At 39.2% G+C, this 57,086-nt stretch carries 55 protein-coding genes; 50 read left to right on the top strand and 5 right to left on the bottom strand.

Going from position 1 to position 57,086, the window contains the following annotated elements; translation table 11 throughout:
• Positions 1-116 precede the first annotated feature (116 nt).
• From HMPREF2805_RS08280 to HMPREF2805_RS10800, 4 genes are all read left to right on the top strand, one after another.
• A complete protein-coding gene (locus HMPREF2805_RS08280) occupies positions 117-1,316 on the top strand; it encodes an MFS transporter (protein WP_075232127.1) in 1,200 nt (399 codons plus the stop codon).
• Positions 1,317-1,383: 67 nt separating this feature from the next.
• Entirely contained in the window at positions 1,384-2,151 is a 768-nt protein-coding gene (locus HMPREF2805_RS08275; RefSeq protein ID WP_000567559.1) for an epoxyqueuosine reductase QueH, read from the top strand.
• A gap of 294 nt (positions 2,152-2,445) precedes the next feature.
• Entirely contained in the window at positions 2,446-3,213 is a 768-nt protein-coding gene (locus HMPREF2805_RS08270; protein ID WP_075232126.1) for a class I SAM-dependent methyltransferase, read from the top strand.
• Between the two features lie 18 nt (positions 3,214-3,231).
• A complete protein-coding gene (locus HMPREF2805_RS10800; RefSeq protein WP_083301312.1) occupies positions 3,232-4,119 on the top strand; it encodes an Rgg/GadR/MutR family transcriptional regulator in 888 nt (295 codons plus the stop codon).
• A 324-nt stretch (positions 4,120-4,443) separates the two neighbouring features.
• Here HMPREF2805_RS10800 and HMPREF2805_RS08255 read toward each other — a convergent pair whose 3' ends face one another.
• The 3 genes from HMPREF2805_RS08255 to HMPREF2805_RS08245 all read right to left on the bottom strand — a co-directional run bounded on the left by HMPREF2805_RS08255 (position 4,444) and on the right by HMPREF2805_RS08245 (position 6,625).
• Positions 4,444-4,977, bottom strand: a complete 534-nt coding sequence (locus HMPREF2805_RS08255) for a nucleoside tri-diphosphate phosphatase (RefSeq protein WP_049504712.1) — start codon at positions 4,975-4,977, stop codon at positions 4,444-4,446.
• Positions 4,978-5,065: 88 nt separating this feature from the next.
• Positions 5,066-5,842: a recombination regulator RecX gene (gene recX, locus HMPREF2805_RS08250; protein WP_075232125.1), complete on the bottom strand. Its 777-nt coding sequence runs from the start codon at positions 5,840-5,842 to the stop codon at positions 5,066-5,068.
• Positions 5,843-5,851: 9 nt separating this feature from the next.
• Positions 5,852-6,625, bottom strand: coding sequence for an aminoglycoside 3'-phosphotransferase (locus HMPREF2805_RS08245; protein WP_075232124.1), 774 nt, complete (start codon positions 6,623-6,625; stop codon positions 5,852-5,854).
• A 55-nt stretch (positions 6,626-6,680) separates the two neighbouring features.
• Here HMPREF2805_RS08245 and rlmD point away from each other — a divergent pair, with 55 nt between their 5' ends.
• From rlmD to whiA, 13 genes are all read left to right on the top strand, one after another.
• The gene (gene rlmD / locus HMPREF2805_RS08240) at positions 6,681-8,048 is read left to right on the top strand and encodes a 23S rRNA (uracil(1939)-C(5))-methyltransferase RlmD (protein ID WP_075232123.1); all 1,368 of its coding nucleotides are present in this window, start codon (positions 6,681-6,683) and stop codon (positions 8,046-8,048) included.
• 117 nt (positions 8,049-8,165) lie between these two features.
• The gene (gene tpiA, locus HMPREF2805_RS08235; RefSeq protein ID WP_075232122.1) at positions 8,166-8,924 is read left to right on the top strand and encodes a triose-phosphate isomerase; all 759 of its coding nucleotides are present in this window, start codon (positions 8,166-8,168) and stop codon (positions 8,922-8,924) included.
• Between the two features lie 124 nt (positions 8,925-9,048).
• On the top strand, positions 9,049-10,785 hold the full coding sequence (locus HMPREF2805_RS08230) for an ABC transporter ATP-binding protein (protein WP_075232121.1): 1,737 nt from the start codon (positions 9,049-9,051) through the stop codon (positions 10,783-10,785).
• A gap of 10 nt (positions 10,786-10,795) precedes the next feature.
• Positions 10,796-12,577 (top strand): ABC transporter ATP-binding protein, encoded by a 1,782-nt coding sequence (locus HMPREF2805_RS08225; RefSeq protein ID WP_075232120.1) that lies wholly within the window; start codon positions 10,796-10,798, stop codon positions 12,575-12,577.
• Positions 12,578-12,726: 149 nt separating this feature from the next.
• Positions 12,727-13,245: a Dps family protein gene (locus HMPREF2805_RS08220; protein ID WP_075232119.1), complete on the top strand. Its 519-nt coding sequence runs from the start codon at positions 12,727-12,729 to the stop codon at positions 13,243-13,245.
• Positions 13,246-13,372: 127 nt separating this feature from the next.
• Positions 13,373-13,879, top strand: coding sequence for a dihydrofolate reductase (locus tag HMPREF2805_RS08215; RefSeq protein WP_075232118.1), 507 nt, complete (start codon positions 13,373-13,375; stop codon positions 13,877-13,879).
• Positions 13,879-14,049, top strand: coding sequence for a hypothetical protein (locus HMPREF2805_RS11100; RefSeq protein ID WP_000442253.1), 171 nt, complete (start codon positions 13,879-13,881; stop codon positions 14,047-14,049). The genes HMPREF2805_RS08215 and HMPREF2805_RS11100 overlap by 1 nt, the downstream gene beginning before the upstream one ends.
• A gap of 31 nt (positions 14,050-14,080) precedes the next feature.
• Positions 14,081-15,313 (top strand): ATP-dependent Clp protease ATP-binding subunit ClpX, encoded by a 1,233-nt coding sequence (clpX, locus tag HMPREF2805_RS08210; protein WP_006145154.1) that lies wholly within the window; start codon positions 14,081-14,083, stop codon positions 15,311-15,313.
• Between the two features lie 8 nt (positions 15,314-15,321).
• The gene (yihA, locus tag HMPREF2805_RS08205; RefSeq protein ID WP_006148034.1) at positions 15,322-15,909 is read left to right on the top strand and encodes a ribosome biogenesis GTP-binding protein YihA/YsxC; all 588 of its coding nucleotides are present in this window, start codon (positions 15,322-15,324) and stop codon (positions 15,907-15,909) included.
• A gap of 9 nt (positions 15,910-15,918) precedes the next feature.
• A complete protein-coding gene (locus HMPREF2805_RS08200; RefSeq protein WP_001140424.1) occupies positions 15,919-16,299 on the top strand; it encodes a RidA family protein in 381 nt (126 codons plus the stop codon).
• Positions 16,300-16,350: 51 nt separating this feature from the next.
• Positions 16,351-17,241: an RNase adapter RapZ gene (gene rapZ / locus HMPREF2805_RS08195; RefSeq protein WP_049527541.1), complete on the top strand. Its 891-nt coding sequence runs from the start codon at positions 16,351-16,353 to the stop codon at positions 17,239-17,241.
• Positions 17,238-18,215 carry a YvcK family protein gene (locus HMPREF2805_RS08190; RefSeq protein ID WP_075232117.1) on the top strand — a complete coding sequence of 326 codons (978 nt, stop codon included), beginning with the start codon at positions 17,238-17,240 and terminating at the stop codon, positions 18,213-18,215. Before rapZ ends, HMPREF2805_RS08190 begins: the two co-directional genes overlap by 4 nt.
• On the top strand, positions 18,212-19,123 hold the full coding sequence (gene whiA, locus HMPREF2805_RS08185; RefSeq protein ID WP_075232116.1) for a DNA-binding protein WhiA: 912 nt from the start codon (positions 18,212-18,214) through the stop codon (positions 19,121-19,123). The genes HMPREF2805_RS08190 and whiA overlap by 4 nt, the downstream gene beginning before the upstream one ends.
• 32 nt (positions 19,124-19,155) lie before the next feature.
• Here the strand turns inward: whiA and HMPREF2805_RS08180 are convergent, their stop codons facing one another.
• Positions 19,156-20,124 (bottom strand): NAD(P)/FAD-dependent oxidoreductase, encoded by a 969-nt coding sequence (locus HMPREF2805_RS08180; RefSeq protein WP_075232115.1) that lies wholly within the window; start codon positions 20,122-20,124, stop codon positions 19,156-19,158.
• 134 nt (positions 20,125-20,258) lie between these two features.
• On the opposite strand from HMPREF2805_RS08180, the gene cdaA reads away from it, so the two are divergent.
• From cdaA to HMPREF2805_RS08120, 12 genes are all read left to right on the top strand, one after another.
• Positions 20,259-21,116, top strand: a complete 858-nt coding sequence (gene cdaA / locus HMPREF2805_RS08175) for a diadenylate cyclase CdaA (RefSeq protein WP_075232114.1) — start codon at positions 20,259-20,261, stop codon at positions 21,114-21,116.
• Positions 21,103-21,894 (top strand): CdaR family protein, encoded by a 792-nt coding sequence (locus HMPREF2805_RS08170; protein WP_075232113.1) that lies wholly within the window; start codon positions 21,103-21,105, stop codon positions 21,892-21,894. The genes cdaA and HMPREF2805_RS08170 overlap by 14 nt, the downstream gene beginning before the upstream one ends.
• A 25-nt stretch (positions 21,895-21,919) precedes the next feature.
• Positions 21,920-23,269 (top strand): phosphoglucosamine mutase, encoded by a 1,350-nt coding sequence (gene glmM, locus HMPREF2805_RS08165; protein WP_075232112.1) that lies wholly within the window; start codon positions 21,920-21,922, stop codon positions 23,267-23,269.
• A gap of 65 nt (positions 23,270-23,334) precedes the next feature.
• Positions 23,335-23,709, top strand: a complete 375-nt coding sequence (locus HMPREF2805_RS08160; protein ID WP_075232111.1) for a DUF1149 family protein — start codon at positions 23,335-23,337, stop codon at positions 23,707-23,709.
• Between the two features lie 3 nt (positions 23,710-23,712).
• Positions 23,713-24,561 (top strand): DegV family protein, encoded by an 849-nt coding sequence (locus HMPREF2805_RS08155; protein WP_075232110.1) that lies wholly within the window; start codon positions 23,713-23,715, stop codon positions 24,559-24,561.
• Positions 24,562-24,842: 281 nt separating this feature from the next.
• Complete coding sequence (gene dapB, locus HMPREF2805_RS08150; protein ID WP_075232109.1) at positions 24,843-25,610, top strand: 4-hydroxy-tetrahydrodipicolinate reductase; 768 nt, start codon at positions 24,843-24,845, stop codon at positions 25,608-25,610.
• Complete coding sequence (locus HMPREF2805_RS08145) at positions 25,607-26,806, top strand: CCA tRNA nucleotidyltransferase (RefSeq protein ID WP_075232108.1); 1,200 nt, start codon at positions 25,607-25,609, stop codon at positions 26,804-26,806. The genes dapB and HMPREF2805_RS08145 overlap by 4 nt, the downstream gene beginning before the upstream one ends.
• Positions 26,803-28,671, top strand: coding sequence for an ABC-F family ATP-binding cassette domain-containing protein (locus tag HMPREF2805_RS08140; protein ID WP_075232107.1), 1,869 nt, complete (start codon positions 26,803-26,805; stop codon positions 28,669-28,671). The genes HMPREF2805_RS08145 and HMPREF2805_RS08140 overlap by 4 nt, the downstream gene beginning before the upstream one ends.
• Positions 28,671-29,267, top strand: a complete 597-nt coding sequence (locus HMPREF2805_RS08135) for a hypothetical protein (RefSeq protein ID WP_075232106.1) — start codon at positions 28,671-28,673, stop codon at positions 29,265-29,267. The genes HMPREF2805_RS08140 and HMPREF2805_RS08135 overlap by 1 nt, the downstream gene beginning before the upstream one ends.
• Positions 29,268-29,398: 131 nt before the next feature.
• Entirely contained in the window at positions 29,399-29,911 is a 513-nt protein-coding gene (locus HMPREF2805_RS08130; protein WP_006145170.1) for an adenine phosphoribosyltransferase, read from the top strand.
• 192 nt (positions 29,912-30,103) lie between these two features.
• A complete protein-coding gene (metA, locus tag HMPREF2805_RS08125; RefSeq protein WP_075232105.1) occupies positions 30,104-31,048 on the top strand; it encodes a homoserine O-acetyltransferase MetA in 945 nt (314 codons plus the stop codon).
• An 8-nt stretch (positions 31,049-31,056) separates the two neighbouring features.
• Entirely contained in the window at positions 31,057-31,731 is a 675-nt protein-coding gene (locus HMPREF2805_RS08120) for a DnaD domain-containing protein (RefSeq protein ID WP_075232104.1), read from the top strand.
• A gap of 235 nt (positions 31,732-31,966) precedes the next feature.
• Here the strand turns inward: HMPREF2805_RS08120 and HMPREF2805_RS08115 are convergent, their stop codons facing one another.
• A complete protein-coding gene (locus HMPREF2805_RS08115) occupies positions 31,967-33,418 on the bottom strand; it encodes an alpha-amylase (protein ID WP_075232103.1) in 1,452 nt (483 codons plus the stop codon).
• 246 nt (positions 33,419-33,664) lie between these two features.
• On the opposite strand from HMPREF2805_RS08115, the gene HMPREF2805_RS08110 reads away from it, so the two are divergent.
• The 21 genes from HMPREF2805_RS08110 (at position 33,665) to HMPREF2805_RS08010 (ending at position 56,997) form a co-directional block, all read left to right on the top strand.
• The gene (locus tag HMPREF2805_RS08110; protein WP_075232102.1) at positions 33,665-34,828 is read left to right on the top strand and encodes a class I SAM-dependent rRNA methyltransferase; all 1,164 of its coding nucleotides are present in this window, start codon (positions 33,665-33,667) and stop codon (positions 34,826-34,828) included.
• Positions 34,825-35,502, top strand: a complete 678-nt coding sequence (gene aroD / locus HMPREF2805_RS08105) for a type I 3-dehydroquinate dehydratase (RefSeq protein ID WP_049548583.1) — start codon at positions 34,825-34,827, stop codon at positions 35,500-35,502. The genes HMPREF2805_RS08110 and aroD overlap by 4 nt, the downstream gene beginning before the upstream one ends.
• Positions 35,492-36,346 carry a shikimate dehydrogenase gene (locus HMPREF2805_RS08100; protein WP_075232101.1) on the top strand — a complete coding sequence of 285 codons (855 nt, stop codon included), beginning with the start codon at positions 35,492-35,494 and terminating at the stop codon, positions 36,344-36,346. Before aroD ends, HMPREF2805_RS08100 begins: the two co-directional genes overlap by 11 nt.
• Before the next feature lie 18 nt (positions 36,347-36,364).
• Positions 36,365-37,432 (top strand): 3-dehydroquinate synthase, encoded by a 1,068-nt coding sequence (gene aroB, locus HMPREF2805_RS08095; RefSeq protein WP_075232100.1) that lies wholly within the window; start codon positions 36,365-36,367, stop codon positions 37,430-37,432.
• A gap of 9 nt (positions 37,433-37,441) precedes the next feature.
• On the top strand, positions 37,442-38,608 hold the full coding sequence (aroC, locus tag HMPREF2805_RS08090) for a chorismate synthase (protein WP_075232099.1): 1,167 nt from the start codon (positions 37,442-37,444) through the stop codon (positions 38,606-38,608).
• A gap of 9 nt (positions 38,609-38,617) precedes the next feature.
• The gene (locus HMPREF2805_RS08085; protein WP_075232098.1) at positions 38,618-39,721 is read left to right on the top strand and encodes a prephenate dehydrogenase; all 1,104 of its coding nucleotides are present in this window, start codon (positions 38,618-38,620) and stop codon (positions 39,719-39,721) included.
• A 10-nt stretch (positions 39,722-39,731) separates the two neighbouring features.
• Positions 39,732-40,313, top strand: a complete 582-nt coding sequence (locus HMPREF2805_RS08080; protein WP_075232097.1) for a hypothetical protein — start codon at positions 39,732-39,734, stop codon at positions 40,311-40,313.
• A gap of 53 nt (positions 40,314-40,366) precedes the next feature.
• Complete coding sequence (locus HMPREF2805_RS08075; protein ID WP_045611301.1) at positions 40,367-40,705, top strand: YlbF/YmcA family competence regulator; 339 nt, start codon at positions 40,367-40,369, stop codon at positions 40,703-40,705.
• A 91-nt stretch (positions 40,706-40,796) separates the two neighbouring features.
• The gene (aroA, locus tag HMPREF2805_RS08070; protein ID WP_075232096.1) at positions 40,797-42,080 is read left to right on the top strand and encodes a 3-phosphoshikimate 1-carboxyvinyltransferase; all 1,284 of its coding nucleotides are present in this window, start codon (positions 40,797-40,799) and stop codon (positions 42,078-42,080) included.
• Positions 42,073-42,549, top strand: a complete 477-nt coding sequence (locus HMPREF2805_RS08065; protein WP_075232095.1) for a shikimate kinase — start codon at positions 42,073-42,075, stop codon at positions 42,547-42,549. The genes aroA and HMPREF2805_RS08065 overlap by 8 nt, the downstream gene beginning before the upstream one ends.
• A complete protein-coding gene (pheA, locus tag HMPREF2805_RS08060) occupies positions 42,546-43,394 on the top strand; it encodes a prephenate dehydratase (RefSeq protein WP_075232094.1) in 849 nt (282 codons plus the stop codon). Before HMPREF2805_RS08065 ends, pheA begins: the two co-directional genes overlap by 4 nt.
• Positions 43,391-44,710 (top strand): LCP family protein, encoded by a 1,320-nt coding sequence (locus HMPREF2805_RS08055; RefSeq protein ID WP_075232093.1) that lies wholly within the window; start codon positions 43,391-43,393, stop codon positions 44,708-44,710. Before pheA ends, HMPREF2805_RS08055 begins: the two co-directional genes overlap by 4 nt.
• A gap of 143 nt (positions 44,711-44,853) precedes the next feature.
• On the top strand, positions 44,854-45,690 hold the full coding sequence (locus HMPREF2805_RS08050; RefSeq protein ID WP_075232092.1) for a LicD family protein: 837 nt from the start codon (positions 44,854-44,856) through the stop codon (positions 45,688-45,690).
• On the top strand, positions 45,687-46,658 hold the full coding sequence (locus HMPREF2805_RS08045) for a glycosyltransferase family 2 protein (protein ID WP_075232091.1): 972 nt from the start codon (positions 45,687-45,689) through the stop codon (positions 46,656-46,658). Before HMPREF2805_RS08050 ends, HMPREF2805_RS08045 begins: the two co-directional genes overlap by 4 nt.
• A gap of 21 nt (positions 46,659-46,679) precedes the next feature.
• Positions 46,680-48,836: a LicD family protein gene (locus HMPREF2805_RS08040; RefSeq protein ID WP_075232090.1), complete on the top strand. Its 2,157-nt coding sequence runs from the start codon at positions 46,680-46,682 to the stop codon at positions 48,834-48,836.
• Positions 48,837-48,878: 42 nt separating this feature from the next.
• Positions 48,879-49,691, top strand: coding sequence for a LicD family protein (locus HMPREF2805_RS08035; RefSeq protein WP_075232089.1), 813 nt, complete (start codon positions 48,879-48,881; stop codon positions 49,689-49,691).
• Positions 49,692-49,730: 39 nt separating this feature from the next.
• Positions 49,731-52,445, top strand: coding sequence for an MBL fold metallo-hydrolase (locus tag HMPREF2805_RS08030; RefSeq protein ID WP_075232088.1), 2,715 nt, complete (start codon positions 49,731-49,733; stop codon positions 52,443-52,445).
• Between the two features lie 284 nt (positions 52,446-52,729).
• Positions 52,730-53,825, top strand: a protein-coding gene (gene prfB / locus HMPREF2805_RS08025; RefSeq protein ID WP_148131633.1) for a peptide chain release factor 2 whose coding sequence is annotated in 2 segments (ribosomal slippage) — positions 52,730-52,801 and positions 52,803-53,825 — 1,095 coding nt in all. Because the reading frame shifts where the segments join, the coding sequence is not laid out codon by codon here.
• Between the two features lie 15 nt (positions 53,826-53,840).
• A complete protein-coding gene (gene ftsE / locus HMPREF2805_RS08020; protein WP_049548597.1) occupies positions 53,841-54,533 on the top strand; it encodes a cell division ATP-binding protein FtsE in 693 nt (230 codons plus the stop codon).
• Positions 54,526-55,452, top strand: coding sequence for a permease-like cell division protein FtsX (gene ftsX, locus HMPREF2805_RS08015; RefSeq protein WP_075232086.1), 927 nt, complete (start codon positions 54,526-54,528; stop codon positions 55,450-55,452). The genes ftsE and ftsX overlap by 8 nt, the downstream gene beginning before the upstream one ends.
• Before the next feature lie 390 nt (positions 55,453-55,842).
• Positions 55,843-56,997, top strand: a complete 1,155-nt coding sequence (locus HMPREF2805_RS08010; protein ID WP_075232085.1) for an MFS transporter — start codon at positions 55,843-55,845, stop codon at positions 56,995-56,997.
• Positions 56,998-57,086: the final 89 nt, after the last annotated feature.

Genomic DNA, 57,086 nt, shown 5'->3' with positions numbered 1-57,086 from the left:
TTTGCTCTTTGATTTTCATTGAGTATTACTTTAAATGAAAGAGGTGGAGAAAATGTAGGCAACTCTAAGTAAGTCTTTTAGAAAAACTCATATTATATATTGAAAGAGAGAAAACGATGTTTAAAAGAACTTACAAACGCAATATTCCACTCCTAGCAGGTCTGGAATTCACTTCTTATTTTGGAATCACCAGTTTTTGGATTTTATTTTTTATCCAAAATGGTCTTTCCTTACTTCAAATCGGTCTATTAGAGAGTATCTTTCATGGGACAAGTCTCTTATGTGAAATCCCATCTGGTATGTTGGCCGATCGATTTAGCTACAAGACCAATCTCTATTTGGCTCGCTTGGCCAGTATTGTATCCTCTATCTTGATTTTGTTTGGTCAGGGGAATTTTTGGATTTATGCTTTTGCTATGATGGTCAACGCTTGGTCTTATAATTTTGATTCGGGGACCAGTACCGCTTTCTTATATGATTCAACAGTTGAAGCAGGTCAAAAGGACCGTTATCTTCAGATTTCTAGCTTTTTGTCTGGTGTGGCAGAAGTTACTCGAACTCTAGGTACAGTTGTGGCAGGCTTCTTCATTCACGGAGCACTTGCCTGGACCTATCTGATTGCCATAGGATTTTCATTTCTGTCTATCATTTTGATTTATTTTATGAAAGAACCAATGGCTAAGAGAGAGAAAAATGAAGTCTTAACCTTTAAAATGATTGTCCAGCAAGTTCGTAAAGAATGGCAGGAAAAACCAGTACTCTTTTACTGGATGCTGACTTACCAGCTAGTCGGGACACTCATGTGTATGTTTTACTTTTATTATCAGCAGAAAATAAGTGACTTAGCAGGATGGCAGGTTTCACTGGTTATGCTTATTGGTAGTGGGTTAAATCTTATAGCGGTTTATGTAGCTAGTCAAATCGGTAAAAAATGGAATAGTAATCGAGTTTTTCCGACTCTTGTTGCACTAACGGGCTTGGCCTTGTTGTTGGTGTTTTTAGGGACCCCCTTTGCTTTTCTTCTTGTATATCTTTTAACTGATACACTTTATGCAGTTTATCAACCAATCTATTTCAATGACTTACAAGGTTATTTACCTTCCAGTGTAAGAGCAACTATGCTTAGTATCAATTCTATGCTCTTTAGTCTTTCCATGATTGTTATATTTCCACTGACAGGTTGGTTGATCGATCGTTGGGGTCTTGTAGCTGTATTTTTAGTTCTAGGTCTTATCTTGCTTTTAACCTACCCTATCCTAATAATCGGTCTAAAAAGGATGGGCAAGGTATTGGACAAGGACTTAAAAACTGAGTAAAGAACGAAAACCTAATTGCCCAAAGGATCATCCTGTGGTACAATAGCAAGAGGAAAAGGAGAAGAGTATGATCGATGTAGAAGAAATTCTAAGTAAGATGAATCCCAATCAAAAGATCAACTATGACCGTGTCATGCAAAAGATGGTTCAAGTTTGGGAAAAAAATGAAGAAAGACCAACCATTCTCATGCACGTCTGTTGTGCTCCTTGTAGCACCTACACTCTAGAGTACTTGACCAAGTATGCGGATGTGACTATTTATTTTGCTAATTCAAATATCCATCCTAAAGCTGAGTATCACAAGCGTGCCTATGTGACAAAAAAGTTTGTTAGTGATTTCAATGAACGAACTGGCAACAAGGTTCAATATCTAGAAGCACCCTATGAACCCAACGAATACCGTCAGCTGGTCAGAGGTTTGGAAGAAGAACCTGAAGGTGGCGATCGTTGCAAGGTTTGTTTTGACTATCGTCTGGATAAGACAGCACAGGTGGCCATGGACTTAGGATTTGATTACTTCGGTTCTGCCCTGACTATCAGTCCTCACAAAAATTCACAAACCATCAATAGTATCGGGATTGATGTGCAGAAAATCTACACAACTCATTATCTTCCGAGCGACTTTAAGAAAAATCAAGGCTATAAACGCTCTGTAGAAATGTGTGAAGAGTACGATATTTATCGCCAATGTTACTGTGGTTGTGTCTATGCAGCTCAAGCCCAGAATATCGACTTGGTGCAGGTCAAGAAGGATGCAACTGCCTTTATGGTAGATAAGGATATCGAAAAAGACTATTCGCATATCAAGTTCACTGTTACGAAGTTAGATATTTAAAGGGAAACCTGCCTAATGTGGCAGGTTTTCGTTTAAATGTACTGGGATAGAAATAGATGGATCAATCTTTAAATTTTTAGTCCGTGTCTTGCGTGAATTCAATAAATCAGTTGAGACTTAAGATTTGTGGATAAACATGAAGTTTAGGTTAAAAGTGTTTTTTGGAGTATAGAAGACCCCAAAATAGTTCAATACTGTGGTAAAATTATTCCTTTTTTGCATTTATACAACTTATTTAACGCTGTATTTATTCTTGTGATATAATGTCAAATTATAGAGTGGAGGTCATTCAGAATGATTGATAAAGTAATTGAACAATATAAAAGTCATGATAATCTTGATATTCGAGTAGAATTGCATAAGAAGTATTCAAAAAATAAACTGGGATTTAATAATTGGATATTTTCTAACTATCAAATCACTGATGAAGTAAAGGTGCTAGAATTAGGATGTGGTACAGGAGAACTGTGGAAAAGTAATAGTGATTCTATAGATAAAATGAAGCAGTTGGTTGTTACAGATTTTTCTCAAGATATGGTAAAAACAACGAAGTCAGTAATTGGAAATAGAGACAATGTCAACTATGAAATAATGGATATTCAAAAGATTTCTTTTGAGAATGAAACCTTTGATATTGTTATTGCTAATATGCTTCTACATCATGTGAAAGATATTCCTAAAGCTCTTTCTGAGGTGAATAGGGTCTTAAAAACAGGAGGCATTTTTTACTGTGCTACATTTGGTGAAAATGGGGTTGTAGATTATTTGGCAAGTTTATTTAGAGATGAAGTTGATCAAGATTTAGAAAATAAAACGTTTACTTTACAAAATGGTAAAATGTACCTGAGTAGGTATTTTAACTCTGTCGATACATTACTCTATGATGATGAGTTACAGGTAACTAGTATAGATGACCTAGTTAAATACATCCAATCGTTTAAAGGAATTTCAGAAATAGGTTCACTAGAAGAGGAAATAATACGTAAAAGATTGGAAAGTGAGTTTAATAATGGTATGTTGATCATTCCTAAAGAATATGGTATGTTTATCGCTCGAAAATAAAGTTAAGGGAACGAAAGTATGAAAAATTACGGAGAAGCTTTTCGATATTTTAGAAAATTAAACGGATATTCTTTAGAGTATGCTGCATCTGATTCTATATCAAAATCTCAACTCTCTAGATTTGAAAGGGGAGAAAATGAAATTTCTCTCTCAACGTTTTTTGAATTATTATCAAATATCAATGTTTCGATAGAGAATTTTTGTAATTACTTAGAACATTATAAAAGATCGGAGCTTGATGATTTTTTGGTTAATTTATCTCCAAATTTTTATAGTTTGAATACTAAAGGGTTGGAGGAAATAAAAAATGAGCAACAAAAACTTTTTGAAAAGAGTGGGGGAAAAATTCATAGAATAAATACAATTATGGTTCAGGGATTATTAAATCAAATAGATTGTAATCATATAGATTGTAATCATATAGATTGTAATCATATAGTTAGTAGAGAAGATCTAAATTTAGTATATGACTATTTATTCCAGAAGGAACGATGGGAGTCCTATGAGATAACGCTGATTGGTAATTTATATCATCTTTTTGAAATAGATTATATTTACATGGTCGGAAAAGAAATACTAGAGCGTACACATTATTACGAAAAAATTGGCAAGAATAGAAATTTAGTTGTGTCAGCTTGTTTAAATTTTTGGTTCTCCTGCCTTGAGAATTCACATCTAATATATGCAGACTACTTTGAAATGAAATTAAAAGAATTATTAAAAGATGACACAAAAGTTTTTGAAAAATCTACATTCAAATTTGTAGAAGGATATAAAATATACCTGACAGAATCTAAAGAATCTGGAATTAAGCAAATGCAAAATATCATTAAATATTTTGAGTTTATTGAGTCTAAAAATATTGCTTTATATTTTCAAAAACGATTAAATGAGCTGGTAGATTAAATAGCATTTTCTCTGTTAAGTCATTTTTTCCAAAGATTGTACTATAGGATTGATGCTATGCGGAAATACAATAACTAAATTTTTTGATAGGAAGGTGACCTGTATTTTTTATGCTAATCATCTTCTTATTTTTTGTATTAGATGCTAGAAGATTGTTGTAAACTTACAAGGAACAAAGACATTAAAAAAGTATTAGTATATCTAGTTATTTTGTATATCTTGCGAATTCTATCATAATGGATTTATTCCTTTTTGTGTTTACACAACTTATTTTACACTACCCAAAAAATGAGGTCAGGATTTTAATCCTGACCTCTGACAACTTTACCGATTCTTTAGTTCTACGTAGCGTTTGTACCAAATGTTGACATAGGCTTCTGAAAAGGGGCCTCGTTCATTGTTAATCCAATCAACAAGAATCTTGACATGCTCTTTCAAAATATAGTCTAAGTCAGAAGAATACTTCATTTTTCGCTTGTGTCGTTCATACTCCTCAACGTCCAAGAGGCGTTTCTCACCATCTGTAAAAACTTTAACATCCAAATCATAGTCAATGTACTTTAAAGCTTCTTCATCTAGATAGTAAGGACTTGCCATATTGCAGTAGTAGGAGATACCATTATCCCGAATCATAGCGATAATATTAAACCAATATTTCTTGTGAAAGTAAACAATAGCCGGTTCTCGAGTTACCCAACGACGACCGTCACTTTCGGTAACAAGTGTGTGGTCGTTGACGCCGATAATAGCGTTCTCTGTTGTTTTTAGTACCATGGTGTCCCGCCAAGTACGGTGGAGACTTCCATCATGCTTATAACTTTGAATTGTAATAAAGTCGCCTTCTTTTGGAAGTTTCATAACTAACCAACTTTCTACAATTTATAAGTTTATCATTTACTATTATATCACATTTTTATTTAAAGTTCTTAGTTTTTTTATGAAAAAATTAAAGATATTCTCTGAGAGCGCTGGCTATATCCGAAAAATCATAACCTTTTCTAGCTAAAACTTGGGTCAAACGTTGTTTCAGTTCGTATCCTTCATACTTCCGTGAGTATTTTGGGTATTGCTTATTCAATTCTTTAAAAATTAGCTCCTGAATAGTTTCTTCATCGACCTGGTTATCTAGTTGATCAAAGGCAGACTTGGCTTCTGTATAGGAAAATCCTTTATTGGTTAGGCCTTGGATAATCTTATCCTGTATAGCACGGGCAGGTAATTTCTCCTGGTATTTTTTCAATAGTTTTTTAGCTGTGCGCTCTGCGACTTCCGTCATATCAAATTCTTGTAAGACGTCTTGGATAACGGCCTTAGCAACTCCTTTTTGAGAAATCTTCTGCATCAGCATATAGCTTCCCTTATCTCCTGAAAGCTGATTGGAATTGATGATAGCTTGTGCATATTGGCGGTCATTGATCCAGTTGTCATTCTTTAGAGACTGAATGACTTGGGAGATGATTTTCTCATCAATTTCATGTTTGGCAAGATAATCTCTAACTTCTTTTTCAGTACGGGCCTTGAAGGATAAGTGGTAGAGAGCTAGATTTTTACTGTAGGAAAATTGCGCAAAGGATTTAATCTCAGTTAGTTCCTCAGCTGAGATCTCTTTCCCTTTTGTTAACATAAAGCGAACAATGGTATCCTCTGTAATGTAGCAGGTTTGGTCGCTATCAAGTTCGAGCAGATAGAGTCTTTTTTTCTTTTCAAGTTTTGTGATTTTCATGTTTTCCTCTTACCCAAATGCTTCAAAGGCAGCAACGAGTCGAAGTTTGTTGCTATCAACCAGCTCTCTCCCGTAATAGTCGAGAAATAGTTCAGCATATTTGGGATCTTTTAAGTTGTAATTGAGGGACCAAATTGCCCAAAAGAGATCGATATGCCGATCACTAAAATCAGCCAAACCAAGATCAATGAAGCAAGAGAAATGGCTAGCATCTTTTAGAATAAAGTTCGGTAGACAGGCGTCCCCGTGAATGAAGGCATCTGTCTTTAAAAGGTGCCCTTGTTCTTGGATGAGTTGGAAGGCCTCTTCGCGACTGCTAATCTGGAATTGGGCTAGGAGCGCCTTGGCATAGAACTCCCCTTTTTCATAGTTTTTAAAGACTCTGTCTTTATAGATCTGTAAATGATTTTCTGATGGAAAATTGTGTGGGTTTAAGCTGTGAAGCTTTTTAAGAGCCTCTGCCATTGTTAGGCAGATTTTTTCTGGCTGATCTAAAAAAGCGAGAGCATCACGGCCAATGGCTTCTTTTGTCAGAAGATAGTCTTTATCCGTAGATAAATAGTCGATAACAGGAGTTCCTATTCCCTCTTGTTCAAACCAACTCGCAATGCTAGCTTCTCGCTCTAATCTTCCCTTTTGATCAATTTTTAAATAGTAACCTGAGTCAAGATAAAGGACCCTTGCGCTTGAATGAGAAGAGCTGTCAGAAAGGCTTGCCTCCTCTATATAAGTTCGTAATTGCTCAGGAAAATCCAATGAGGAAAAAGATATCTTTGTATTCATGGTTTTATTGTAACATATTCTTAACCATTGAGAAACTACGTGGTATAATAGACTTATGAATCTAAAAGTCAAACAAAAAATTCCATTAAAAATCAAGCGCATGGGGATTAACGGGGAAGGAATTGGTTTTTTCCAGAAAACCCTCGTTTTTGTTCCAGGTGCCCTCAAGGGTGAAGATATCTATTGTCAGGTAACTTCTGTTAAGCGTAACTATGTTGAGGCCAAACTGCTTGAGGTCAATAAAAAATCTAAGTTTCGAGTGGTTCCAGACTGTACCATTTATAATGAGTGTGGAGGCTGTCAAATCATGCACCTGCACTATGACAAGCAGCTGGAGTTCAAAACAGATCTCCTTCATCAAGCTCTGAAGAAATTTGAACCTGCAGGCTACGAAAACTATGAGATCAGACCAACTATTGGTATGCAGGAACCCAAGTATTATCGAGCTAAACTACAATTCCAAACTCGAAAATTTAAAGGCCAAGTTAAGGCGGGATTATATGCTCAAAATTCCCATTATTTGGTAGAGTTAAAAGACTGCCTAGTCCAAGACAAGGAAACGCAAGCTATTGCCAATCGCATTGCTGAACTCTTGACCTATCATCAAATTCCGATTACGGATGAACGGAAAATCCTTGGAGTTCGAACCATCATGGTTCGTCGAGCACGGAAAACTGGGCAAGTTCAGATTATCATTGTGACCAATCGTCAATTAAATCTGACTCAATTTGTGAAAGATTTAGTCAAGGATTATCCTGAAGTAGTGACTGTCGCAGTCAATACCAATACTGCTAAAACTAGTGAGATTTATGGGGACAAGACTGAGATTATTTGGGGTCAAGATAGTATACGTGAGGGTGTATTAGACTATGAATTTTCTCTTTCACCTCGAGCTTTTTACCAGCTCAATCCTGAACAGACTGAAGTCCTCTACAGTGAAGCCGTTAAGGCCTTGGACGTAAATGAGAATGACCATCTGATTGATGCCTATTGTGGTGTTGGAACCATTGGTTTTGCCTTTGCCAAAAAAGTTAAAAGTCTGAGAGGGATGGATATTATTCCAGAAGCTATTGAGGATGCCAAAGAAAATGCTAAGCGCATGGGTTATACCAATACTCACTATGAAGTAGGAACTGCAGAAGAAATCATCCCTCGTTGGTACAAGGAAGGCTATCGTGCTGATGCCTTGATTGTGGACCCGCCACGTACAGGTTTAGATGACAAGCTTTTGGATACTATCGTCAAATACGCTCCTGAAAAGATGGTCTATGTTTCCTGCAATGTGTCTACCTTGGCGCGTGATTTAGTCCGTCTGGTAGAGGTCTATGATCTACACTATATCCAGTCTGTTGATATGTTTCCACACACGGCTAGAACAGAAGCAGTGGTCAAATTAACCAGGAGAAAGCCAGCTTCTAGATAAAAACGGCAACTGGAAAGTTTTTGAAAAGAAGACTTCTAGTTACAGAGTAAGATTTGCAAGCTATCTTTAAATATGATAAAATAAGTAGAAAATAAAATGAAAAAAGAGGTATGTGAAATGTCACGTAAACCATTTATCGCTGGTAACTGGAAAATGAACAAAAACCCAGAAGAAGCAAAAGCATTCGTTGAAGCTGTAGCATCAAAACTTCCTTCAGCAGACCTTGTTGAAGCAGGTATCGCAGCTCCAGCTCTTGATTTGACAACTGTTCTTGCTGCTGCTAAAGGTTCAAACCTTAAAGTTGCTGCTCAAAACTGCTACTTTGAAAATGCAGGTGCTTTCACAGGTGAAACTAGCCCACAAGTTTTGAAAGAAATCGGTACTGACTATGTTGTGATCGGTCACTCAGAGCGTCGTGACTACTTCCACGAAACAGATGAAGACATCAACAAAAAAGCAAAAGCAATCTTTGCGAACGGTATGCTTCCAATCATCTGTTGTGGTGAGTCTCTTGAAACTTACGAAGCAGGAAAAGCTGCTGAATTCGTAGGTGCTCAAGTTTCAGCTGCTCTTGCAGGATTGACTGCAGAACAAGTAGCTTCATCAGTTATCGCTTATGAGCCAATCTGGGCTATCGGTACTGGTAAATCAGCTTCACAAGACGATGCACAAAAAATGTGTAAAGTTGTTCGTGACGTTGTAGCAGCTGACTTTGGTCAAGAAGTAGCTGATAAAGTACGTGTTCAATACGGTGGTTCAGTTAAACCTGAAAACGTTGCAGAATACATGGCTTGTCCAGACGTTGACGGAGCTCTTGTTGGTGGTGCATCACTTGATCCAGAAAGCTTCTTGGCATTGCTTGACTTTGTAAAATAAGCTTCAAATATCTGAGACAGACAGTTCCCTCCCTCGAGGTTAAGACTGCCTGTCTTCTTTTTAGTAAAAAGGCGTGCGAAAGCACGCTCTTTTCTGCATTTTGAATGAAAAGGAAAGGAGAATTATGCTTTATATTTGGTCTTATCTCAAACGTTATCCCAAGTGGTTGATTTTAGACTTTCTCGGAGCTATTTTCTTTGTCATTGTCAATCTAGGTCTACCGACTGTTCTTGCTCGTATGATTGACCAGGGGATTAATCAAGGTAATGAAGAAAAGCTCTATTTTTGGGCTATCGTCATGTTGGTTATTATCGTCTTAGGAACATTTGGGCGGGTTGTTCTATCCTATGCTGCTAGTAAATTGACCACCAATATGGTTAAGGACATGCGGAATGATGTCTATGCTAAGTTACAAGAGTATTCTCATCATGAATATGAACAAATCGGTGTGTCTTCACTAGTTACTCGTATTACCAGTGATGCCTTTGTTCTCATGCAGTTTGCAGAACAAACGCTTAAGTTGGGTGTTATCACACCCATGATGATGCTATCGAGTATTCTCATGATTTTCTTGACCAGTCCTTCACTAGCTTGGATTGTAGCTTTTTCAGTTCCTTTTCTAGCTGTAGTAGTCCTTTATGTGGCAGTGAAAACGCGCCCCTTATCTGAAAAACAACAGAAAACACTGGACAAGATAAACCAATATGTCCGTGAAAATTTGATGGGCTTGCGAGTGATTCGTGCCTTTGCTCGTGAAGACTTCCAAGAAAACCGTTTCGAAGAGAAAAATGCAATCTATGCGGATAATTCAAATCGTTTGTTCAAATTGACTGGTTTGACAGAGCCACTTTTTGTGCAAATCATTATTGCCATGATTGTAGCTATCGTTTGGTTTGCTCTTGATCCCCTCAAGCACGGTAGTTTGCAGATTGGGGATTTGGTGGCCTTTATCGAGTATAGTTTCCATGCCCTCTTGTCTTTCCTTTTCTTGTCAAACCTCTTTACCATGTATCCACGTACGGCTGTGTCTAGTGAGCGTTTGAAGGAAATCATGGATATGCCTATTTCCATTGATCCAAATGAGGACGGAATTCAAGAAACAGAAACACATGGTTACTTAGAATTTGATAATGTGACCTTTGCTTATCCTGGGGAAACAGAAAGCCCTGTTTTGCATAATATTTCCTTTACTGCTAAACCGGGAGAAACCATTGCTTTTATCGGTTCGACTGGGTCAGGTAAGTCTACTCTGGTTCAGTTAATTCCTCGTTTTTATGATGTTACACTAGGGAAAATTAAGGTCGATGGTGTTGATGTCCGGGATTACCGTCTCAAATCACTCCGCCAGAAAATTGGTTTTATTCCACAAAAAGCCTTGCTCTTTACAGGGACTATCGCAGATAATCTCCGTTACGGAAAAGAGGACGCCAGTCATGAGGACTTGCACCAAGCAGCTGATGTAGCCCAAGCCAAAGACTTTATCGAAAGTCGAGAAGAAGGTTTTGCAACTCATCTGGCTGAAGGGGGAAGCAATCTATCAGGTGGTCAAAAGCAACGCTTGTCGATTGCCCGCGCAGTCATCAAGGGTCCAGATATCTATATCTTTGATGATTCCTTCTCAGCCTTGGACTACCGTACAGATGCAATCTTGCGTCGTCGTCTCAAGGAAGTGACGCAAGATGCTACGGTATTGATTGTTGCGCAACGTGTTGGAACCATTATGGATGCGGACCAGATTATCGTCCTTGATAAGGGCGAAATCGTTGGTCGTGGACGTCATGAAGAATTGATGGTAACCAATGATATCTATCGAGAAATTGCTGAGTCGCAGCTAAAAAATGCGTCTTTGACAGAAGAATAGGAGGTAAAGGATGAAACAACAATCTAGTCTAGCTCGTCTATGGAGCTATTTAAAAGCCTACCGTTTCTCTGTTTACTTTGCAGTCTTCTTGAAAATAGTCAGCGTCATAATGAGTGTTATCGAGCCATTCATATTGGGGCTTGCTATCACTGAGTTAACCAGCAACCTCCTTGCCATGGCAAATGGTGTTGCAGGAGCAGGGATTAATACCAGCTATATCGCAGTGATTCTGGTGATCTATCTCTTGCGTGGCCTTTTTTATGAGTTGGGTTCTTACTACTCAAACTATTTCATGACCAATGCTGTCCAGTCTATGATACAGGATTTGCGAAATGAAATGAGCGAAAAAATCAACCGCATCCCTGTGTCTTACTTTGACAAACACCAGTTTGGAGATTTGCTAGGTCGCTTTACCAGTGATGTTGAAACTGTTTCGAACGCTCTACAACAATCTTTCTTACAGATTGTCAATGCAGTCTTTACCATTATTTTTGTTATGGGAATGGTCCTCTATCTCAATCTTCAGCTGGCTATCATTGTTATCTTGTCGATTCCGATAACTTATTTTGGGGCTAAAACAATTCTGAATCGTTCGCAACCATACTTTAAACAGCAGGCGGCTATATTGGGACGTATGAATGGATTTGTACAAGAAAACTTGACAGGTTTCAATGTTTTAAAACTTTTCGGACGTGAAGAGAAATCTCAAGAGAGATTTGAAAAGATTACGGATGAATTGCAACAGGTTGGATTTAAGGCGAGCTTTATTTCCGGTTTGATGATGCCTGCCTTACACATTGTATCCGACTTAACTTATCTGATAGTCGCTGTCCTAGGAGGATTGCAGGTTATTGCAGGCCGCTTAACCATTGGTAATATGCAAGCTTTTGTTCAGTATGTGTGGCAGGTCAGTCAACCAATCCAAAATATTACTCAATTAGCGGGGCAAATGCAAAGTGCTAAGTCTTCGCTTGACCGTGTCTTCGAAGTTTTGGATGAACAGGAAGAAGTCCAAACTGCTGAAGTAAAAGAACTGGCGCCATTAACAGGACAGGTTAGCTTCAAGAATGTTGATTTCCAATACGTGGAAAATAAACCATTGATTCGCAATTTCAACCTAGATGTTGAACCTGGAGAGATGGTAGCCATCGTTGGACCTACTGGGGCAGGTAAAACAACATTAATTAACCTGCTCATGCGTTTTTATGATGTGACCGCAGGTGCTATTTTAGTGGATGGTCAAGATATTCGAGACTTGTCTCGTCAGGACTACCGTCGTCAGTTCGGGATGGTCCTACAAGACGCCTGGCTCTATGAAGGTAGTATCAAGGAAAATCTTCGTTTTGGGAATCTTGAGGCAACAGATGAAGAAATCGTTGAAGCTGCTAAGGCTGCCAATGTTGACCACTTTATCCGTACTCTTCCTGGTGGTTACAACATGGAGATGAACCAAGAGTCAAGTAATATTTCTCTTGGTCAGAAGCAGTTGTTAACTATCGCGCGTGCTCTCTTGGCTGATCCAAAAATTCTAATCCTTGACGAAGCGACCTCATCAGTCGATACGCGTCTAGAACTCTTGATTCAAAAGGCCATGAAGCGTTTGATGAAAGGGAGAACAAGCTTTGTTATCGCCCATAGACTTTCGACTATTCAGGAAGCGGACAAGATTTTGGTGCTGAAAGATGGACAGATTATCGAACAAGGAAATCATGAAAGTCTCTTAGCTGCAAAAGGTTTCTATTATGACCTTTACCAAAGTCAATTTTCTAGTAAAAACAGTGAAAATAGCTAGGATAAATAGCCACTCATTTTCTTAAATTATCAGTCAATTAGAACTTTTTTAATATGGGTTAATTTTCTTGCGTTTGTCTACTAGATGTAGTATACTGAGATAGTAATCAATAAATATGGTTGCAAAAATAATATTATGAGGTGAGAAAGATGGTAGAATTGAAAAAAGAAGCAGTAAAAGACGTAGCAACATTATCTAAACCAGCGGCAGAAGCGCTAGTAAATACAAAGGAAGTTTTGAATCAAGCAGTAGCTGACTTGTATGTAGCACATATCGCTCTTCATCAAGTACACTGGTACATGCGTGGACGTGGATTCATGGTATGGCATCCTAAGATGGATGAATACATGGATAGCCTTGATGGTTACCTAGATGAAATCAGCGAACGCTTGATTACACTTGGTGGAAAACCATACTCTACTTTGACAGAATTCCTTCAACACAGTGAAATCGAGGAAGAAGTTGGAGAATTCCGTAATGTAGAAGAAAGTTTGGAACGTGTTCTTGAAATTTATCGTTACCTCATCACTCTTTTCCAAAAAGCTTTGGATGTAACAGATGAAGAAGGTGATGATGTAACCAATGATATCTTCGTTGGTGCTAAGGCAGACCTTGAAAAAACAGTCTGGATGCTTGCAGCAGAATTAGGACAAGCACCTGGTTTGTAAGATACTCTATTTTGTCAAAAATCCGTAGAAAGTTTCTACGGATTTTTTCTATTCAGGAGGGCATTCCAAAACAGTCTTTTTTGAAGATTTTTGATAAAATAGAACTATCAATGAAAAGGATGAAAGCATGACAAAGAAAATCGTAGCCATTTGGGCTCAAGATGAAAAGGGTGTGATCGGAAAAGAGGATCGCTTGCCATGGAATTTGCCAGCAGAGTTAAAACATTTCAAAGAAACAACCTTGAATCATGCCATTTTAATGGGACGTGTAACCTTTGATGGAATGGGGCGACGATTGCTTCCAGGACGTGAGACCCTAATTTTGACGCGCAATCCCGAAGAGTCAATTGAGGGGGCTCTGGTTTTCCAAAATGTTGAGCAGGTTTTAGACTGGTATCATCATCAGGATAAGAATCTCTATATCATTGGTGGCAAGCAGATTTTTCAGCTTTTTGAACCTTATCTCGATGAGATTATTGTGACACAAATTCATGCTCAAGTTGAAGGGGATACCTATTTCCCAGAAGATTTTGACTTGACTACTTTTGAGACTCTTGCAAGCAAATCTTATAGCAAAGATGAGAAAAATGCCTTTGATTTTACCATCGAATATAGAAAGAGAAAGGAAGTCTAATGGAGCGCAGTATTTTTGGATTTTTCACAGCTCTTTTGTGTGCTGTCTGTTTTGTAGCTGGAACACACGCTTTTCGTAAAAAGCGCTTTGGACTTGCTACTCTACTTTGGCTTAATGCCTTTACAAACTTGGTGAATAGCATTCATGCTTTTTATATGACCTTATTTTAGATAGAAAAATCATTTAGAACGGAAGGGAATCATGCCTACAAATAGGAAAAATGATATGATGGTTTATTGCTCATTTTGTGGCAAAAGCCAAGAAGAAGTTAAAAAAATAATCGCTGGGAACAACGCCTTTATCTGTAATGAGTGTGTGGAGTTAGCCCAGGAAATCATTCGTGAGGAGTTGGCAGAGGAAGTCCTAGCAGACTTGTCTGAAGTACCAAAACCAATCGAACTCCTAAACATCTTGAACCACTATGTGATCGGTCAAGATCGTGCCAAACGTGCCTTGGCAGTGGCTGTATATAACCACTACAAACGCATCAATTTCCATGACACTCGTGAAGAGTCAGAAGATGTGGATTTGCAAAAATCAAACATTTTGATGATTGGCCCAACTGGTTCAGGGAAGACTTTCCTTGCTCAAACACTTGCTAGAAGTTTGAATGTACCATTTGCCATTGCAGATGCAACAGCTCTTACTGAGGCTGGTTATGTAGGTGAGGACGTGGAAAATATCCTCCTCAAACTCTTGCAGGCAGCTGACTTCAACATCGAACGTGCAGAGCGTGGAATTATCTACGTCGATGAGATTGATAAGATTGCTAAGAAGAGCGAAAATGTTTCCATCACACGTGATGTTTCTGGTGAAGGTGTGCAACAAGCCCTCCTTAAGATTATCGAAGGTACAGTAGCAAGTGTTCCTCCACAAGGTGGACGCAAACATCCACAACAAGAAATGATCCAAGTAGATACCAAGAATATCCTCTTCATCGTGGGTGGTGCCTTTGATGGAATCGAAGAAATTGTCAAACAGCGTCTTGGTGAAAAAGTCATCGGTTTCGGACAAAATAACAAGGCTATTGATGAAAACAGCTCATACATGCAAGAAATCATTGCAGAAGATATTCAAAAATTCGGTATTATTCCTGAATTAATTGGACGCTTGCCTGTCTTTGCAGCCTTGGAGCAGTTGACAGTAGATGATTTGGTTCGCATCTTGAAGGAACCAAGAAATGCCTTAGTCAAACAATACCAGACCTTGCTTTCTTATGATGATGTTGAGTTAGAATTTGACGATGAAGCACTTCAGGAAATTGCAAATAAAGCTATTGAACGCAAGACTGGTGCGCGTGGTCTTCGCTCAATCATCGAAGAAACCATGCTAGATGTTATGTTTGAAGTTCCAAGTCAAGAAAATGTGAAAACAGTTCGTATCACAAAAGAAGCAGTTGATGGAACAGCTAAGCCAATCCTAGAGACAGCCTAGAGGTGACTATGGAAATCAATACACACAATGCTGAGATTTTACTGAGTGCTGCCAATAAGTCCCACTATCCGCAGGATGAACTTCCTGAAATTGCTCTTGCAGGACGCTCAAATGTTGGTAAATCGAGCTTTATCAATACCATGCTCAATCGTAAAAATCTAGCTCGTACCTCTGGAAAACCAGGGAAAACACAACTACTTAATTTCTTTAATATTGATGATAAGATGCGTTTTGTAGATGTGCCTGGTTACGGTTATGCCCGTGTTTCCAAAAAGGAACGCGAAAAATGGGGACGCATGATTGAGGAGTACTTAACCACTCGAGAAAATCTTCGAGCAGTGGTTAGTCTCGTTGACCTTCGTCATGATCCGACAGCTGATGATGTACAGATGTACGAATTTCTTAAGTATTATGAGATTCCTGTCATCATTGTGGCGACTAAAGCAGATAAGATTCCGCGTGGGAAATGGAACAAGCACGAATCAGCTATTAAAAAGAAATTAAATTTTGATCCAAGCGATGATTTTATCCTCTTTTCGTCCGTAACAAAAGCAGGAATGGATCAAGCTTGGGATGCTATTTTAGAAAAATTGTGAGGAATACAAATGGCAAAAACAATTCATACAGATAAAGCTCCAAAGGCAATCGGACCTTACGTTCAAGGAAAAATCGTTGGCAACCTTTTGTTTGCTAGCGGTCAAGTTCCATTGTCTCCTGAAACTGGAGAAATCGTAGGAGAAACGATCCAAGAACAGACTGAACAAGTCTTGAAAAATATTGGAGCTATTTTAGCAGAGGCAGGAACGGATTTTGACCATGTTGTTAAAACAACTTGCTTTTTGAGTGATATGAACGACTTTGTACCTTTCAATGAGGTATACCAAACAGCCTTTAACAAGGAATTTCCAGCTCGTTCAGCTGTAGAAGTAGCTCGTCTTCCTCGCGATGTAAAAGTCGAAATTGAAGTCATCGCAGAGATTGGATAAGCGAGTTGAAGTTTGGTTCTTCCAAACTTCTTTTGATATAAGGAGACAATGATGACAAAGAAACAACTTCACCTGGTGATTGTGACAGGGATGAGTGGTGCAGGAAAAACCGTAGCCATTCAATCCTTTGAAGATTTAGGATATTTTACCATTGATAATATGCCACCTGCCCTCTTACCAAAATTTTTACAGTTGGTTGAGACCAAGGATGATGACCACAAGTTGGCCCTAGTGGTGGATATGCGTAGTCGTTCTTTCTTCTCAGAGATTCAGGCTGTCTTGGATGAATTGGAAAATCAAGATGATTTGGACTTTAAAATCCTCTTTTTGGATGCAGCAGATAAGGAATTGGTGGCACGCTATAAGGAGACTAGAAGAAGTCACCCTCTGGCAGCAGATGGTCGTATCTTGGACGGAATTAAGCTGGAACGTGAACTCTTGGCACCCTTGAAAAATATGAGTCAAAACGTGGTTGACACAACAGAGTTAACTCCTCGTGAACTCCGTAAGACCATTGCAGAGCAGTTTTCAGATCAAGAACAGGCTCAGTCCTTCCGTATTGAGGTTATGTCTTTCGGGTTTAAATATGGCATTCCTATTGATGCTGACTTGGTATTTGATGTTCGTTTCCTCCCAAATCCTTACTATCTACCAGAACTTCGCAATCAGACAGGTGAAGATCAGGCCGTTTATGACTATGTTATGAATCATGAAGAATCTGAAGATTTCTACCGCCATTTGTTGGCCTTGATCGAACCAATCCTACCTGGCTACAAGAAAGAAGGAAAATCTGTTTTAACCATTGCAGTAGGTTGTACAGGTGGACAACACCGGAGTGTTGCCTTTGCCAAACGATTAGCCACTGATTTGTCTAAGAATTGGCCTGTAAATGAAAGCCATCGTGATAAAGACCGAAGAAAGGAAACGGTAAACCGTTCATGAGAAAACCAAAAATTACAGTGATTGGTGGAGGAACTGGAATCCCTGTTATTTTAAAAAGTTTGCGGGAAAGAGATGTTGATATTGCAGCCATTGTAACTGTTGCTGATGACGGAGGTTCTTCAGGTGAACTGCGTAAAAATATGCAGCAGTTGACACCACCTGTAGATTTACGCAATGTGCTTGTTGCCATGTCAGATATGCCAAAGTTCTATGAAAAGGTTTTTCAATACCGCTTCTCGGAAGATGCAGGTGCCTTTGCTGGACATCCGCTAGGGAATATTCTCATAGCAGGGCTTTCTGAATTGCAGGGCTCAACCTATAACGCCATGCAATTGCTGAGTAAATTTTTCCATACGACTGGAAAGATTTATCCATCTAGTGATCATCCCTTGACCTTGCATGCAGTCTTTAAAGATGGTTCAGAAGTAGCTGGGGAAAGTCACATTGCAGACCATCCAGGCATGATTGACCATGTTTATGTCACCAATACCCTGAATGATGAAAAACCCCAAGCAAGTCGCCGAGTTGTTAATACCATTCTTGAGAGTGATATGATTGTCTTAGGGCCTGGTTCACTCTTTACCTCCATTTTGCCGAATATTGTCATTGAAGAGATTGGACAAGCCCTTCTTGAAACCAAAGCAGAGGTGGCTTATGTTTGCAATATCATGACCCAACGTGGTGAGACTGAGCATTTTACAGATAGTGATCATGTGGAAGTCTTGCATCGTCATCTTGGTCGCCCCTTTATTGATACCGTACTTGTTAATATTGAAAAGGTTCCAAGAGACTATATGGACACCAACCGTTTCGATGAGTATCTAGTTCAGGTTGAGCATGATTTTGATGGTTTGCATCAACAAGTTCCCCGTGTCATTTCATCCAACTTCCTACGCTTGGAAAATGGTGGTGCCTTCCATGATGGGGATTTAATCGTGGATGAATTAATGCGCATCATACAGGTGAGAAAATGAGTTTCACAGTAGCAGTAAAAGAAGAAATCCTAGGTCAACACCACCTGAGTCGCTATGAGTTATCAGCCATTATCAAGATGTCTGGAAGCGTAGGTTTGTCTAGTTCTGGCTTGACCTTATCCGTTGTTACAGAGAGTGCCAAGCTTGCCCGCCATCTCTATGAATCGTTCTTACACTTTTATGGTATTAAGTCGGAGATTCGTCATCATCAGAGAAGCAATCTTCGTAAAAATCGTGTTTATACTGTGTTTACAGATGAACAAGTCCAAGAACTTTTAGCGGATTTGCGTTTGGCTGATTCTTTCTTTGGTCTGGAGACGGGAATTGATCCGGATATTTTAGGAGATGAAGAAGCAGGTCGTGCCTATCTTTGTGGTGCATTTTTAGCAAATGGGAGTATTCGGGATCCCGAGTCAGGCAAGTATCAGCTGGAAATTAGTTCAGTTTATCTGGACCATGCCCAAGGGATCGCTTCGCTCTTGCAGCAGTTCTTGTTAGATGCCAAGGTGATTGAACGAAAAAAAGGTGCAGTGACCTATCTCCAGCGAGCAGAAGATATTATGGATTTCCTGATTTTAGTAGGAGCTATGGAGGCACGTGATACTTTTGAAGGTATCAAGATTCTCCGAGAAACTCGAAATGACCTCAATCGTGCCAATAATGCAGAGACGGCAAATATTGCTCGTACGGTTTCTGCAAGCATGAAAACCATTAATAATATCAGTAAAATCAAAGATAGAATTGGCTTGGATAATCTGCCAGCAGACTTGCAGGAAGTTGCCCGTCTGCGTATCCAGCATCCAGACTATTCTATTCAAAAGTTGGCAGATAGTCTGACAAATCCCTTAACCAAAAGTGGTGTCAATCATCGACTGAGAAAGATAAACAAGATTGCTGATGAACTATAAAACCACGAATCTTCGGATTCGTGGTTCTTTTCTTATAAACTTGTAGAGTGTTTTGGTTGTACTTTTTGTTCTGGGTCAATGTAGTTAATGGCATTGTTGACAGCAGTTGGTGCTTCACCAAGACCTGTGGCAATCAAGTCAATCTTACCTTCATAGTAGCAGCAGTCACCAATAGCGTAAATTCCAGCTTGGCTTGATTCTTGCTTGCTATTGACAATAATCTTGTGGCGGTTCAGTTCTAATCCCCATTTTTTAAGATTACCAACAGAAGATTTAAAGCCATAGTTGACAAAGAGATGGTCTAGTTCAATACTTTCGGTCTCATCGGATTTAACTTTTGTAATTTCAAGCTTGTCTAAAGTTTTTCCATCTCCAAGAAGTTGACTTGGTACAAATGGGGTTTTGATAGTCACAGAAGACTCTTGCAAGGCTTGTACGCTATGTTCAAGAGCACGGAAGTTATCTCGACGGTGAACAAGTGTAGTTGGAGCAATCTTTTCAAAAGCTAGTGCCCAGTCCACAGCTGAGTCACCACCACCGAGGATGGTTATCTTCTTACCAGCATATTGTTGAATATTAGAAACGTGGTAGTGGATATTGTCATAGCCTTCCACGCCTTCTAATTCTAGTGGACGAGGTTTAAAGGCTCCGCCACCCATAGCGATGATAACTGTTTTAGACAGGTGACTTCCTTTAGAAGTTGTAATGGCAAAGCCATCTTCTTGTTTTTCAATCTCAAGCACCGTTTCATTGAGATGAACAGGCGTCTCAAATCCTTCAAGTTGTTCCAAAAGTCGGCTAGTCAATTCCTCCCCAGTAAGGTTTGGAAAACCTGGAACATCGAGAATTTGTTTTTCAGGATAAAGGATGGCAGGTTGACCACCTAGTTGAGGAAGAGAATCGATGATTTGTACTTTGGCTTGACGAAGGTGAGCATAAAAGGCTGCGAAAAGACCGACAGGACCACCTCCTACAATGGTGATATCATATAGTTCAGACATGGTTTCTCCTTAATTTATTTCTTCTAATCAATTCTATCATATTTTCTACTAATTTAAAATGAAGTAGGGGGAAGAAAATTTTCATATAAAATGATATAATGAAGAGTAGCTTTTTTATGGAGAGGAGGCCTAGAATGAATTTTCAGCAATTATCTAATCTTCAATACTGGTCTAGTTTATTTTCCAGTCCTTGGAGTATTCTGATAAATGTGATTGATATTCTTATCGTTGCCTATATCTTATACCAATTTACAAAATCAATTGCAGGAACCAAGATTATGATCCTGGTTCGAGGCGTTCTAGTCTTTATCTTAGCTCAGATAGCAGCTAATACCTTGGGCTTGACGACTATTTCCTGGTTGATCAATCAATTGATTACTTACGGGGTTATTGCAGCAGTTGTCATCTTTTCTCCAGAGATTCGGACAGGCTTGGAACGATTGGGGCGTGCAACAGACTTCTTTTCAAGTACACCCATCAGTTCAGAAGAACAGATGATTCAGGCATTCGTCAAAGCAGTCGAATACATGAGTCCGAGAAAGATTGGAGCCTTAGTAGCTGTACAGCGAGTCAGGACCTTGCAGGAGTATATTGCAACGGGGATTCCTCTAGATGCTAAGATATCAGCAGAACTTTTGATCAACATCTTCATTCCAAACACACCTTTACATGATGGTGCTGTGATTATTAAAGGGGATCGAATAGCCGTAACTTCTGCCTATCTACCATTGACGGAAAATACAGGTATTTCAAAAGAATTTGGAACGCGACATCGGGCAGCCATTGGTTTATCTGAGGTTTCTGATGCTCTCACTTTTGTGGTATCAGAGGAAACTGGAGGTATTTCCATTACCTATAATGGTGTCTTTAAGCATGATTTAACGATGGAAGAATTTGAGGAAGAGCTACGTCGTATACTGATTCCGGAAAATTCACAAGAGCCAAGCTTAACAGAGCGTATATTAGGAGGCTGGAAGAATGAAAAAAAATAGTTTATATATCATCTCCTCACTCCTCTTTGCTTGTGTTTTATTTATCTACGCTACCTCTATTAATTACCAAAATAATAATAATGCAAGACCGGCTCGAACAGAAACCTATACCAATACAGTCGTAAATGTACCGATTGATATTCAGTACGATAGTGAGCAGTATTTTATTAGCGGTTTTAGTTCAGAAGTAACGGTATTTTTAACTGGATCTAATCGAGTGACCTTGGCTAGTGAGATGCAAGAAAGCACTCGTAAATTCAAGGTTATTGCAGATTTGACACAAGCTACCGAAGGAACCATTGAAGTTCCCTTGACCATTGAGAATCTTCCAAGCGGTTTAACAGCCCTAGCAACACCACAGAAAATCACCGTTAAAATTGGGAAGAAGGCAACACGGGATAATTTACCAGTCACTCCACAGATTGACTCTGGTAAGGTTGATGAACGAATTCTCATCGATAGTGTGACTGTTTCAGATGAACGCGTTTCGGTTACTAGTGATGCTGATACCTTATCCAAGATTGATAAGATTGTGGCTGTTTTACCAACTAGTGAAAAAATTACAGGAAATTATACGGGTTCAGTTCCTCTACAAGCTATTGATAAGAATGGAACAGTTTTACCAACGGTGATTAAACCGTATGAAACAACCATGAAGATAACAACGAAACAAGTTCGATCAGCAAGTAGTTCTAGCTCATCAACGACAAGCTCATCTTCGGGCAGTTCGTCTTCAACTGGTTCTGAAACCAATCCAGACTCTTCAAAAAAAGATTAATAAAACAATAGAAAAGGATAAAAAAATGGGTAAATATTTTGGAACGGACGGAGTCCGTGGAGAAGCAAACGTAGAATTAACTCCAGAATTAGCTTTTAAATTGGGACGTTTTGGAGGTTATGTCCTCAGTCAACATACGACTGAAGCACCAAAAGTTTTTGTAGGACGTGACACTCGTATCTCAGGTCAAATGCTTGAAGCAGCGTTGATTGCTGGTCTCCTTTCAGTCGGAATTCACGTTTATAAGCTTGGAGTTCTTGCAACACCAGCAGTAGCTTACTTGGTGAAAACTGAGGGAGCGAGTGCAGGTGTCATGATTTCAGCAAGTCACAACCCAGCCCTTGATAACGGAATTAAATTCTTTGGTGGTGACGGCTTTAAACTAGACGATGACAAAGAAGCAGAAATCGAAGCCTTGCTAGATGCCAGTGAAGATACTCTCCCACGTCCAAGTGCAGAGGGCTTAGGTACGGTTGTTGACTACCCAGAAGGTTTACGTAAGTATGAAGCCTATCTTGTTTCAACTGGAATTCCTCTTGAAGGGATGAAGGTTGCCTTGGACACTGCTAACGGAGCAGCTGCAACAAGTGCTCGCCAAATTTTTGCAGATCTAGGTGCTCAATTAACAGTTATCGGTGAAACACCAGATGGCCTTAACATCAACTTGAACGTTGGTTCAACTCATCCAGAAGCTTTGCAAGAACTTGTAAAAGAAAGCGGGTCAGCTATTGGTTTAGCCTTTGATGGGGATAGCGACCGTTTGATTGCTGTTGATGAAAATGGCGAAATTGTCGATGGTGACAAGATTATGTACATCATTGGGAAATACCTCTCTGAAAAAGGTCAATTGGCTCAAAACACGATTGTGACAACAGTTATGTCCAACCTCGGTTTCCATAAGGCCTTGGATCGTGAAGGAATCAATAAAGCAGTCACTGCTGTTGGAGACCGCTATGTAGTTGAAGAAATGAGAAAATCTGGCTACAATCTCGGAGGTGAGCAGTCAGGTCACATTATCTTGATGGACTATAATACTACTGGTGATGGGCAACTATCAGCTGTGCAATTGACGAAAATCATGCAAGAAACAGGTAAGAGTTTGTCTCAATTGGCCTCAGAAGTGACCATTTACCCACAAAAATTAGTCAATATTCGTGTGGAAAATGCCATGAAAGAAAAAGCCATGGAAGTGCCAGCTATCAAGGCTATTATTGAGAAGATGGAAGCAGAAATGGCAGGTAATGGTCGCATCCTCGTTCGCCCAAGTGGAACGGAGCCACTCTTGCGTGTCATGGCAGAAGCACCTACTACTGAGGAAGTAGACTACTATGTAGACACTATTGCTGAAGTTGTTAAAACTGAGATTGGTATTTAGTAACTCTAGCAGAAAATAAAAAAATATGGTACAATGGCAACTATATTGTACTAATGGAGATGAAAATGAATTTAAAACGTGAACAAGAATTTGTCAGCCAGTATCACTTTGATGCGCGTAACTTTGAATGGGAAAATGAAAATGGAGCACCTGAAACTAAGGTTGATGTAAACTTCCAGTTGCTTCAGCATGATCAAGATAATCAAGTTACTTCTTTGGTAGTTGTTTTGAGCTTTATGATTGTCTTTGATCGATTTGTCATTAGTGGAACGATTTCTCAAGTCAATCATGTTGAAGGTCGTATTATCGATCAACCAAGTGATTTCAGCCAAGAAGAGGTTGAGACACTAGCTCGTCCATGTTTGGATATGCTTAATCGTTTGACTTATGAAGTAACAGAAATTGCCCTTGATATACCGGGAATTAATTTGGAGTTTTAAGAAATGAAATTAGCGGTCATAACAGACTCGTCTGCTTTTCTACAAGCGGAAACCTTGCGGAAAGAAGATTTATTTGTGCTAGACATTCCTGTGAATATCGATGGACAGGAGTATGTTGAAGGTGTAAATCTAACCGCTCAAGAATTTTATGAAAAAATGGCTTCAGCAAGCGAATTGCCAAAAACGAGCCAACCAAGTATTGCCAAGTTAGATGAAATTTTATCATCATTAAAAGCTAAAGGCTATACACATGCCTTGGGTCTTTTCCTATCTTCTGGAATTTCAGGGTTTTACCAAAATATCCAATACATGAAGGATGAGTTTGAAGGTTTGACCATTGCTTTTCCAGATACTCGAATTACAAGTGCTCCTTTAGGCTATATGGCTGAAAGTGTCTTTAAATGGGTAGAACAGGGAGATGGTTTCGAGTCTATCTTAGATAAAGTAACTGAACAGATTGAAAATACCTCAGCCTTTATTATGGTGGATGATCTTGACCATCTAGTTAAGGGGGGACGTCTTTCAAATGGTGCGGCCATTTTAGGGAATCTCCTTAGTATCAAGCCAATCCTATACTTCAATGACCAAGGTGTGATAGAAGTATATGAAAAGGTTCGTACAGAGAAAAAGGCTACCAAACGCTTGGTTGAAATTGTTAAAGAAGCAACAGCTATTGGGAATTACCAGATTACTGTCATTCACGGGAATGCTCCTCAAAAAGCAGCAGATTTACGTCAACTTTTGATTGATGGTGGAGTGGCTACAGATGTTTCAATTGCAACCTTCGGTAGTGTTATTGGGACTCACCTGGGAGAAGGAAGTATTGCTTTGGGCTATACACCCATAATCTAGACTATTTTTTAGGGGCAACTAAGGTCCTTTGTATCTTGAAATTCAACACGTCTGGAACCCAGTGTGAAAAAGATAGTTCTTCCAAGGAGTAGATACTCCTTGCTCAGACCTCCTATTTTCACTTTGTGTTCTTACAGGCTTTGTATCTTAGAAATTGAACACGGACTACCTGCCTCTTGAAAAAAGATGCCTGTCTTGCCTTTCGTGGAAAGTCAGCGCCATTCCCTATTTTTCATGGGCAGCTAACGTCCTTTGTATCTTAAACAGGAGTAGAGATTGAGATGAGTATTCGAGTAATTATTGCTGGTTTTAAGGGAAGAATGGGCCAATCTGCTTGTCAAATGGTTTTGTCTGATCCTGAACTTGAACTAGTAGCAGTTGTAGATCCTTTCGAGTCTGAGACCCAATGGCAAGGAGTTCCTGTTTTCAATGATAAGAATGACTTGGCAGGTTTTGAGGCAGATGTATGGGTTGACTTTACAACGCCAGCTGTTGCCTATGAGAATACACGTTTTGCTCTTGAAAATGGCTTTGCACCTGTCGTTGGAACAACAGGTTTCACTAGTCAAGAGATTGAAGAACTAAAAGAATTTTCTCGTTCCAAAGACTTGGGTGGCTTAATTGCTCCTAACTTTGCCTTGGGTGCTGTCTTACTCATGCAATTTGCGGCACAAGCTGCAAAATACTTCCCAAATGTAGAGATTATTGAGCTTCACCATGACAAGAAAAAAGATGCCCCTAGTGGAACAGCTATCAAAACAGCTGAGTTGATGGCAGAGGTTCGTGAGTCTATCCAACAAGGTGCTAGCGATGAGGAAGAACTCATTGCAGGTGCACGTGGAGCTAATTTTGATGGTATGCGAATCCACTCAGTCCGTTTACCAGGTTTGGTAGCTCATCAGGAAGTTATATTTGGAAATCAGGGAGAAGGATTGACCCTACGTCATGACTCCTATGATCGTAGCTCCTTCATGACAGGGGTGAATTTGGGAATCAAAGAAGTTGTCAAGCGTCATGAGCTTGTCTATGGATTAGAACACTTATTATGAGATTAACACAAATGCCTTCTGAATTTCAGAAGGCTTTACCAGTATTAGAAAAAATTAAAGAAGATGGCTTTGAAGCCTATTTTGTTGGAGGCTCTGTTAGGGATGCCCTACTTAATCGTCCCATCCATGATGTGGATATTGCGACGTCATCTTATCCAGAAGAGACCAAGCAGATTTTTCCACGGACAGCTGACATTGGCATTGAGCATGGAACCGTTTTGGTTTTAGACGGAGATGAAGAATACGAAGTAACTACTTTTCGAACAGAAGATGTCTATGTAGACTACCGTAGACCAAGTTCAGTTTCTTTTGTTCGTTCGCTAGAAGAGGACCTCAAACGACGTGATTTCACAGTTAATGCCTTTGCTTTAGATGAGACAGGGGAAATCATTGATTTGTTTGATGGTTTGAGAGATCTAGAAAATCAAGTTTTACGAGCAGTTGGTGTAGCTAGTGAGCGTTTCAACGAAGATGCCCTACGCATTATGCGCGGATTTCGTTTTCAAGCCAGTCTTGGTTTTGAACTCGAGCAAGAAACCTTTGAAGCGATGAAGACCTTAACACCACTCTTAGAGAAAATTTCTGTGGAACGTACTTTTGTTGAATTTGATAAACTTCTACTAGCTCCTCATTGGCGAGTAGGTCTGTCTTCTATGATTGCAAGTAAAGCTTATGATTATCTTCCAGATATGGCTGGTAGTCAGGAGAACCTCCAATTTCTATTTGACTTAGATGCTGATTTTACCTTTGAATCTTCTGAACAAGCCTGGGCTGCTCTATTGTGGGCTTTAGAGGTGAAGGATGCGCAACAATTTTTGAAAGATTGGAAGACTTCGCGTCAATTCGCTAAGCAGGTTCAAGATTTGTTGCTCATTTTAGCTCTGCGTGAAGAAGGTGAATTAAATAAACGTGACTGTTACCGTTTTGATCTAGATTTGCTTTTACAGGCTGAAAATCTTCGTCAGGCTCAAGGAAAAGAAGTTAATCCACAGGCTATCGAAGAGACTTACCATAGCTTAACCATCCATGATAAGAAAGAAATTCAAATCAATGGTGGGATTTTGATCAAAGAATATGGCTATCAACCAGGACCAGAAATGGGAGAAATTTTAGCAGAGATTGAGTATGCTATTGTAGATGGAGATTTGGAAAATGACCGTCAAGCCATCCATGCTTATCTGAGGGAGAAAAAATGAGTGATTTTATTGTTGAAAAACTAAGTAAATCCGTAGGAGACAAGACTGTCTTTAAGGATATTTCCTTTATTATCCATGACTTGGATCGCATCGGTCTCATTGGTGTCAACGGAACTGGGAAAACGACTCTTTTAGATGTGCTTTCAGGGGTTTCTGGTTTTGATGGTGACGTAAGCCCTTTTTCGGCAAAAAACGACTACAAGATTGGTTATCTGACCCAGGACCCAGATTTTGATGATAGCAAGACTGTCTTGGATACAGTCCTATCCAGCGATCTCAAGGAAATCCAGCTTATTCGTGAGTATGAATTGATCATGCTCAACTATAGTGAGGACAAGCAGGCACGTTTGGAACGGGTCATGGCAGAAATGGACTCTCTCCAAGCTTGGGAAATTGAGAGTCAGGTCAAGACGGTTCTTAGCAAGCTGGGGATTCAGGACTTATCTACTCCTGTTGGGGAATTGTCAGGTGGTCTGAGAAGACGGGTCCAGTTGGCGCAAGTCTTACTTGGCAATCACGACCTTTTGCTTTTGGATGAGCCGACCAACCATCTGGATATTGCGACTATTGAGTGGCTGACCCTCTTTTTGAAAAATTCCAAGAAAACGGTTCTCTTTATCACCCACGACCGGTACTTCCTAGATGCGCTCTCGACGCGAATTTTTGAGTTGGACCGTGCTGGTTTGACCGAATATCAAGGAAATTACCAAGACTATGTTCGCCTCAAGGCTGAACAGGATGAGCGCGATGCAGCTCTTCTTCACAAAAAGGAACAACTCTATAAGCAAGAATTGGCCTGGATGAGACGACAACCACAGGCTCGTGCAACCAAGCAACAAGCACGGATTAATCGATTCCATGACTTGAAAAAAGAAGTCTCAGGAACTACAGCTGAGACAGACTTGAGCATGAATTTTGAAACCAGCCGTATCGGGAAAAAAGTCATCGAATTTAAGGATGTTTCCTTTGCCTATGATGATAAACCAATTTTACAGGATTTTAGTCTCTTGGTGCAAGCCAAAGACCGTATCGGAATCGTCGGGGACAATGGTGTTGGGAAGTCAACCCTTCTTAACCTTATTGCAGGAAGTTTGAAACCGACTGAAGGAGAGGTTATTATCGGTGAAACAGTTCGCATCGCCTATTTCTCTCAGCAAATCGAAGGATTGGATGAAAGCAAGCGGGTTATCAATTATCTGCAGGAAGTGGCAGAAGAGGTTAAGACCAGTAGTGGCTCTACGACTTCAATCGCTGAGTTACTAGAACAATTTCTCTTCCCACGCTCAACACACGGTACTTTGATTGAGAAGTTGTCTGGTGGTGAGAAAAAACGACTTTACCTCCTTAAACTACTCCTCGAAAAACCAAATGTTCTCCTCTTGGATGAGCCAACTAATGACCTAGACATTGCGACCTTAACTGTTCTAGAAAATTTCTTACAAGGTTTTGCAGGTCCAGTCTTGACCGTTAGTCACGACCGTTATTTCCTTGATAAGGTGGCGACTAAGATTCTTGCTTTTGAGAATGGCATCATACGTCCGTTCTTTGGCCACTATACCGACTACCTAGATGAAAAAGCCTTCGAAGCAGAAGCAACAAGTCAAGTTCAAAAGGCTGAGAAGGAAAAAGTCGTCAAAGTCCGTGAAGAGAAGAAACGCATGACCTACCAAGAAAAGCAGGAGTGGGCAAGTATTGAAGGCGATATCGAAAACTTGGAAAATCGTATCTCTGTTATTGAAGAGGAAATGCAGGCCAATGGCTCTGACTTTGGAAAGCTAGCTACTCTTCAAAAAGAGTTAGATGAGAAGAATGAAGCCTTGCTTGAAAAATATGAACGCTATGAATATTTAAGTGAGTTGGCTTAATGGAAGAAAAAATCATAAAATGGAGCAGCAAGAAAATCATCTGGAATATTACTCTCTGTTTAGTTGGGTTAGCTTTTCTGCTTTGGATACTCTCTTTTATGATGACATACCCCAAAGAAGCACCAATGGGATTGGTGGTATTAATACTCTTTGTTGGCTTCTTAATCATCATTTTTGGATGGATTTTGTATGAACGTTTGCGACTTCTTTTTTCAGATAAAGAGTATTTGAAATGTACGTCTCAAGGATTTTCCTATAAGCCTCATCCAAAAAAAGAAAGTCAGTTTTATTCTTGGGGACAAGTAGAAACATTTTCTCTTATGAGAATTAAAGGTGGTAGAAGTTCGAGGGATTTTTATCAGATTGAAATTTATTTTTTTGACAAAGACCTTGTAAAAACAAAATCTCTATGGAATCGTCTACGAAGTAGATTTACGGCTGCTAAACATTCTAACGTTTTAAAAATTCCAATCTACTTACTGGATGTCGGTTTACCGCGAAGAGTCTTTGAAGCCATGTCCTACTTTGAGCGAGAGTGGCGAATCCAACAAAATTGTCAACGCAATCAAAAATCTAAAAGCAAAAAGAAGAAATGATTTTATTAAGCGAGCAATAGTTAAAGATTTGATTAGAAGCCTTGGACTCAGTTTCCAGGGTTTCTTTCTATTTCTCTTTTCTAGGAATTATGGTATAATAGGGAGTAAAAATTTAAAAAGAAAGAAATGCTATGAACTTAAAAGATTACATTGCAAGTATTGAAAATTATCCACAAGAAGGAATTACATTCCGTGACATCAGCCCTTTGATGGCCAACGGAAATGCCTACAGCTATGCTGTTCGTGAAATTGTTCAATATGCTACTGACAAAAAGATCGATATGATCGTAGGACCAGAAGCGCGTGGATTTATCGTTGGATGTCCAGTTGCTTTTGAGTTGGGAATTGGTTTTGCACCTGTGCGTAAACCAGGAAAATTGCCACGCGAAGTCATTTCAGCTGACTACGAAAAAGAATATGGTGTTGATACTTTGACTATGCACGCAGATGCTATCAAACCAGGTCAACGTGTTCTCATCGTAGATGACCTTTTGGCAACAGGTGGTACTGTTAAAGCGACTATCGAAATGATTGAAAAACTTGGTGGTATCGTAGCTGGTTGTGCCTTCTTGATTGAGCTTGATGAGCTTAAAGGTCGCGAAGCTATCGGAGATTACGATTATAAAGTGCTTATGCATTATTAATGAAAAACAGTCCCTAGGGCTGTTTTCTCTTCATCTGATATAAAAAAAGGCTATATCTAGTTAGAGAAAAACTATAATTGAAAACTATATCTTCTTACAGTATAATAAAGGGAAGGACTTTCGTCAGCTGATTTTTCATTTGACGACTGTATTTTCGTTTGAGCCTAGAATTGATACAGTAAGGAGATTTCCATGCCGATTCGAATTGATAAAAAATTACCAGCAGTTGAGATTTTACGAACGGAAAATATTTTCGTCATGGATGACCAGCGGGCGGCTCATCAGGATATTCGACCACTGAAAATTCTGATTTTAAACTTGATGCCACAGAAGATGGTTACAGAGACTCAGCTTTTACGACATTTAGCTAATACTCCTTTGCAGTTAGATATTGATTTCTTATATATGGAAAGTCATCAGTCGAAAACAACTCGTTCTGAGCATATGGAGACTTTTTATAAGACCTTCTCGGAAGTTCAAGACCAGTATTTTGATGGCTTGATTATCACGGGAGCGCCGGTTGAGCATCTTCCTTTTAAAGAAGTGGACTATTGGGAGGAATTTACTCAGGTCATCGATTGGTCAAAGACACATGTCTTTTCAACCCTGCATATTTGCTGGGGAGCACAGGCTGGCCTCTACTATCGTTACGGCGTAGATAAACACCAGATGGCTCAAAAGCTTTCGGGAATTTATCCTCAGGATGTTTTAAAAGAAGGTCATCTTTTGCTGAGAGGTTTTGATGATTTGTATGTGTCTCCCCATTCTCGTCACACAGAAATTCTCAAAGAAGACATTGTAAATAAAACCAATCTAGAGATTTTAGCATCTGGAAAAGAGGTGGGAATCTCTATCCTTGCAAGCCGAGATTTAAGAGAAGTTTATAGCTTTGGGCATTTAGAGTATGATCGTGATACTCTAGCGAAAGAATATTTTAGAGATCTAGATGCTGGTTTAGATCCCCATATACCAGAAAATTATTTCAAAAATGATGACATCCATGAACTTCCTTGTATGCGTTGGAGTTCCTCAGCAGCTCTCTTTTTCAGTAACTGGGTAAATTATGCAGTTTACCAAGAAACCCCTTTTGAGTGGAAGAGTGCAGAAGAAGATGTCTCTCATTTTGGATATTTATAAGAGGAATTATGACATATTTAGATGCTTTCAAATCAGGGAACTTGGTATTACCAAGTGCTCTGCTCTTAAACTACAATCAACTGTTTTCATCAAGCGATGATTTCTTAGTTTGGCAATTCTTTTACCTACAAAATACAACAGCTTTAGGGGAGTTGTCCCCAAGCCAGATTGCTGAGAAAATTGGCAAGCAAGTCTTTGAAGTCAATCAAGCTATTTCGCGCTTGACAGAAAAAGGCTTACTTCAATACCGAACCATTGAACTCAATGGTGAGATAGAAGTGATTTTTGATGCGACTTTAGCTTTAGAGCGCTTAGACCAACTTTTTGAACAGCAAGAGCCTAGCCAAGCGCTACCCGCTAAAAATGATTTGAAAGACTTGGTGGAAACCTTCCAAAAAGAGCTAGGTCGTCTCCTAAGTCCTTTTGAGATCGAAGATTTGGAAAAGAGTTTGAAAGAAGACGGAACCAGTGCGAACCTGATCAAAGAGGCCCTACGTGAGGCCGTTTTGAATGGAAAACCAAATTGGAAGTACATCCAAGCTATCCTAAGAAACTGGCGTCATGAAGGCATTAAGAGTGTAGTCCAGGTAGAGGCTAAGCGTCAGGAGAGAGAAGCGACTAATCCTCAAAATGTTCAAGTTTCTGCAGATTTTCAAAATGCTATGGATCTTTGGAAAGACTAGTTTTAAGTATTGATAATAGAAAAAAATGCCTACAGGCTAGAAAGAAAATCTAGCTTGTGGGCATTTTTTGTGTGTTTTATACTCAATGAAAATCAAAGAGCAAACTAGGAAGCTAGCCGCAGGTTGCTCAAAACACTGTTTTGAGGTTGTGGATAGAACTGACGAAGTCAGTAACACATATACGGCAAGGAGAACTTGACGTGGTTTGAAGAGATTTTCGAAGAGTATTAATTGATTAGTTAGCCAGTCCCCATACACTAAGAGAGCGTTCTGTAACTGGGAAATCTCCATAACCTTCAGCATTTATAGTTACTTGATCTGAATGGTTACCAAGTAAATCAACAAATGTTTGGTCAGCCCATTCTTGACCAACAAACATGGATTTGCTGTTTTCTTGGTCATTTGAAATCAAGACTGCGATTGGGGATTGATTTTTAGCGCCTGAACGAACCCAACCGATACAATTAGAATCGTCAAAGTAGTCAGTCTGCTCTCCATAAGCCAAATCTTTTCGGATGGCAAGCAGACGGTCAAGGACATCCTTGAAGTCTTCCTGAGCATACTGTCCTGAAATCCCATAGTAGTCTCCGTAAAAGACACATGGTAGACCGTGCTCACGCAAAAGAATGAGAGCATAGGCTGCTGGTTTAAACCATTCTTCAACAGTAGACTCCAGAGCTTGACCTCGTTGGGTGTCATGGTTTTCGACAAAGGTTACAGCCTTATCTGGCTTGATTAGAACGAGACTATCATTAAAAATGGTACGCAAATCATAGTCTGCACCAGCTTGGCTTGCTTCAAAGAGATTCATATGGAGGCGAACATCGACAAGATCAAAGCGTTCTTCAATTTTATCGAGGTATTCTAGGTTGGCTGCTTTGTCTGGATTCCAAAATTCACCAAAAACATAAAAATCTTGGCCATATTTTTCTTTGATATCGCGAATGAAATTGCGCATAAAGAAAGAGTCAATGTGTTTAACGGCGTCCAAGCGGAAACCTGCCACACCAGTTGTTTCCATAAACCAATCTGCCCAATCGTAGATATTTTTTATCACTTCAGGATGTTTGAAATCTAGATCGGCATACATGAGATAGTCGTAATTGCCATTCTCATTGTCGACTAATTCCTCATGAGCCCAGCCTTTGTTGTCTCCCTGTATCAGATAGATTCCAGATTTACGGCGTTTAGCATCGTAGTCAGTTCCAGTAAAGTGGTACCAGTGCCAGTGGAAGTCATTGTAGGTATTTTGTCGTCCATCAAAAGTAAAACCAGTCCAGCCATTGATGGTAAAAGGTTCTCCTAGTTCCACAGTTCGATCTTCTGGATCCACTTCGATAACTTGAAAAGATTCTAAATGGTCAGCGGCTGCCTTATGATTTAAGACGATATCAGCCATTGGTTGAATCCCATGAGATTTTAAAGTTTGGATGGCATGAAGATAGTCTTCTTTAAAACCATACTTGGTACGTATAGTACCTTTCTGATTGAACTCTCCAAGGTCAAATAGGTCATAGACGCCATAACCAACATCTTTTTCATTTGTTGCTTTAAAAGCAGGTGGCATCCAAATGTGACTAATACCTAAGTTAGCTAGGTGTTCAGCGTCGTCAGCTAGGCGTGTCCAGTGATTTCCATCGTGAGGCAGATACCACTCAAAATATTGCATTAGGGTTTGATTTTTCATAGTTAATCCTCTTACTTACAGTGATGAGAATTATTGTAGCATAAAGTCAGCTTCTGCGCAAACGTTTGCGCTAAAATTAAACTCTTAAAATTTTATGTCTATTTTTCAACTAGAAGTGTTGAAATACTATAAAATAAAAATAGTAGGACTAATGGGAGGAAAAATTCTCTCAGATAGGGCAAGATGATGGATGAATCAATAGTTTCTATTTTGTGAATTGTCATAAAATTTGTTATAATAGTGTTTATGAATAAAGTATTCGTCAGTAGACGTGTTGAAAAAAAACTAAATCAAGGTCTAGTACTTTTGGAGGATATTGATTTTCCAGAACTATCTGAAACTGATCAAGAAGTTGAGTTATTGAGTCAAAACAAGCAGTTTTTGGGCAAGGCCTATTTATCTCGTCAAAATAAGGGAATTGGTTGGTTTGTAACGAACCAGAAGCTTTCTTTTAACCAAAAATTCTTTGAAAGTTTGTTTGAAAAAGCCAAACAAAAACGTTCTGCTTACTATCAAGATGAGTTGACAACTGCCTTTCGTTTGTTTAATCAAGAAGGCGATGGTTTTGGCGGAATGACTTTGGATCTCTATGGAGATTATGTTGTTTTTTCATGGTATAACTCCTATATCTATGGACTTCGCCAACAGATTTTAGCAGCTTTTGCTCAGGTTTTCCCTGAAGTATTAGGTGCCTATGAAAAGATTCGTTTTAAAGGTCTAGACTATGAGTCTGCCCATATCTATGGTCAAGAAGCACCAGAAAATTTTACAGTTCTCGAGAATGGTGTCCTCTATCAAGTCTTTATGAACGACGGTCTTATGACAGGCATCTTTTTGGACCAACATGAAGTGCGTGGTAGCTTGGTTGATGGTTTAGTTATGGGGAAATCCTTACTCAATATGTTTTCCTATACAGCAGCTTTCTCAGTTGCTGCAGCCATGGGAGGAGCTAGTGTAACAACCTCTGTAGACCTAGCCAAACGTTCAAGAGAACTGTCAGAAGCTCATTTTCATGCCAATGGACTCAGTCTTGACAGTCATCGTTTCATCGTCATGGATGTCTTTGAATACTTTAAATACGCTAAACGTAAGGGCTTATCTTATGATGTGATCGTTCTTGATCCACCTAGCTTTGCCCGTAATAAAAAGCAAACTTTCTCTGTAGCTAAGGACTATCACAAGTTGATTTCCCAGAGTTTAGAGATTTTAAATCCGGGAGGTATGATCATTGCTAGCACCAATGCTGCCAATGTTTCCCGTCAAAAATTTATAGAACAAATCGACAAAGGATTTGCAGGAAGAAAGTACCAGGTTCTTAATAAATATGGACTTCCAGCAGACTTTGTCTACAATGAAAAAGATGAAAGTAGTAATTACCTCAAGGTGATTAGCATGAAGGTAACTAAATGAAATTAGTCGTTTCAGTAATGCCAAAGAGTTTAGAAGAGGCGCAAGGAATCGATGCCATGCGGTATATTGATGCTGATATCATTGAGTGGCGTGCTGATTTTCTACCAAAAGAAGCTATTTTACAGGTGGCGCCTGCCATTTTTGAAAAGTTTGCAGGTCGCGAACTTCTCTTTACCTTGCGCACTCGTGCTGAAGGAGGAGAGATTGACCTGTCATCGGAAGACTATGTTCAGATCATCAAGGATGTGGCCCAACTCTATCAACCTGAATACCTTGATTTTGAGTATTTTGCTCACAAGGATGTTTTTGAGCAGATGCTAGATTTTCCAAATTTGGTTTTGAGTTACCATAATTTCCAGGAAACTCCAGACAATATGATGGAAATTTTGTCAGAGCTAACTAGCCTAACTCCGAAAGTAGTTAAGGTATCTGTAATGGCACATACAGCACAAGATGTATTAGACCTCATGAATTTCACACGAGGATTTAAAACCCTCAACCCTGAGCAGGAATATGTAACGATTTCTATGGGCAAAGTGGGTAAGGTATCTCGTATCACTTCAGATGTAACGGGTTCAAGTTGGTCATTTGCAAGTTTAGATGCAGCAAGTGCCCCAGGACAAATCTCACTCTCCAATATGGTAAAAATTCGGGAGATTTTGAATGAGGATTGATGGCTACACACGTCTGGCAGCTGTGGTCGCAAATCCTATCAAACATTCCATTTCTCCCTTCATTCACAATAGCGCATTTGAGGCAACAGAGACAAACGGTGTCTATCTAGCCTGGGAGGTTGAAGCGACTGACTTGGCAGAAACAGTTGCCAATATTCGTCGCTATCAGATGTATGGAATCAATCTTTCCATGCCTTACAAGGAACAAGTAATTCCTTATCTGGACCAGTTGAGCGAAGAGGCTTGTTTAATTGGTGCAGTTAATACAGTTGTGAATCGAGAAGGAACATTAATTGGATATAACACAGATGGCAAGGGATTCTTTAAGAGCTTGCCTTCTTTTAAAATATCAAGGAAAAGACTGGTTTTGTTAGGAGCAGGCGGTGCAGCCAAGGCAATTTTGGCACAGGCAATCTTGGATGGAGTGAGTCAGATTTCTGTCTTTGTTCGTTCTTCATCCATAGAAAAAACAAGACCTTACTTAGAAAAAATACAGAATGCGACTGGATTTAGAGTAGATTTATTTGCATTAGAGGATGTTCAAGAACTTCAAGACAGCATCACTAAAGCCGACCTCCTGGTCAATGCTACTAGTGTGGGCATGGATGGATCCTCTCAGCCGATCCCGACCAGCATCGTTTTACCAGAGAAGCTTTTGGTAGCTGATGTGATTTATCAACCCTTTGAAACCCCATTTTTGAAATGGGCTAGAAGTCAGGGAAATCAATCTATCAATGGCCTTGGCATGCTGCTTTACCAAGCTGCTGAAGCTTTTCAGTTATGGACAGGCAAGGAAATGCCAACAGATCAAATCTGGGAATTATTAAAACAAAAGTACCAATAAAGAAAAAGGAGACCTGCTATGAAAATTAGAATAGACCTTCCCCACCATCCTTATGATATTCAGATTGAAAAAGGAAGCTTGTCTCAAGCAGGAAAATGGTTGCGCGAACTTTGGCAACCACAAAAAATTGTTATCATAACGGATAACCGTGTGGCTTCACTCTATGCAGAAAAGGTTAAATTGAGCTTAGAGTCTGCTGGTTTTCAAGTGGCAGTTTTTGACTTTCTAGAGGGGGAAGAGCGAAAAAATCTAACCACGGTTCAAAAGGCTTATGAATTTCTAGTTAAGCAAGACTTGACTCGCAGTGATGGCATCGTAGCCCTCGGTGGTGGTGTAGTTGGTGATTTGGCTGGATTTGTAGCCTCAACCTATATGCGAGGTATTCACTTTGTTCAAATTCCGACTAGTTTGACAGCTCAAGTCGACTCTTCAATCGGGGGTAAGACAGGAGTGAATACTCCTTTTGCCAAGAATATGGTGGGGACTTTTGCTCAGCCGGATGGTGTTTTGATTGACCCAACTGTTCTTGAGACCTTGGGTAAGAGAGAGTTGATTGAAGGAATGGGTGAAGTCATCAAGTATGGCCTCATCGAAGATCCTGAGCTCTGGGACCTATTATCTAAAATGGATGGTTCTGTGGAAAGTATATTGGAACATTCCGAGAGTTTGATTGAGCATTCTTGCCAGGTCAAGCGCAAGATGGTAGTTGAAGATGAGTTGGATAATGGCATTCGTCTGTATCTCAACTTTGGTCATACAATCGGCCATGCTATTGAAGCAACTGCTGGTTATGGACGTGTCATGCATGGTGAGGCAGTAGCGATGGGAATGGTTCAGGTTTCTAAGGTAGCAGAACAAAAAGGCCTTATGCCAGCTGGAATCACTCAGTCTATTCGAGAAATGTGTCAAAAATTTGGCCTTCCTGTTGATTATGAAAACTGGGACCTTGACAAGCTTTATCAGGCTTTGACTCACGATAAAAAAGCGCGTGGCAACACCATGAAGTTAGTCTTGGTACCTGAGCTTGGTTCAGCAAGGATTCATCCAGTTTCTCTCGAAGAAATGAAAGATTACTTAGTAAAATAAGGAGAATGTATGAGATATTTAACAGCAGGAGAATCACATGGTCCTCGTCTGACAGCAATTATTGAAGGAATTCCAGCAGGACTGCCTTTGACTGCAGAAGATATCAATGAAGATCTCAAACGTCGCCAAGGCGGTTACGGTCGTGGTGGACGCATGAAAATCGAGAGCGATCAGGTTGTCTTTACTTCTGGAGTTCGTCACGGAAAGACGACAGGGGCTCCTATCACCATGGGTGTCATTAACAAGGACCACCAAAAATGGCTGGATATCATGTCTGCCGAGGATATTGAAGACAAACTCAAAAGCAAACGAAAAATCACACATCCTCGTCCAGGTCACGCAGACTTGGTTGGGGGCATCAAATACCGCTTTGATGATTTGCGAAATTCTTTGGAACGTTCATCTGCTCGTGAAACAACTATGAGGGTTGCAGTTGGAGCAGTAGCCAAGCGGCTTTTAGCTGAGCTTGATATCGAAATTGCTAACCATGTTGTTATCTTCGGTGGTAAGGAAATCGATGTTCCAGAAAACTTAACAGTCGCAGATATTAAGAAACTAGCTGCCCAGTCTGAAGTTTCTATCGTCAACCAAGAACGTGAGCAGGAGATTAAGGATTATATTGACCAGATTAAGCGAGATGGGGATACCATCGGAGGTGTTGTAGAAACAGTTGTCGGAGGTGTTCCGGTTGGTCTTGGTTCTTATGTCCAATGGGATCGTAAACTAGATGCAAGGCTAGCTCAAGCTGTTGTTTCTATCAATGCCTTTAAGGGTGTGGAGTTTGGTCTTGGTTTTAAAGCAGGCCATCTTAAGGGTAGCCAAGTCATGGATGAAATCCTCTGGTCATCAGAAGATGGCTATACTCGTCGGACTAATAACCTTGGAGGTTTCGAAGGTGGTATGACCAACGGCCAACCGATTATCGTTCGTGGAGTTATGAAGCCAATTCCGACTCTCTATAAGCCGTTGATGAGTGTCGATATTGAAACTCATGAGCCTTATAAAGCAACAGTAGAGAGAAGTGATCCTACTGCTCTTCCAGCAGCAGGTGTCGTTATGGAGGCAGTCGTAGCAACAGTCTTGGCTCAGGAAATTCTAGAGAAATTCTCCTCTGATAATCTGGAAGAATTAAAAGAAGCTGTTGCGAAACATCGAGAGTATACAAAGAATTATTAAGGAGTTCTTATGGCAAAAACCATCTATATCGCAGGACTAGGTTTGATTGGTGCTTCCATGGCCCTCGGAATCAAGCGGGATCATCCTGATTATGAAATTTTAGGATACAATCGTAGTCAAGCGTCTAGAGATATTGCCTTGGAGAGAGGAATGATTGACCGAGCGACGGATGACTTTGCCAGTTTTGCTCCACTAGCGGATATTATTATTTTGTCACTTCCTATCCAGCAAACACTTGATTTTATCGAGAAGTTGGCAAACTTGGATTTAAAGGAAGGTGTCATTATTTCCGATGCTGGCTCGACCAAGTCAGCTATCGTGGCTACAGCTGAGAAGTGTTTTGCTGATAAGTCTGTTCGCTTTGTCGGGGCCCATCCCATGGCAGGAAGTCACAAGACAGGAGCGGCTTCTGCCGATGTTAATCTCTTTGAAAATGCCTACTATATCTTTACGCCTTCGAGTCTGACAACTCCAGATACGCTTGAAGAAATGAGAGACTTGCTGTCAGGTCTTCATGCTCGTTTCATTGAAATCGATGCTGAAGAGCATGATCGAGTGACTTCTCAGATTAGTCATTTTCCGCATATCTTAGCATCAGGCCTGATGGAACAAACTGCAAGTTATGCTGCGGAGCATGAAATGGCTCGACGCTTTGCGGCAGGTGGTTTCCGTGATATGACTCGGATTGCTGAAAGCGAGCCAGGTATGTGGACTTCTATCCTCTTATCCAATCGGGAGACCATTGTTGAACGCATCGAGGACTTCAGGGGCCGTTTGAACGAGATTGGACAAGCTATCAGTAAGGGTGATGAAAACCAAATATGGAATTTTTTCAATCAAGCGCGTGAGCAACGTCAGGCTATGGAAATCCATAAACGCGGAGGAGTAGATAGCTCATTTGACCTTTATGTAGATGTTCCCGATGAGGAAGATGTGATTTTACGCATCTTGGAATTGCTACGTGGAACTTCTTTGGTCAATATCCATATCAATGAGGAAAACCGTGAAGATATTCACGGGATTCTACAAATTTCATTTAAAAATGCTCAAGACTTGGAACGAGCCGAGCACCTCATAACAGAAAACACCGACTATACAGTCGTTGTCAAATAAGGAGAAAAATATGCCTAAAATAGAGCCTAGATTCATATTTGGTATTATCTTTATTTCTTTTATCTTACTTAGAGCTTACACTGTTAAAAAAGATGTGAAAACTACTTCAGAAGAAAGTGTTGAGACAAAAAATGAACCATCCAAGAAAGAAACAAGTTCAGAGAAAACTAATTCAAAGTATGTAGACGATAGGATTATTAATGATTTTATTAACAGCTATAATCAAAATTCTAATAGCCCATTAGAAAATATCAAAAAAGGAAATATAAAAATAAAATATTTCGCATCAAGCTACGGATATTACTTGGAGCTTTTACATGCAAATGATACTGATAAAATCAATGTAACAATTAATCAGACAAATGAAAATAGTGAATCTGGTGTTGCAGGAATGAAAGAAGTATTTCATGATATTGTTAAATCGATTGAATCATCCTTATCTGATGATGAGATAGATAACTATTTTGATAATCTTATGTCAAATGAAATAAAAACAGGTTCTAATTTAGGAACTTTGAAGATAGAGTATATACCAGATAAGGAATTAAGCAATGGACATTCAAGAGGTCATATAAAAGTGATTGCACAATAATAATGACCACAGAGTGACTAGTAATTTTAAAAGAAATAAATAAGGAGAAAATCATGTCAAATATTTACGATAGTGCAAACGAACTTAGTCGCGGTCTACGCGAATTACCAGAATATAAGGCTGTTAAAGCAGCTAAAGATGCTATTTCAGCAGATGCTGAGGCGAGCAAAATTTTTACAGAATATGTTGCCTTCCAAGAGGAAATTCAAAGACTGGCTCAGACAGGTCAAATGCCAGACGCTTCTTTCCAAGCTAAGATGGAAAACTTTGGCAAGCAGATTCAAGGGAACAGCCTCTTGTCAGAATTCTTTACCAAGCAACAACAATTGGCAATTTACCTTTCTGACATTGAAAAAATTGTTTTTGAACCAGTTTCAGAATTGCTAAAATAAGAAAATAACTATCCTAAAGTCAGGAATTTTTAAGAAATTTCTGACTTTTTATGATAAAATAAGAAAAAGTATTGTCAGTATGAGGTCTAGTATGAAGTTGAAAACAAACGTTAATCATTTGAATGGTAGCATTCGCGTACCAGGTGATAAATCCATCAGTCATCGCTCTATTATTTTTGGAAGCTTGGCTGAAGGTGAGACTAAAGTTTATGATATCTTGCGTGGCGAAGATGTTTTGTCAACCATGCAAGTATTTCGGGACCTCGGTGTTGAGATAGAGGACAAGGACGGTGTCGTTACCATTCAAGGTGTTGGCATGGATGGTTTGAAAGCCCCTCAGAATGCTCTGGATATGGGGAATTCTGGGACCTCTATTCGCTTGATTTCAGGCGTCCTTGCTGGTGCAGAATTTGAAGTAGAAATGTTTGGAGATGATAGTCTTTCTAAACGCCCCATGGATCGTGTGACCCTTCCTTTGAAAAAAATGGGAGTTAGCATTTCTGGTCAGACAGAGCGAGACTTGCCACCTTTGCACTTAAAAGGTACAAAAAATTTAACACCTATTCATTATGAATTGCCAATTGCCTCTGCCCAAGTCAAGTCAGCCTTGATTTTTGCGGCTTTGCAGGCTCAGGGGCAATCTGTCATCATTGAGAAGGAGTGCACTCGTAACCACACAGAAGATATGCTGCATCAATTTGGTGGAGACTTGAGTGTTGATGGTAAGAAAATCACAGTCCAAGGACCACAGAAACTAAGTGGACAAACAGTTGTCGTACCAGGAGATATTTCTAGTGCAGCCTTTTGGTTGGTGGCAGGTTTGATTGTTCCTAATTCTCGTGTCGTGCTGAAGAATGTGGGCATTAACGAAACTCGTACAGGGATTATTGATGTTATCCGCTCTATGGGTGGGAAATTAGAACTTACTGACATTGACCCGATTGCTAAGTCTGCAACTTTGACTGTTGAGACATCAGACCTAAAAGGAACTGAGATTGGCGGAGCCTTGATTCCACGTTTGATTGATGAATTGCCAATTATCGCCCTTCTTGCTACCCAAGCTCAAGGTCAAACAGTCATCAAAGATGCAGAAGAGCTCAAGGTTAAAGAAACTGACCGTATTCAAGTTGTCGCAGATGCCTTAAATAGCATGGGAGCAGCTATTACTCCTACAGCAGACGGCATGATTATCAAAGGGAAATCTGCTCTTCATGGAGCCAGAGTAAATACCTTTGGTGACCACCGTATCGGCATGATGACAGCCATTGCAGCTCTTTTAGTGGCAGATGGAGAAGTTGAATTGGATCGAGCTGAAGCTATTAATACTAGCTACCCAAGCTTCTTTGATGATTTGGAGACTTTGATTCATGGCTAAGGTTTTACTAGGTTTTATGGGTGCAGGAAAATCTACTATTGCTAGAGGATTAGATCCTGATTTTGTAGACATGGATTCCTTGCTCGAAGACCGACTGGGGATGCCGATTGCTCGTTTCTTTGAAGAAAAAGGAGAAGCAGCCTTCCGTCAGGTAGAATCAGAAATTTTAGCTGATTTATTAAAAACAGACCAAGTCGTGTCAACTGGGGGAGGAGTAGTCATTTCTCCGCGTAATCGTGATTTACTCAAGCAAAATCCAGAGAATATCTACCTAAAAGCAGATTTTGAGACCCTTTACCAACGAATTTCAGCTGATAAGGACAATCAACGCCCACTATTTCTGAACAATAGCAAGGAAGATTTGGCTGCAATTTTTAATGAAAGACAGGCTTGGTATGAGGAAGTGGCTAGTAAAGTTATCGATGTGTCCAAGCTAAGCCCAGAGGAAATTATAGAGGAACTGAAATGAAAATTGCCTATCTAGGTCCCAAAGGATCTTTTTCGCACCATGTGGTGCAGACGGCTTTTCCTCATGAGGAACTGGAGCCATTTTCAAATATTACAGACGTTATCAAGGCCTATGAACATGGATTGGTAGACTATTCAGTAGTGCCAGTTGAAAATTCCATTGAAGGTAGTGTTCATGAGACACTGGACTATCTTTTCCATCAAGCTCGCATTCAAGCTGTGGCAGAGATTGTTCAGCCAATCCACCAACAATTGATGGCAGTACCCGGGCAATCTAAAATTGAGAAAATCTTTTCTCACCCACAAGCATTGGCACAGGGGAAGAAATTTATTGACGAGCATTATCCAGATGCGCAACTAGAAGTCACTGCCAGTACAGCCTACGCTGCGCGCTATGTTTCTGAACATCCTGATCAACCATTTGCGGCGATTGCCCCAAGAAGTTCTGCAGAGGAATATGGTTTAGAACTCATCGCTCAAGATATTCAAGAAATGGAAGCCAATTTTACTCGTTTTTGGGTTTTGGGACCGAACTTACCACAAATCCCCTTGAATGCAGGTTTTGAAAAGATGAGCCTGGCCTTAACCTTGCCGGATAATCTACCAGGTGCATTATACAAAGCACTTTCTACCTTTGCATGGCGTGGGATTGACTTGACTAAAATTGAGAGTCGTCCCCTAAAAACAGTCTTGGGAGAATACTTTTTTATCATTGATGTGGACTATGCTGATAAAGAACTGGTCCACTTTGCTCAAAAAGAATTAGAAACGATTGGAATCCAGTATAAAGTACTAGGTGCTTATCCTATTTATACCATACAGGATAAAGGAAAGGAGAGGGAATGACTAGAGAGAATCCTTTGACACACCATGAAAAACTGAGATATGACTATCTTTTGAAAAATATTCATTATTTGAATGAGAAAGAAAAGAGAGAATTTGACTTATTACATGCTAAGTTAGAAGGTCAAAAAAGTTCAGCGGAAGTTTTCAATCCAGAAACTAAAGAACAACTTCTTTCAGACTCTGGTATCGACCTGCCAACCTATGCTAATCGTAGCCGTTCTAGTCGCCGTAGTGGCGGGGCTCAACTGGAAGCGAAGGTTCCAAAAGCTAAGAAGCAAAAGAAAAAAAGAGGCTTTCGTTTTAAACGCTTATTTGTTTGGTTAGGGATGTTATTGCTTTGTGTAGCAGTAGGAATGATCGTCATGTTCTTAAAGGGATTCCAATCGGCGAATCCTAATAGCTCAAATGGGACCAAAGATGCCAAAGCTGCTCAGGTTGAAGTCTTCAATGGACAAGATACGCGTAATGGGGTTAATATTCTTATTTTGGGTACGGATGGACGTATAGGACAGAATAGTGCAGAAACACGGACAGATTCCATTATGGTTCTGAATGTAAGTGGCAAAGATAAAAAATTGAAGCTCGTTAGCTTTATGCGTGATAATTTGGTCTATATTGATGGGTATAGCCAAGTCATCAATGGTCAAAAACAGACCGACCATAAATTAAACTTGGCCTATGAATTAGGGGAACAAGAAGGTAAACAAGGAGCTGAAATGGTCCGCAAGGTGCTCAAGGATAATTTTGATCTAGACATAAAATATTATGCCCTTGTCGATTTCCAAGCCTTTGCGACAGCCATTGATACGCTTTTCCATGATGGTGTGACTATTGATGCTCAGTTTTCAACCCTAAACGGGGTTCCTGTGACAGAAGCGACTGTAGGCGATGACTTGCATGCAACGGAAACTGAGTCACCGACTCAAACCATTCGAGCTGGGAAACAACAGATGAATGGTTCGACTCTTCTGAACTATGCACGTTTCCGTGATGATGATGAAGGGGATTATGGTCGTACTCGTCGACAACAGCAGGTCATGACAGCTGTTTTACAGCAAATTAAAGATCCGACAAAACTTTTCACAGGCTCAGAAGCACTAGGAAAAGTATTTGCCATGACCTCTACAAATCTTCCATATACTTTCTTATTGACCAATGGCTTATCAGTCCTTGAAGGAGGTCAGAATGGTATTGAAAGATTGACAGTTCCAGAACTTGGAGACTGGGTAGATGACTATGATGTCTATGGAGGCCAAGCCCTTCGAGTGGATCAAAAAGCTTACCAGAATAAGCTAGCCCAAATGGGATTTAGGTAAACTGAAAAAAACGAATCAGAGCTTGGAATACCTATGGCAACAGGTGTCTCGGGCTTTGATTTTTCACATGGTTAGATGGATTTATAAACTGTTTTTATGGTATAATAGAATGATGTATTCTATCAGGAGAGGAAGAGAATAAGATGAGTGATTTAAAGGCAATTCAAACTCGTAGCCTAGAGATGGCTGAATATTTTGTCGCCTTTTGTAAAGAACACGATTTACTCTGTTATTTGTGTGGTGGAGGAGCTATTGGTGCTCTACGAAATAAAGGTTTTATCCCTTGGGATGATGATTTGGACTTCTTTATGCCCCGCAAAGATTATGAAAAACTAGCAGAGCTATGGCCTCGTTATGCGGATGAGCGTTACTTCCTATCAAAAAGTGATAGAGACTTTGTTGACCGCAATCTCTTTATCACTATTCGAGACAAAAAAACGACTTGCATCAAGCCTTACCAACAAGATTTGGACCTCCCACACGGCTTGGCCTTGGATGTTCTTCCCTTGGATTACTACCCTAAAAATCCAGCTGAACGTAAGAAACAGGTGCGTTGGGCTTTGATTTATTCCCTCTTCTGTGCACAAACTATTCCAGAAAAACATGGAGCCCTCATGAAATGGGGCAGCACGATTTTATTAGGATTAACTCCTAAATCCCTTCGTTATCGTATCTGGAAAAAGGCTGAAAAAGAAATGACTAAGTATGGTCTAGCAGAAAGTGATGGTATCACGGAATTATGCTCAGGTCCAGGCTACATGAAAAAGAAATATCCAATTCAAGCCTTTGAAGATAATATTTTCCTACCATTCGAAGGAACAGAAATGCCTATTCCAGTTGGTTATGATGCCTATCTCAGCACAGCTTTTGGTGACTACATGACACCACCGCCGGCAGACAAGCAAGTGCCTCACCACGATGCCCTTATAGCAGATATGGATAAGAGTTACACTGAATATAAGGGAGAATATGGAGCATGATGAAAGAAAAAATTAGCGTTATTGTTCCAGTCTATAATGTAGAAGCTTATTTGGAACGATGTATTGAGTCAATCTTAAAGCAGACTTATACCAATTTTGAATTGCTTCTTATTGATGATGGTTCGACAGATCAGAGTGGTGCCTTGTGCGATCAGTTGGCATCTAAAAATGAAAATATCAAAGTTTTTCATATTAAGAATGCAGGAGTCTCGAATGCTAGAAATATAGGTATTCAACATTCAAGAGGAGAATGGATTACTTTTATTGATAGTGATGATTTTATTACACCAGATTACTTGGAAACTTTAATAAGTGTAGTTGATAGTGACGAGTCTATAGGGTTTAGTATAGCACGTCTCCATCATATAAAAAATGGTCAAATTACAGAATTACCGGATTTTTCAGGAAAAGAAGAGAAGTGGTCGACAGAGCAGACGATGAGAGAATTATTGACGACAACTAGAACTTCTTTTTTCCCTGTTGCAAAATTATTTAAAAGAGAGATTCTTTCAAGTTTTACATTCAATACAGACTATCATTTGGCTGAAGATGCTTTGTTTTTAACAGAAGTTTTACTAAAAACCAGATGTACTAGTGTATTTGTTGATAAACCAATCTACTATTATGATCATCGTCAGGGAAGTGCAACAACTTCTGTCAACAATCATGTATTTGATACCATAGAGGTCTATAAGATTATTATTTCTGAAGTTTTTCAAATATTTCCAAAACTAAAAACTGAATTAGTGAATAGAGAATGTTGGTCATATATCACAGTGTACGATAAAATAATCTTTACAGATTCGAGTCAATATCCAACAGAAAAAATTAAGTTGAGAAAGTGGATTATTAAACATTTATCTGAGATATTAAAAGATCCTTATTTTACTAATTTTCGAAAAATAGCCGTTTTGTCCCTCCTTGTTTCCCCATGGATCTATAGACAAATCGTCGGTTTAAATCAATAATGTCATTTAAAGGAGTTGAAGATGAATTTTTCAAAAATGAATGAATGCTTTGAAAAATCAAAATTGTGGATTTCATATCTATTTGTTTTTATTTCGATTTTAAGCATGAGTTCCCTAGTGTATAAAGTAACAAGTCCTATTTATAAAGGATTATCAGCAATTGTTGTTCTTTGTATTTGTTTAACCTTATTTTTAAATTGGAGACGAATAGAAATCGATAAGAAATATCTAGGTTTATTTGGACTCTTAGCAGGTAGTCATCTGGTAGCAACACTGGTTAATCGTTCGGGTCACTTGCTTGGGAATATGATTGAAATCTTCTTTATGATAGCCTACATTTTGCTATTTACTATGGTGAATTCAGAATATCTTAAGAAGTTAATTCGCTTGATTGCTGGAACGGTTCAATTTGTTTCTTTTTTCTCTGCTATATTTGCCTTTGTTCTTTTAATATTTAGAATTTTAATATTATTTAAAATTGGAGAACACTCCTATTATTATGGTGTTATGAATGGTCGTTTATGGGGAGTTGTTAACCCAAATGCAAGTGCTATTTTTTCTTATATTAGTATTGTTTTTGCTTTATACCTCATCCATAAAGGAAGTAAGTACTCGATTTATCTGAAGATAAATAATGTAATTCAATTTCTAAATTTTGCGGCTATGCAAAGTAGAGGGGCCCTTCTATCAGTTCTATTATTGCTTGGATTATATTGCCTATTTGTTTCTAGAGGTAATCTTGTTAAAAAGATTGTTACTTTTGCAGTTGCTGCTACCTTGGTTACCGGTGCTGATATTGGTCTAAGTTACTTGACTTCTATTTATATTTCATCTGGAAGAACTACTATCATTGATTTAAATAAGGGTGAATCCTATTCTGAGATAGGCTCGGACATTGAAAAGAAAAATACTGAACTTCATTTGATTGAAACAACTCCTAGTGGTCGTACTTACATTTGGAAAAATGCAATTAAAATGGGAATGGAGAAACCAGTATTTGGTTATGGTGTTCGAAATGTTTCAGACTATTATACCCAATATTTTAGTAAATATGAAATTCAAAATTCACTAATTGGTGGTAATTTCCATAATATATTTATTACAATTTTTGTAAGTTCTGGAATATTAGGACTCATTTCTTTCATACTCATAATCGCTTATGTAAGTTTACGTTTTATAACTTATTTAGTTGTGACTAAGAAAAATGATGAAAAATTAATTATAATTCTATTTTTTGGAATTTTATTTGGTCAATTATTTGAAAGTCAGATCATCTACTCCACAAATTTTATCAACATAATTTTCTGGTTAGTAATTGGTTATGGTTTAACGATTTGTTTGAAAGAAAAAAATATCCGCTATGAGGAAGTAACAGATATTTCCGAAATTCAAAAAATGGAATTAGGAATTATGGAGTACATTCATGAAGTTTGTCAGAAAATTGGTGCCAAATATTTCTTAGCTTATGGTAGTCTAATTGGGGCAGTTCGTCATAAAGGTTTTATTCCTTGGGACGACGATATGGATATTTGTATGCTTCGAGATGATTATGAAAAATTACAAGATTATCTGATTGCACATCCAGATGAACGATATGAACTCATGTCTTATAAAAATAATATCAATTATGTTTATCCTTTCATGAAGATCAAAGATAATCAGACCTATCTAGTCGAGGAGGATGTGCGAATTGATTCGAATATGGGAATCTATGTAGATATTTTCCCAGTAGATGGTTATGAAGATGATCAGGCGTTTAAGGATAAAATGACCAAAATTATTAAAAAACGTCAATTAAGTTGTTATACTTTCAAAGGAATTACGAATACTAAAAGTGTAGTAAATTCAATGATTCGCTATATTTCTGTTATGATCTTTTATTTCACAAACACAAATAAGTATGTTTCTCAAATCGATGAATTAGCAAAATCTAGAAAAGTAGAAGATTATGAACAAGTAGACTACCTTATTTATAAAGATATGAATAAACCTGTTTGGAAACGCGAATGGTTAGAAAATGTTGAAACTGGCAATTTTGAAGGTAAAGAATTCATGATACCAAACCACTACCATGAAATTCTCACTTCAGATTATGGGAACTATATGCAGTTGCCCCCGGTAGAGCAACAAGTTTCTCATCATGACTTCAAACTATGGAAAATTGTAGAGAATGGATAATTGTTTTCGTTTTAGAAAAGAGTAAAATTAGGAGTTACAAAGATGTCTGAGAGAATTTTAAGCTTAGAAGAAATCAAGCAAGTAGAACTTGATATTCTAGAGTATTTACATAAAATCTGTGAAAAACATGATATTAAGTATTTCATCGATTTTGGAACCTTGCTAGGAGCTGTACGTCACAAAGGTTTTATTCCTTGGGATGATGATACAGATATTTCCTTAGCTCGAGATGAATTTGAAAAACTTTATAAGGTTTTAAAAAATGAAAATCATCCATACTATAAAATGATTTCCTTTAGAGAAACAAAGGGCTATCCATACAGTTATATGAGAGTCTATGATATAAGAACACGTAGAGATGCCAATCTTAGAGATTCTACGGTTGTGTTGGGAACCTGTGTTGATGTATTTCCGTATGATGGTGTCGCAACAGAGAAAAGTGACCGTAAAAAAATGAAACTCTACCAATATCTTATTCGCCTTTCTTCTTTAAATTTTAAGGGGATCAAGTCTGAGAATGGGGGACTTAAAAATCTACCTCGCTACATTGGATCAGCTATTTTTCAACTAACTTCTCCACAAACTTGGAATCAAAAATTAGAGAATCTTGCATTGAAATATAGTTTAGATCAAGCTAAGTATCTTGCTTGTACGATATTTGATCCTAGCTTTCCAGAGGGAATCAAAAAAGAATGGCTCTATGATCTGATTGATGTGCCATACGAAAACATCGTAGTGAAGGCTCCTAGAAAATATCATGAAATACTTGTTTATGAATTTGGAGAAAACTATATGACTCCACCCCCTATTGAGCAACAAGTTCCAGGAGGAGATAAGAATTATTGGATTGATTAACGAAAAAGTCTAGAAGAAATAGAGAAAGTTTGATGTATTATGAAATCTATTAAAAAATCAATATTATTTAGTGCCTTGTTCTTAGCGGCATCAATAATTCAAGCACCGACAGTCAATGCAGATACTATCTCAGCAGGTGCAGGGAATCGCATCCATTTTATCAATACAAAAGCTAAATCTGGAAGTGATGCTATCCTACTAGAAAGTAATGGTCATTATGCCTTGATTGATATGGGAGAAGATTATGATTTCCCAGATGGTTCGGATCCACGCTATCCAATTCGCTGGGGGATATCCATTCGAAATTATCAAGTATTGGAAGATCGCTTAATTCGCCATCTTGATCAGTTAGGAGTAAAAAAATTAGATTTTATACTGGGGACTCATGTCCATAGTGACCATATAGGAGGGGCAGATGAAATTCTTAATCGTTATCAGGTTGATAAATTTTATTTGAAAAAATATTCGGATAAACGAATTACAAGTACTTGGGGATTGTGGGATAATCTTTTCAATTACGATAATGCTCTCCGCGCTGCACAGAACAAGGGAGTTAAACTTATTCAAGATATAAAGGATGAAGATAGCCATTTTAAATTTGGGGATATGGATATTCAACTTTATAATTATAAAAATGAATATGATGCTGATGGAAACCTAAAAAGAGTTCTTGATGATAATTCCAATTCAATTGTTGCAGTAGTGACTGTAGCAGGAAAAAGAATTTATCTTGGTGGTGATTTGGATAATGCTGAGGGAGCTGAAGATAAATTAGGACCTGTTATTGGAAAAGTGGATATGATGAAATGGAATCATCACTACGATGCCAAGATTTCCAATACAATTGGATTTATAGACCATCTCTCTCCTAGTATGGTCATCCAAACAACTGGAGGAGATATTAACCTCGCTTCAACGAGAGACTATCTTCAAAAGAAAAATATCCAAGTGATTCACGCATCTAGTCAAACTCAGGATGCGACTGTGTTTGATATTAGTGATAAAGGATTTACAAACGTTTCAGGGGATTTTCCAAATATTCCTACTGTTGATGAGAAATGGTATCAAGAAGATGGCCATTGGAAATATCGTTTGAAAGATGGTCAGATGGCTATCGGTTGGAAAGAAATTTCTGGAGCAACATATTTCTTTAATGGAAAAGGTCAAATGCAGTCTGGTAGATGGGTGCATGTAAATGACGGCTGGGATCCACATAGTGACGGCGACTGGTATTATCTTAATACAGATGGTAAAATGCATATTGGTGGTTGGTTCTATCATGATAATACTTGGTACTATATTCAGTCGAATGGTGCAAGACGATACAATGAATTAGCTGAAATTGGTGGGCAAAAGTATCTGTTTGATAAAGATGGTAAAATGCTTACTGGTTTACAAGTCTTCAAAGGTAAGAAGATGCTCTTTGCAAGTAGCGGTGCTTTGCAAACAGAAGGGACAGCTTCAAGCTGGCAAAAGCTAGGTTCAAACTGGTATTATTATGATGAAGATGGTCTTCGAACAGTGGGCTTGAAGAAAATCAATGGAGTAACCTACTATTTTGATAACAATGGGATCATGCAAACTGGTTGGGCCATGATTGAAGGTCATTGGAATTATTTTGCAAGTTCTGGAGCGATGAAAACAGGCTGGATTAAGGATGGTGACACTTGGTATTATCTAGATAAAGATGGTGTCATGCTAACGGGTCTTCAAGAGATTGATGGCACTCGTTATTACCTCAATGCAAGTGGGGCTATGCAAACTGGTTGGGCCATGATTGAAGGTCATTGGAACTATTTTGCAAGTTCTGGAGCTATGAAAACAGGTTGGATCAAGGATAAGGATACTTGGTACTATCTAGATAAAGATGGTATCATGCTAACCGGTCTTCAAGAGATTGATGGCACTCGTTATTATCTCAATGCAAGTGGAGCCATGCAGACAGGCTGGAAATGGTTTGACAATCATTATAGTTATTTCACAAGCAGTGGAGCTATGAAAACAGGTTGGATCAAGGATAAGGATACTTGGTACTATCTAGATAAAGATGGTATCATGCTAACCGGTCTTCAAGAGATTGATGGCACACGTTACTACCTCAATGCAAGCGGCGCTATGGAGACTGGTTGGAAATTGTTGAACAACCATTATTATTACTTCACAAGCAGTGGAGCCATGAAGACAGGTTGGTTCAAAGATAAAGGGCTTTGGTACTATCTCAAACCTGATGATGGTGTCATGGCAACAGGTCTTCAAGAAATTGATGGCACTCGTTATTACCTCAATGCAAGTGGCGCTATGGAGACAGGCTGGAAATTGCTAGATAACCAATATTACTACTTTACAGAAAGTGGAGCCATGAAGATAGGTTGGTTCAAAGACAAAGGACTTTGGTACTATCTCAAACCTGATGATGGTGTCATGGCAACCGGTCTTCTAGATGTCGATGGCACTCGTTATTATCTCAATGCAAGTGGTGCTATGCAGACTGGTTGGAAACAACTGAATGGCAACTGGTATTATTTCCAAGCAGATGGTTCCTTATTGAGAAATGGCACAACACCTGATGGCTACAAGGTCAATAAAGATGGCATTTGGAGCTTAAATCCTGATAAAGTAGAAGTTCAGGGAAGTCAAGAAGATCCTAAGAAGGATTCTGATAAGCCAGTAGAGAAGGGAGAAAAATCAGCAGAAGCGACTGAAAAAGATGAAGCTGCTGAAACAAAACCGACTTTGAAGGCAGATAAAGAATAATCTTAGTTGCTTTGCTAGAAAGTTGATTAGGTGCTGTGTTCAGACCTGTCAGATACTTTTCTTTTAAAATAGTATTTATATACATCTCAGAGAATCAATCAATGTTTTTTGGACAAGAAACTTGATCAGCTCTGAGATGTTTTTCGATTTCTCACACACTAAATGATTGAGAATACCTCTCTCGTCTTCAAATAGAAATATTTTGATAAGAAATTTTAAAAAACACCGATTAGATAAATAAGAAAAATTATGGTATAATAAAACGATACAAAAAAGGAGTATATATGGACATTTCAGAAATTCGTCAAAAAATTGACGCCAATCGTGAAAAATTAGCTTCTTTTAGGGGGTCTCTTTGACCTCGAAGGGTTAGAAGAAGAAATTGCCATTTTGGAAAACAAAATGACAGAACCTGATTTTTGGAACGATAATATTGCAGCCCAAAAAACGTCGCAAGAATTAAATGAACTAAAAAATACCTACAATACTTTCCACAAGATGGAGGAGTTGCAGGATGAAGCTGAAATCTTACTAGACTTTTTAGCAGAGGATGAGTCTGTTAAGGATGAGTTGGTGGAGAAGTTAGCTGAGCTAGATCAGATGATGACTAGCTACGAGATGACTCTGCTCTTGTCAGAGCCTTATGATCATAATAATGCTATTTTAGAGATTCACCCAGGTTCTGGTGGAACAGAAGCCCAAGACTGGGGCGATATGCTTCTTCGTATGTATACTCGTTATGGTAATGCCAAAGGTTTCAAGGTTGAAGTCTTGGATTATCAAGCTGGTGATGAAGCAGGTATTAAGTCAGTGACCTTGTCTTTTGAAGGGCCAAATGCTTATGGACTTCTCAAGTCAGAGATGGGAGTTCACCGTCTGGTACGTATCTCGCCATTTGACTCAGCTAAGCGTCGTCACACCTCGTTTACTTCTGTAGAAGTTATGCCAGAGTTGGATGATACTATTGAAGTTGATATTCGAGAAGATGATATCAAGATGGATACTTTCCGCTCAGGTGGAGCAGGTGGACAGAACGTCAACAAGGTTTCAACAGGTGTCCGTTTGACCCACATTCCGACAGGGATTGTCGTTGCATCAACCGTTGACCGTACTCAGTACGGAAACCGTGACCGTGCGATGAAGATGCTCCAGGCAAAACTCTATCAGATGGAGCAGGAAAAGAAAGCTGCTGAGGTAGATGCCCTTAAGGGGGACAAGAAAGAAATCACATGGGGAAGCCAGATTCGCTCCTATGTATTCACCCCTTATACCATGGTGAAAGACCACCGTACCAGTTTTGAAGTTGCGCAGGTAGATAAGGTCATGGATGGGGACTTAGATGGTTTCATCGATGCTTATCTAAAATGGCGTATTAGTTAAAAGAAAGGAAGTCACATGTCGATCATTGAAATGAGAGATGTTGTCAAAAAGTATGACAACGGGACAACAGCCCTACGTGGCGTCTCTGTGAAAATTGAACCAGGAGAATTTGCCTATATCGTAGGTCCTTCGGGTGCAGGTAAGTCAACTTTTATCCGTGCCTTGTACCGTGAAGTTAAAGTTGAAAAAGGAAGTTTGCAAGTTGCAGGTTTTAATCTTGTTAAGATTAAAAAGAAAGATATTCCGCTTCTTCGTCGAAGTGTTGGAGTTGTCTTTCAGGATTACAAACTCTTGCCAAAGAAAACCGTTTATGAGAACATTGCTTACGCAATGGAGGTTGTCGGTGAAAGCCGTCGCAATATCAAAAAACGTGTTATGGAAGTTTTGGATCTTGTCGGCTTGAAGCATAAGGTTCGTTCATTCCCTAATGAATTGTCAGGTGGTGAGCAACAACGTATCGCCATTGCGCGTGCTATCGTAAACAATCCTAAGGTTTTGATTGCCGACGAACCAACAGGTAACTTGGACCCAGATAACTCATGGGAAATCATGAACCTCTTGGAGCGCATCAATCTCCAAGGTACGACTGTTTTGATGGCTACCCACAACAGCCAAATCGTAAATACCTTGCGCCACCGTGTCATTGCCATCGAGAATGGTCGTGTGGTTCGTGACGAAGCGAAAGGAGAGTACGGATACGATGATTAGTAGATTTTTCCGCCACTTGTTCGAAGCTTTAAAGAGTTTAAAGCGTAATGGGTGGATGACCATTGCTGCTGTCAGTTCAGTAATGATTACCTTGACCTTGGTTGCTATTTTTGCCTCAGTTATCTTTAATACTGCAAAATTGGCAACGGATATCGAAAACAACGTCCGAGTCATGGTTTATGTTCGTAAGGATATTGAAGACAATAGTGAAACCATCGTCAAAGAAGGCCAGACAGTTACAAACAATGATTACCACAAGGTTTATGATGCTCTCAAGGCTATGCCAGCTGTTAAAAGTGTAACCTTCTCAAGTAAAGAAGAGCAGTACCAAAAGCTGACTGAAACCATGGGTGACGATTGGAAGGTTTTTGAAGGAGATGCCAATCCACTTCATGATGCCTACATTGTCGATACCAATTCACCAAGTGATGTGAAACCAGTCGCTGAAGAAGCTAAGAAAATCGAAGGAGTTTCTGAGGTTCAAGACGGTGGTGCCAATACGGAGCGTCTCTTCAAGTTGGCTTCCTTCATCCGTGTTTGGGGATTGGTCATTGCAGGACTCTTGATTTTCATCGCAGTCTTCTTGATTTCAAATACCATTCGTATCACTATCATTTCACGTAGTCGTGAAATTCAAATCATGCGTTTGGTTGGTGCTAAAAATAGCTACATTCGTGGTCCATTCTTGCTAGAAGGTGCCTTCATTGGGCTATTAGGAGCAACTATTCCATCAATCATGGTTTACTTTATCTATAACCGAGTCTACCAATCAGTTAACCCATCTTTGGTTGGACAAAATCTATCTCTGATTACCCCAGATGCTTTTATTCCATTGATGATTGGTCTTTTGTTCCTCATCGGAATCTGTATCGGTTCACTTGGTTCAGGAATCTCAATGCGTCGATTCTTGAAAATCTAAGTAAGATAGTTTACTAAAATCTATAAAAGTAGGATACCATCGAGGCTTGACCGAGTCAGATGGTCCTACTTTTTATGTTGAACTTATAAACCATACTCTTCAAAAATCTCTTCAAACCACGTCAGCTTCGTCTTGGCGTATATTTGTTACTGACTTCGTCAGTTCTATCCACAACCTCAAAGCAGTGCTTTGAGCAACCTGCGGCTCTCTTCCTAGTTTGCTCTTTGATTTTCATTGAGTATCAGTTGCTTGCCAATTTTTGGGAAACAGTGTATGATAGGAAAGGACCTTTTTGCTAAAAGAGTTATAGGGACTAGATGAAAGAAATCTTTTATTTCTACAGTAATATCTAGCTCTTTTGACTTAACATAAATAATGAATGAGGATAAAATGAAACAATTTTTGGAAAAAGTGAGTATACTTTCTCTATCGTTAGTATTGATCACATCATTTTCAATATCAAGTGCCCTACCATCCATGTTTGACTATTATCAGGGCTATTCGACTGGTCAGGTTGAACTTCTAGTCAGTCTCCCATCCTTTGGGATTATGGCTATGCTCCTTTTAAATGGAGTTTTAGAACGGATTTTTCCTGAACGACTTCAGTTGACCTTGGGACTCTTGATCTTGTCAATCAGTGGAACAGCTCCCTTCTGGTATCAGGATTACTACTTTGTCTTTGCTACTCGTCTTCTTTTTGGGATTGGTGTGGGGATGCTAAACGCCAAGGCTATCTCTATCATCAGTGAACGGTACCATGGCAAGACTCGTATCCAGATGCTTGGTTTTCGTGGTTCAGCTGAGGTAGTGGGAGCCTCTATCTTGACCTTGACAGTCGGTCAGCTTTTGGCCTTTGGCTGGACTGCAACCTTCCTAGCCTACGCTGCAGGTCTAGTGGTTCTTGTACTCTTCCTTCTCTTTGTCCCTTATAACAAAGAAGAAGTTCATGAGTCCAAGCAAAAGACAGAAGAAGCAGCGAAACTAACTCGCTCCATGCTACAGCTGATTTTCTTCCTAGCTGTCGGAGCTGCAGTCATTGTATGTACCAATACAGCTATTACCTTCCGTATTCCTAGTCTCATGATTGAGGCAGGCTTTGGAGATGCTCAGTTGTCTAGTCTGGTACTCAGTGCCATGCAGTTGATTGGGATTCTGGCGGGAATTAGCTTTTCTTTCCTCATCTCCGCCTTTAAGGAAAAATTGTTATTGGTTGCGGGTGTAACCTTTGGTATTGGGCAAATCATCATCGCTCTTTCACCTTCTCTTTGGGTTGTCGTTGCAGGTTCTGTCTTAGGAGGATTTGCCTATAGCATTGCTCTGACGACAGTCTTTCAGTTAATTTCTGAGAGAATCCCTGCAAAGCTCCTCAACAAAGCGACTTCCTATGCGGTTTTGGGATGTAGTTTTGGTGCCTCCTTAACACCTTTTGTTCTTTCAGGAATTGGCTTAGTAACAACGAATGGTCGAATGACATTTATTATTCTAGGAGCATGGATGATTGCGACATCAGTCCTTGTTTCTCTCTTATTGAAAAAAGAAGCTTAACAAAAAGAGGTTGAGAAAAAATCTTTACAATCAGAAAAACGCATAATATCAGGTGTTGAATGAACTGCACCCCAAAAGTTAGACAGAAA

This window comes from Streptococcus sp. HMSC034E03 (assembly GCF_001811505.1).
Taxonomy (GTDB): domain Bacteria; phylum Bacillota; class Bacilli; order Lactobacillales; family Streptococcaceae; genus Streptococcus.
The sequence above is the reverse complement of the archived record's forward strand: the minus strand, read 5'-3'. Positions and strand labels throughout refer to the sequence as shown.

What these genes read in the sequence shown, in the direction of transcription:
- HMPREF2805_RS08280 (WP_075232127.1), top strand. Translation starts at nt 117, where the DNA reads ATGTTTAAAAGAACTTACAAACGCAATATTCCACTCCTAGCAGGTCTG.
- HMPREF2805_RS08275 (WP_000567559.1), top strand. Translation starts at nt 1,384, where the DNA reads ATGATCGATGTAGAAGAAATTCTAAGTAAGATGAATCCCAATCAAAAG.
- HMPREF2805_RS08270 (WP_075232126.1), top strand. Translation starts at nt 2,446, where the DNA reads ATGATTGATAAAGTAATTGAACAATATAAAAGTCATGATAATCTTGAT.
- HMPREF2805_RS10800 (WP_083301312.1), top strand. Translation starts at nt 3,232, where the DNA reads ATGAAAAATTACGGAGAAGCTTTTCGATATTTTAGAAAATTAAACGGA.
- HMPREF2805_RS08255 (WP_049504712.1), bottom strand. Translation starts at nt 4,977, where the DNA reads ATGAAACTTCCAAAAGAAGGCGACTTTATTACAATTCAAAGTTATAAG.
- recX (WP_075232125.1), bottom strand. Translation starts at nt 5,842, where the DNA reads ATGAAAATCACAAAACTTGAAAAGAAAAAAAGACTCTATCTGCTCGAA.
- HMPREF2805_RS08245 (WP_075232124.1), bottom strand. Translation starts at nt 6,625, where the DNA reads ATGAATACAAAGATATCTTTTTCCTCATTGGATTTTCCTGAGCAATTA.
- rlmD (WP_075232123.1), top strand. Translation starts at nt 6,681, where the DNA reads ATGAATCTAAAAGTCAAACAAAAAATTCCATTAAAAATCAAGCGCATG.
- tpiA (WP_075232122.1), top strand. Translation starts at nt 8,166, where the DNA reads ATGTCACGTAAACCATTTATCGCTGGTAACTGGAAAATGAACAAAAAC.
- HMPREF2805_RS08230 (WP_075232121.1), top strand. Translation starts at nt 9,049, where the DNA reads ATGCTTTATATTTGGTCTTATCTCAAACGTTATCCCAAGTGGTTGATT.
- HMPREF2805_RS08225 (WP_075232120.1), top strand. Translation starts at nt 10,796, where the DNA reads ATGAAACAACAATCTAGTCTAGCTCGTCTATGGAGCTATTTAAAAGCC.
- HMPREF2805_RS08220 (WP_075232119.1), top strand. Translation starts at nt 12,727, where the DNA reads ATGGTAGAATTGAAAAAAGAAGCAGTAAAAGACGTAGCAACATTATCT.
- HMPREF2805_RS08215 (WP_075232118.1), top strand. Translation starts at nt 13,373, where the DNA reads ATGACAAAGAAAATCGTAGCCATTTGGGCTCAAGATGAAAAGGGTGTG.
- HMPREF2805_RS11100 (WP_000442253.1), top strand. Translation starts at nt 13,879, where the DNA reads ATGGAGCGCAGTATTTTTGGATTTTTCACAGCTCTTTTGTGTGCTGTC.
- clpX (WP_006145154.1), top strand. Translation starts at nt 14,081, where the DNA reads ATGCCTACAAATAGGAAAAATGATATGATGGTTTATTGCTCATTTTGT.
- yihA (WP_006148034.1), top strand. Translation starts at nt 15,322, where the DNA reads ATGGAAATCAATACACACAATGCTGAGATTTTACTGAGTGCTGCCAAT.
- HMPREF2805_RS08200 (WP_001140424.1), top strand. Translation starts at nt 15,919, where the DNA reads ATGGCAAAAACAATTCATACAGATAAAGCTCCAAAGGCAATCGGACCT.
- rapZ (WP_049527541.1), top strand. Translation starts at nt 16,351, where the DNA reads ATGACAAAGAAACAACTTCACCTGGTGATTGTGACAGGGATGAGTGGT.
- HMPREF2805_RS08190 (WP_075232117.1), top strand. Translation starts at nt 17,238, where the DNA reads ATGAGAAAACCAAAAATTACAGTGATTGGTGGAGGAACTGGAATCCCT.
- whiA (WP_075232116.1), top strand. Translation starts at nt 18,212, where the DNA reads ATGAGTTTCACAGTAGCAGTAAAAGAAGAAATCCTAGGTCAACACCAC.
- HMPREF2805_RS08180 (WP_075232115.1), bottom strand. Translation starts at nt 20,124, where the DNA reads ATGTCTGAACTATATGATATCACCATTGTAGGAGGTGGTCCTGTCGGT.
- cdaA (WP_075232114.1), top strand. Translation starts at nt 20,259, where the DNA reads ATGAATTTTCAGCAATTATCTAATCTTCAATACTGGTCTAGTTTATTT.
- HMPREF2805_RS08170 (WP_075232113.1), top strand. Translation starts at nt 21,103, where the DNA reads ATGAAAAAAAATAGTTTATATATCATCTCCTCACTCCTCTTTGCTTGT.
- glmM (WP_075232112.1), top strand. Translation starts at nt 21,920, where the DNA reads ATGGGTAAATATTTTGGAACGGACGGAGTCCGTGGAGAAGCAAACGTA.
- HMPREF2805_RS08160 (WP_075232111.1), top strand. Translation starts at nt 23,335, where the DNA reads ATGAATTTAAAACGTGAACAAGAATTTGTCAGCCAGTATCACTTTGAT.
- HMPREF2805_RS08155 (WP_075232110.1), top strand. Translation starts at nt 23,713, where the DNA reads ATGAAATTAGCGGTCATAACAGACTCGTCTGCTTTTCTACAAGCGGAA.
- dapB (WP_075232109.1), top strand. Translation starts at nt 24,843, where the DNA reads ATGAGTATTCGAGTAATTATTGCTGGTTTTAAGGGAAGAATGGGCCAA.
- HMPREF2805_RS08145 (WP_075232108.1), top strand. Translation starts at nt 25,607, where the DNA reads ATGAGATTAACACAAATGCCTTCTGAATTTCAGAAGGCTTTACCAGTA.
- HMPREF2805_RS08140 (WP_075232107.1), top strand. Translation starts at nt 26,803, where the DNA reads ATGAGTGATTTTATTGTTGAAAAACTAAGTAAATCCGTAGGAGACAAG.
- HMPREF2805_RS08135 (WP_075232106.1), top strand. Translation starts at nt 28,671, where the DNA reads ATGGAAGAAAAAATCATAAAATGGAGCAGCAAGAAAATCATCTGGAAT.
- HMPREF2805_RS08130 (WP_006145170.1), top strand. Translation starts at nt 29,399, where the DNA reads ATGAACTTAAAAGATTACATTGCAAGTATTGAAAATTATCCACAAGAA.
- metA (WP_075232105.1), top strand. Translation starts at nt 30,104, where the DNA reads ATGCCGATTCGAATTGATAAAAAATTACCAGCAGTTGAGATTTTACGA.
- HMPREF2805_RS08120 (WP_075232104.1), top strand. Translation starts at nt 31,057, where the DNA reads ATGACATATTTAGATGCTTTCAAATCAGGGAACTTGGTATTACCAAGT.
- HMPREF2805_RS08115 (WP_075232103.1), bottom strand. Translation starts at nt 33,418, where the DNA reads ATGAAAAATCAAACCCTAATGCAATATTTTGAGTGGTATCTGCCTCAC.
- HMPREF2805_RS08110 (WP_075232102.1), top strand. Translation starts at nt 33,665, where the DNA reads ATGAATAAAGTATTCGTCAGTAGACGTGTTGAAAAAAAACTAAATCAA.
- aroD (WP_049548583.1), top strand. Translation starts at nt 34,825, where the DNA reads ATGAAATTAGTCGTTTCAGTAATGCCAAAGAGTTTAGAAGAGGCGCAA.
- HMPREF2805_RS08100 (WP_075232101.1), top strand. Translation starts at nt 35,492, where the DNA reads ATGAGGATTGATGGCTACACACGTCTGGCAGCTGTGGTCGCAAATCCT.
- aroB (WP_075232100.1), top strand. Translation starts at nt 36,365, where the DNA reads ATGAAAATTAGAATAGACCTTCCCCACCATCCTTATGATATTCAGATT.
- aroC (WP_075232099.1), top strand. Translation starts at nt 37,442, where the DNA reads ATGAGATATTTAACAGCAGGAGAATCACATGGTCCTCGTCTGACAGCA.
- HMPREF2805_RS08085 (WP_075232098.1), top strand. Translation starts at nt 38,618, where the DNA reads ATGGCAAAAACCATCTATATCGCAGGACTAGGTTTGATTGGTGCTTCC.
- HMPREF2805_RS08080 (WP_075232097.1), top strand. Translation starts at nt 39,732, where the DNA reads ATGCCTAAAATAGAGCCTAGATTCATATTTGGTATTATCTTTATTTCT.
- HMPREF2805_RS08075 (WP_045611301.1), top strand. Translation starts at nt 40,367, where the DNA reads ATGTCAAATATTTACGATAGTGCAAACGAACTTAGTCGCGGTCTACGC.
- aroA (WP_075232096.1), top strand. Translation starts at nt 40,797, where the DNA reads ATGAAGTTGAAAACAAACGTTAATCATTTGAATGGTAGCATTCGCGTA.
- HMPREF2805_RS08065 (WP_075232095.1), top strand. Translation starts at nt 42,073, where the DNA reads ATGGCTAAGGTTTTACTAGGTTTTATGGGTGCAGGAAAATCTACTATT.
- pheA (WP_075232094.1), top strand. Translation starts at nt 42,546, where the DNA reads ATGAAAATTGCCTATCTAGGTCCCAAAGGATCTTTTTCGCACCATGTG.
- HMPREF2805_RS08055 (WP_075232093.1), top strand. Translation starts at nt 43,391, where the DNA reads ATGACTAGAGAGAATCCTTTGACACACCATGAAAAACTGAGATATGAC.
- HMPREF2805_RS08050 (WP_075232092.1), top strand. Translation starts at nt 44,854, where the DNA reads ATGAGTGATTTAAAGGCAATTCAAACTCGTAGCCTAGAGATGGCTGAA.
- HMPREF2805_RS08045 (WP_075232091.1), top strand. Translation starts at nt 45,687, where the DNA reads ATGATGAAAGAAAAAATTAGCGTTATTGTTCCAGTCTATAATGTAGAA.
- HMPREF2805_RS08040 (WP_075232090.1), top strand. Translation starts at nt 46,680, where the DNA reads ATGAATTTTTCAAAAATGAATGAATGCTTTGAAAAATCAAAATTGTGG.
- HMPREF2805_RS08035 (WP_075232089.1), top strand. Translation starts at nt 48,879, where the DNA reads ATGTCTGAGAGAATTTTAAGCTTAGAAGAAATCAAGCAAGTAGAACTT.
- HMPREF2805_RS08030 (WP_075232088.1), top strand. Translation starts at nt 49,731, where the DNA reads ATGAAATCTATTAAAAAATCAATATTATTTAGTGCCTTGTTCTTAGCG.
- ftsE (WP_049548597.1), top strand. Translation starts at nt 53,841, where the DNA reads ATGTCGATCATTGAAATGAGAGATGTTGTCAAAAAGTATGACAACGGG.
- ftsX (WP_075232086.1), top strand. Translation starts at nt 54,526, where the DNA reads ATGATTAGTAGATTTTTCCGCCACTTGTTCGAAGCTTTAAAGAGTTTA.
- HMPREF2805_RS08010 (WP_075232085.1), top strand. Translation starts at nt 55,843, where the DNA reads ATGAAACAATTTTTGGAAAAAGTGAGTATACTTTCTCTATCGTTAGTA.